The 56,795-nt window shown below is 71.9% G+C and carries 55 protein-coding genes (1 of these 55 running past the window's edge); 21 read left to right on the plus strand and 34 right to left on the minus strand.

Annotated features, from left to right (window positions below; all coding sequences use genetic code 11):
* Positions 1–189: hypothetical protein (locus tag ABZT47_RS37920; protein ID WP_354852999.1), on the plus strand; the 189-nt coding region annotated here is incomplete at its 5' end.
* A 266-nt stretch (positions 190–455) separates the two neighbouring features.
* Here the strand turns inward: ABZT47_RS37920 and ABZT47_RS37925 are convergent.
* The 3 genes from ABZT47_RS37925 to ABZT47_RS37935 all read right to left on the minus strand — a co-directional run bounded on the left by ABZT47_RS37925 (position 456) and on the right by ABZT47_RS37935 (position 3,578).
* Entirely contained in the window at positions 456–1,352 is an 897-nt protein-coding gene (locus ABZT47_RS37925) for an alpha/beta hydrolase (protein WP_354853001.1), read from the minus strand.
* Between the two features lie 151 nt (positions 1,353–1,503).
* Entirely contained in the window at positions 1,504–2,469 is a 966-nt protein-coding gene (locus tag ABZT47_RS37930) for a sigma-70 family RNA polymerase sigma factor (RefSeq protein ID WP_354853003.1), read from the minus strand.
* Positions 2,470–2,663: 194 nt separating this feature from the next.
* Positions 2,664–3,578, minus strand: coding sequence for an SDR family oxidoreductase (locus ABZT47_RS37935; RefSeq protein WP_354853005.1), 915 nt, complete (start codon positions 3,576–3,578; stop codon positions 2,664–2,666).
* Between the two features lie 265 nt (positions 3,579–3,843).
* Here ABZT47_RS37935 and ABZT47_RS37940 point away from each other — a divergent pair, with 265 nt between their 5' ends.
* Both ABZT47_RS37940 and ABZT47_RS37945 read left to right on the plus strand, forming a co-directional pair.
* Positions 3,844–4,266, plus strand: a complete 423-nt coding sequence (locus tag ABZT47_RS37940) for a hypothetical protein (protein WP_354853007.1) — start codon at positions 3,844–3,846, stop codon at positions 4,264–4,266.
* Positions 4,263–5,237, plus strand: coding sequence for an LLM class flavin-dependent oxidoreductase (locus tag ABZT47_RS37945; RefSeq protein ID WP_354853009.1), 975 nt, complete (start codon positions 4,263–4,265; stop codon positions 5,235–5,237). Before ABZT47_RS37940 ends, ABZT47_RS37945 begins: the two co-directional genes overlap by 4 nt.
* On the opposite strand, the gene ABZT47_RS37950 is transcribed toward ABZT47_RS37945, so the two are convergent.
* The 4 genes from ABZT47_RS37950 to ABZT47_RS37965 form a co-directional block, all read right to left on the minus strand.
* A complete protein-coding gene (locus tag ABZT47_RS37950; RefSeq protein ID WP_354853011.1) occupies positions 5,188–5,673 on the minus strand; it encodes a hypothetical protein in 486 nt (161 codons plus the stop codon). The genes ABZT47_RS37945 and ABZT47_RS37950 overlap by 50 nt on opposite strands.
* 108 nt (positions 5,674–5,781) lie before the next feature.
* A complete protein-coding gene (locus ABZT47_RS37955) occupies positions 5,782–7,032 on the minus strand; it encodes a hypothetical protein (RefSeq protein ID WP_354853013.1) in 1,251 nt (416 codons plus the stop codon).
* Between the two features lie 38 nt (positions 7,033–7,070).
* Positions 7,071–7,619, minus strand: coding sequence for an RNA polymerase sigma factor (locus tag ABZT47_RS37960; protein WP_354853015.1), 549 nt, complete (start codon positions 7,617–7,619; stop codon positions 7,071–7,073).
* Positions 7,620–7,697: 78 nt separating this feature from the next.
* Positions 7,698–8,183, minus strand: a complete 486-nt coding sequence (locus ABZT47_RS37965; protein ID WP_354853017.1) for a MarR family transcriptional regulator — start codon at positions 8,181–8,183, stop codon at positions 7,698–7,700.
* Between the two features lie 113 nt (positions 8,184–8,296).
* Here ABZT47_RS37965 and ABZT47_RS37970 point away from each other — a divergent pair, with 113 nt between their 5' ends.
* From ABZT47_RS37970 to ABZT47_RS37980, 3 genes are all read left to right on the plus strand, one after another.
* Entirely contained in the window at positions 8,297–10,396 is a 2,100-nt protein-coding gene (locus ABZT47_RS37970; RefSeq protein ID WP_354853019.1) for an MMPL family transporter, read from the plus strand.
* A gap of 596 nt (positions 10,397–10,992) precedes the next feature.
* Positions 10,993–11,700 (plus strand): GAF and ANTAR domain-containing protein, encoded by a 708-nt coding sequence (locus ABZT47_RS37975; RefSeq protein WP_354853020.1) that lies wholly within the window; start codon positions 10,993–10,995, stop codon positions 11,698–11,700.
* A 59-nt stretch (positions 11,701–11,759) separates the two neighbouring features.
* Positions 11,760–12,845 (plus strand): quinone-dependent dihydroorotate dehydrogenase, encoded by a 1,086-nt coding sequence (locus ABZT47_RS37980; RefSeq protein WP_354853021.1) that lies wholly within the window; start codon positions 11,760–11,762, stop codon positions 12,843–12,845.
* Between the two features lie 24 nt (positions 12,846–12,869).
* On the opposite strand, the gene ABZT47_RS37985 is transcribed toward ABZT47_RS37980, so the two are convergent.
* From ABZT47_RS37985 to ABZT47_RS38000, 4 genes are all read right to left on the minus strand, one after another.
* On the minus strand, positions 12,870–14,519 hold the full coding sequence (locus ABZT47_RS37985; RefSeq protein ID WP_354853023.1) for a beta-N-acetylhexosaminidase: 1,650 nt from the start codon (positions 14,517–14,519) through the stop codon (positions 12,870–12,872).
* A 74-nt stretch (positions 14,520–14,593) separates the two neighbouring features.
* Positions 14,594–15,466, minus strand: coding sequence for an N-acetylmuramoyl-L-alanine amidase (locus tag ABZT47_RS37990; RefSeq protein ID WP_354853025.1), 873 nt, complete (start codon positions 15,464–15,466; stop codon positions 14,594–14,596).
* 107 nt (positions 15,467–15,573) lie between these two features.
* Positions 15,574–15,822 carry a hypothetical protein gene (locus tag ABZT47_RS37995; protein WP_354853027.1) on the minus strand — a complete coding sequence of 83 codons (249 nt, stop codon included), beginning with the start codon at positions 15,820–15,822 and terminating at the stop codon, positions 15,574–15,576.
* A gap of 134 nt (positions 15,823–15,956) precedes the next feature.
* Positions 15,957–17,045 carry a LacI family DNA-binding transcriptional regulator gene (locus tag ABZT47_RS38000; RefSeq protein ID WP_354853028.1) on the minus strand — a complete coding sequence of 363 codons (1,089 nt, stop codon included), beginning with the start codon at positions 17,043–17,045 and terminating at the stop codon, positions 15,957–15,959.
* 235 nt (positions 17,046–17,280) lie between these two features.
* Between ABZT47_RS38000 and ABZT47_RS38005 the strand changes: the two genes are divergently transcribed.
* The gene (locus ABZT47_RS38005) at positions 17,281–17,907 is read left to right on the plus strand and encodes a TetR/AcrR family transcriptional regulator (protein ID WP_354853030.1); all 627 of its coding nucleotides are present in this window, start codon (positions 17,281–17,283) and stop codon (positions 17,905–17,907) included.
* 391 nt (positions 17,908–18,298) lie between these two features.
* Here the strand turns inward: ABZT47_RS38005 and bldC are convergent, their stop codons facing one another.
* Positions 18,299–18,502: a developmental transcriptional regulator BldC gene (gene bldC, locus ABZT47_RS38010; RefSeq protein WP_013133571.1), complete on the minus strand. Its 204-nt coding sequence runs from the start codon at positions 18,500–18,502 to the stop codon at positions 18,299–18,301.
* A gap of 320 nt (positions 18,503–18,822) precedes the next feature.
* Positions 18,823–19,701, minus strand: coding sequence for a hypothetical protein (locus ABZT47_RS38015; protein ID WP_354853035.1), 879 nt, complete (start codon positions 19,699–19,701; stop codon positions 18,823–18,825).
* 194 nt (positions 19,702–19,895) lie between these two features.
* Here ABZT47_RS38015 and ABZT47_RS38020 point away from each other — a divergent pair, with 194 nt between their 5' ends.
* Positions 19,896–21,002 (plus strand): Glu/Leu/Phe/Val dehydrogenase dimerization domain-containing protein, encoded by a 1,107-nt coding sequence (locus tag ABZT47_RS38020; RefSeq protein ID WP_354853037.1) that lies wholly within the window; start codon positions 19,896–19,898, stop codon positions 21,000–21,002.
* Positions 21,003–21,152: 150 nt separating this feature from the next.
* The gene (locus ABZT47_RS38025; protein WP_354853039.1) at positions 21,153–21,377 is read left to right on the plus strand and encodes a DUF3073 domain-containing protein; all 225 of its coding nucleotides are present in this window, start codon (positions 21,153–21,155) and stop codon (positions 21,375–21,377) included.
* Between the two features lie 234 nt (positions 21,378–21,611).
* Here the strand turns inward: ABZT47_RS38025 and purM are convergent, their stop codons facing one another.
* Together purM and purF are read right to left on the minus strand one after the other, a co-directional pair.
* Positions 21,612–22,640 (minus strand): phosphoribosylformylglycinamidine cyclo-ligase, encoded by a 1,029-nt coding sequence (gene purM / locus ABZT47_RS38030; RefSeq protein ID WP_354853041.1) that lies wholly within the window; start codon positions 22,638–22,640, stop codon positions 21,612–21,614.
* A gap of 88 nt (positions 22,641–22,728) precedes the next feature.
* On the minus strand, positions 22,729–24,165 hold the full coding sequence (gene purF / locus ABZT47_RS38035; protein ID WP_354853043.1) for an amidophosphoribosyltransferase: 1,437 nt from the start codon (positions 24,163–24,165) through the stop codon (positions 22,729–22,731).
* 199 nt (positions 24,166–24,364) lie between these two features.
* On the opposite strand from purF, the gene ABZT47_RS38040 reads away from it, so the two are divergent.
* Positions 24,365–24,940 (plus strand): DUF4190 domain-containing protein, encoded by a 576-nt coding sequence (locus tag ABZT47_RS38040; protein WP_354853045.1) that lies wholly within the window; start codon positions 24,365–24,367, stop codon positions 24,938–24,940.
* 60 nt (positions 24,941–25,000) lie between these two features.
* Here ABZT47_RS38040 and ABZT47_RS38045 read toward each other — a convergent pair whose 3' ends face one another.
* The 4 genes from ABZT47_RS38045 to ABZT47_RS38060 form a co-directional block, all read right to left on the minus strand.
* On the minus strand, positions 25,001–25,441 hold the full coding sequence (locus tag ABZT47_RS38045) for a sterol carrier family protein (protein WP_354853047.1): 441 nt from the start codon (positions 25,439–25,441) through the stop codon (positions 25,001–25,003).
* A gap of 88 nt (positions 25,442–25,529) precedes the next feature.
* Entirely contained in the window at positions 25,530–26,834 is a 1,305-nt protein-coding gene (locus tag ABZT47_RS38050) for an endo-1,4-beta-xylanase (protein ID WP_354853049.1), read from the minus strand.
* Between the two features lie 147 nt (positions 26,835–26,981).
* Positions 26,982–28,061, minus strand: coding sequence for a L,D-transpeptidase (locus ABZT47_RS38055; RefSeq protein ID WP_354853051.1), 1,080 nt, complete (start codon positions 28,059–28,061; stop codon positions 26,982–26,984).
* A gap of 218 nt (positions 28,062–28,279) precedes the next feature.
* Positions 28,280–29,737, minus strand: a complete 1,458-nt coding sequence (locus tag ABZT47_RS38060) for an MFS transporter (protein ID WP_354853053.1) — start codon at positions 29,735–29,737, stop codon at positions 28,280–28,282.
* Between the two features lie 77 nt (positions 29,738–29,814).
* Between ABZT47_RS38060 and ABZT47_RS38065 the strand changes: the two genes are divergently transcribed.
* On the plus strand, positions 29,815–30,480 hold the full coding sequence (locus ABZT47_RS38065; protein WP_354853055.1) for a TetR family transcriptional regulator: 666 nt from the start codon (positions 29,815–29,817) through the stop codon (positions 30,478–30,480).
* On the opposite strand, the gene ABZT47_RS38070 is transcribed toward ABZT47_RS38065, so the two are convergent.
* The 8 genes from ABZT47_RS38070 to purS all read right to left on the minus strand — a co-directional run bounded on the left by ABZT47_RS38070 (position 30,477) and on the right by purS (position 40,352).
* On the minus strand, positions 30,477–31,961 hold the full coding sequence (locus tag ABZT47_RS38070; protein ID WP_354853057.1) for an MFS transporter: 1,485 nt from the start codon (positions 31,959–31,961) through the stop codon (positions 30,477–30,479). The genes ABZT47_RS38065 and ABZT47_RS38070 overlap by 4 nt on opposite strands.
* A gap of 51 nt (positions 31,962–32,012) precedes the next feature.
* On the minus strand, positions 32,013–32,684 hold the full coding sequence (locus ABZT47_RS38075; RefSeq protein ID WP_354853059.1) for a Crp/Fnr family transcriptional regulator: 672 nt from the start codon (positions 32,682–32,684) through the stop codon (positions 32,013–32,015).
* Positions 32,685–32,806: 122 nt separating this feature from the next.
* Positions 32,807–35,596, minus strand: a complete 2,790-nt coding sequence (locus ABZT47_RS38080; protein WP_354853060.1) for an adenylate/guanylate cyclase domain-containing protein — start codon at positions 35,594–35,596, stop codon at positions 32,807–32,809.
* A gap of 255 nt (positions 35,597–35,851) precedes the next feature.
* The gene (gene purL, locus ABZT47_RS38085; protein ID WP_354853062.1) at positions 35,852–38,107 is read right to left on the minus strand and encodes a phosphoribosylformylglycinamidine synthase subunit PurL; all 2,256 of its coding nucleotides are present in this window, start codon (positions 38,105–38,107) and stop codon (positions 35,852–35,854) included.
* A 43-nt stretch (positions 38,108–38,150) separates the two neighbouring features.
* Positions 38,151–38,834: a phosphoribosylformylglycinamidine synthase subunit PurQ gene (gene purQ, locus ABZT47_RS38090; protein ID WP_354853064.1), complete on the minus strand. Its 684-nt coding sequence runs from the start codon at positions 38,832–38,834 to the stop codon at positions 38,151–38,153.
* Positions 38,835–38,989: 155 nt separating this feature from the next.
* Positions 38,990–39,334 (minus strand): hypothetical protein, encoded by a 345-nt coding sequence (locus tag ABZT47_RS38095; RefSeq protein ID WP_354853066.1) that lies wholly within the window; start codon positions 39,332–39,334, stop codon positions 38,990–38,992.
* A gap of 159 nt (positions 39,335–39,493) precedes the next feature.
* Entirely contained in the window at positions 39,494–39,934 is a 441-nt protein-coding gene (locus ABZT47_RS38100) for an ATP-binding protein (protein WP_354853068.1), read from the minus strand.
* A 169-nt stretch (positions 39,935–40,103) separates the two neighbouring features.
* On the minus strand, positions 40,104–40,352 hold the full coding sequence (purS, locus tag ABZT47_RS38105; protein WP_354853070.1) for a phosphoribosylformylglycinamidine synthase subunit PurS: 249 nt from the start codon (positions 40,350–40,352) through the stop codon (positions 40,104–40,106).
* 338 nt (positions 40,353–40,690) lie between these two features.
* On the opposite strand from purS, the gene pdhA reads away from it, so the two are divergent.
* From pdhA to ABZT47_RS38150, 9 genes are all read left to right on the plus strand, one after another.
* Positions 40,691–41,791, plus strand: coding sequence for a pyruvate dehydrogenase (acetyl-transferring) E1 component subunit alpha (gene pdhA / locus ABZT47_RS38110; RefSeq protein ID WP_354853072.1), 1,101 nt, complete (start codon positions 40,691–40,693; stop codon positions 41,789–41,791).
* Positions 41,788–42,762: an alpha-ketoacid dehydrogenase subunit beta gene (locus tag ABZT47_RS38115; protein WP_354853074.1), complete on the plus strand. Its 975-nt coding sequence runs from the start codon at positions 41,788–41,790 to the stop codon at positions 42,760–42,762. The genes pdhA and ABZT47_RS38115 overlap by 4 nt, the downstream gene beginning before the upstream one ends.
* Before the next feature lie 9 nt (positions 42,763–42,771).
* The gene (locus ABZT47_RS38120; protein ID WP_354853075.1) at positions 42,772–44,277 is read left to right on the plus strand and encodes a dihydrolipoamide acetyltransferase family protein; all 1,506 of its coding nucleotides are present in this window, start codon (positions 42,772–42,774) and stop codon (positions 44,275–44,277) included.
* Between the two features lie 257 nt (positions 44,278–44,534).
* Positions 44,535–44,672, plus strand: coding sequence for a putative ATP-grasp target RiPP (locus ABZT47_RS38125; RefSeq protein ID WP_354853077.1), 138 nt, complete (start codon positions 44,535–44,537; stop codon positions 44,670–44,672).
* Positions 44,673–44,839: 167 nt separating this feature from the next.
* A complete protein-coding gene (locus ABZT47_RS38130; RefSeq protein ID WP_354853079.1) occupies positions 44,840–45,817 on the plus strand; it encodes an MvdC/MvdD family ATP grasp protein in 978 nt (325 codons plus the stop codon).
* Positions 45,818–45,918: 101 nt separating this feature from the next.
* The gene (locus tag ABZT47_RS38135) at positions 45,919–46,902 is read left to right on the plus strand and encodes a TIGR04500 family putative peptide maturation system protein (protein WP_354853081.1); all 984 of its coding nucleotides are present in this window, start codon (positions 45,919–45,921) and stop codon (positions 46,900–46,902) included.
* Positions 46,887–47,414, plus strand: a complete 528-nt coding sequence (locus tag ABZT47_RS38140) for a hypothetical protein (RefSeq protein ID WP_354853082.1) — start codon at positions 46,887–46,889, stop codon at positions 47,412–47,414. The genes ABZT47_RS38135 and ABZT47_RS38140 overlap by 16 nt, the downstream gene beginning before the upstream one ends.
* A gap of 19 nt (positions 47,415–47,433) precedes the next feature.
* On the plus strand, positions 47,434–49,617 hold the full coding sequence (locus ABZT47_RS38145) for a peptidase domain-containing ABC transporter (protein ID WP_354853084.1): 2,184 nt from the start codon (positions 47,434–47,436) through the stop codon (positions 49,615–49,617).
* A gap of 48 nt (positions 49,618–49,665) precedes the next feature.
* Positions 49,666–49,959, plus strand: a complete 294-nt coding sequence (locus ABZT47_RS38150) for a Dabb family protein (RefSeq protein WP_354853086.1) — start codon at positions 49,666–49,668, stop codon at positions 49,957–49,959.
* Between the two features lie 34 nt (positions 49,960–49,993).
* On the opposite strand, the gene ABZT47_RS38155 is transcribed toward ABZT47_RS38150, so the two are convergent.
* From ABZT47_RS38155 to ABZT47_RS38180, 6 genes are all read right to left on the minus strand, one after another.
* The gene (locus tag ABZT47_RS38155) at positions 49,994–50,218 is read right to left on the minus strand and encodes a hypothetical protein (protein ID WP_354853088.1); all 225 of its coding nucleotides are present in this window, start codon (positions 50,216–50,218) and stop codon (positions 49,994–49,996) included.
* A gap of 175 nt (positions 50,219–50,393) precedes the next feature.
* The gene (locus ABZT47_RS38160; protein WP_354853090.1) at positions 50,394–52,217 is read right to left on the minus strand and encodes an acyl-CoA dehydrogenase; all 1,824 of its coding nucleotides are present in this window, start codon (positions 52,215–52,217) and stop codon (positions 50,394–50,396) included.
* A 66-nt stretch (positions 52,218–52,283) separates the two neighbouring features.
* Positions 52,284–53,711, minus strand: coding sequence for a hypothetical protein (locus ABZT47_RS38165; RefSeq protein ID WP_354853092.1), 1,428 nt, complete (start codon positions 53,709–53,711; stop codon positions 52,284–52,286).
* A 203-nt stretch (positions 53,712–53,914) separates the two neighbouring features.
* On the minus strand, positions 53,915–54,832 hold the full coding sequence (locus tag ABZT47_RS38170) for a hypothetical protein (RefSeq protein ID WP_354853094.1): 918 nt from the start codon (positions 54,830–54,832) through the stop codon (positions 53,915–53,917).
* Complete coding sequence (locus tag ABZT47_RS38175) at positions 54,829–55,383, minus strand: RNA polymerase sigma factor (protein ID WP_354853096.1); 555 nt, start codon at positions 55,381–55,383, stop codon at positions 54,829–54,831. Before ABZT47_RS38175 ends, ABZT47_RS38170 begins: the two co-directional genes overlap by 4 nt.
* Before the next feature lie 322 nt (positions 55,384–55,705).
* Positions 55,706–56,158 (minus strand): hypothetical protein, encoded by a 453-nt coding sequence (locus ABZT47_RS38180; protein ID WP_354853098.1) that lies wholly within the window; start codon positions 56,156–56,158, stop codon positions 55,706–55,708.
* Between the two features lie 114 nt (positions 56,159–56,272).
* On the opposite strand from ABZT47_RS38180, the gene ABZT47_RS38185 reads away from it, so the two are divergent.
* On the plus strand, positions 56,273–56,722 hold the full coding sequence (locus tag ABZT47_RS38185) for a GNAT family N-acetyltransferase (RefSeq protein WP_354853100.1): 450 nt from the start codon (positions 56,273–56,275) through the stop codon (positions 56,720–56,722).
* A gap of 23 nt (positions 56,723–56,745) precedes the next feature.
* Here ABZT47_RS38185 and ABZT47_RS38190 read toward each other — a convergent pair whose 3' ends face one another.
* A protein-coding gene (locus ABZT47_RS38190; RefSeq protein WP_354853102.1) for a molybdopterin oxidoreductase family protein crosses the window boundary here: on the minus strand, positions 56,746–56,795 show its end. Its footprint extends 1,966 nt past the window's final position; the window shows 50 of its 2,016 coding nt (coding positions 1,967–2,016); its start codon lies beyond the right edge, outside the window; the stop codon is at positions 56,746–56,748.

The raw sequence follows: 56,795 nt of genomic DNA on the forward strand, positions 1-56,795 counted from the left end.
TACTCCTACATCGACTTCCAGTGGCACGACGACAACGGCTGGCACTCGCGCATCTACCGCGGCAGCCGCTACGGCGCCTCCCACTTCACCGGCAAGTTCCGCAAGGGAAGCTTCGACGACTTCCGCATCCGCGTCGGCGAGGGCTACCGCGGCCACTACGACTGGGGCCAGTACCGCAACTTCTTCTAAGCCACTCTCTCCCGACCACCCACCGCGGCTCCTCCGAGACCGGCGGCCACCGTCCCGCGGCAGGCCAGAGCCGGTGAGCGCGGCCGGACACTCCGGATCGGGTGATCCCACCGTGGACCCCCGGCGCCCCACGCGCCGGGGGTCCACCCGCATGCCGGAGTGCCGCCGGCCTGGACGCCACGCCGCCGCCTGATGCGCGGCGTCGCACGACGGGCCGGTCGCGCGGGCGCCCGCCGCCTGGCGATCGGCCCGCCGCCGGTGGACGGTCAGCGTTCGGCCTGTGCCGATTCCCGGACGAAGCCGGCGACCGCGCGGGTGAACGCCTCGGGTTCTTCCAGGTGGCCCATATGGCCGCTGTCGGGCAGGACGGTGAGGCGCGAGCCGGGGATGCCGTCGTGCAGCAGCCTGGCCCAGCGGGTGCCGCAGATGAAGTCATGGGCTCCGGCGACGACCAGCGTGGGGATCGCGATCGAGCCGAGCGCGTCCCGCACGTCGAACGGCGCCGGCTCCTCCCCGCGCATCGGGTCGATCCACGCGCGCAGACCGTCCCGCATCGGCGCGAGCGCCTCCGCGTGGGCCCAGTAGTCGGCGAAGTAGAGCGGCAGGATCCGGCGGAGCGAGGTCGTGTAGTCCTCGTCGGTGGCGGCGGCCAGCGCCTCCTGGAAGGCGCCGGGAACGCCGGACGCCTCCGGCCGGCCAGGGTGGCGTTCGGGGAACCGGCCGACCTCCGCCATCGCGGCGCCCCAGAACTCCTCCCCGGTGACCGGCGAGGTGCCGAACAGGATCAGGCCGGCGACCCGGTCGGGGTGGTCCAGCGCGTACCGCTGCGCGACGAACCCACCGTGCGAGTGCCCGAGCACGAAGACCCGCGGCGCGCCGAGGTACTCGATCACCCCGTGCAGGAACCGCGCGTAGACCTCCAGCCGGTAGTCGCGCGGATCGGCGAGGCGGCCGGAGTCGCCGGTGCCGACCGGTTCGAGGTAGACCATGGTCAGATGCCGTTCCAGGGCCGGGACGCGCAGGTACTCCCAGGCGATGCCCGGCCCGCCCGAGTGCGCCACGCACACGGGCCCGGAGCCGGCGATGTGGAACACCTGCCGCACCCCGTCGATGACGATCTCATGCGTCCCCCGCGCGAGCGCGCCGGTGGCGGTGGAAACCATCCTTCTTCTCCCTACGATCATGGCCCGGCGGAACCGGGCGTCAGCGAGATCACGGACCCGGCCTCCCGGCCGGTCCGTGCCAACACCGACCGGATGCGCCGACCGGGGGAGAAGTTCGGTCTCCCGTCGTCTTTTTTCACAAAGGACGGGTTCAGGCGGCCGAAGGGCCGGAGCCAGGGGTGGGGCCGGCGGGGCGGGGGTGGAACAGGCGCAGGCGCTGGACCCGGCCGCCGCGCAGGACGTGCAGCCACACCACGCCGGGCGGGCAGTGGGCGGGGTCGTCCGGCGGGCTGATCAGGTCGGCCTCCCAGATCGTCAGGTCCCGGCCGGCCACCACGTTGGCGATGCGCTGGCGGACGCCGTGCGCGAGGTCGGTCTCCATGCCGCGCAGCGCGAACGCGCGATCGTCCCTCGCGCGTTCGCCGTTGGGGCCGATGAACTCGACGTCGGGCCGCCAGTGCTCCCTGATGACCCCGGCGAACCCGCCCCGCTGCGCCGCCGCCAGCATCTCCTCGGCCTCCCGCCGGCGCGCCCTGGTGAAGGCGGCGGAGTCGTCGTGCGCCAGGTCGGCCGTGCGCCGCAGCGCCTCGGTCAGTTTGGCCCTGGCCTGGCTGAGCCGGCTGCGGACGGTGCCGACGGGCACGCCGCACAGCGCGGCGATCTGCTCGTAGGACGACACGTCGCTGAAGTGGCGCAACAGTGCCACCAGGCGCACCGGTTCGGACAGCTCGTCCAGCGCGTGCCAGATCCAGTCGCGCAGCGCGCGGTCCTGCAGAAGATCCTCCGGCGTCGGCTCGGCCGACGGCAGGCCCAGGGTCTCCATGTCGTCCACCGGCACGGCGCGGGTCTCCCGCAGGCGCATGCGACAGCCGTTGCGGACGATCGCCCGCAGCCACGGGCCGACGGCCGCCGGGTCGCGCAACTCGCCGATGCGGCGCATCGCCACCAGCGTGGCGTCCTGGACGACGTCCTCGGCGTCCGGCCCGTAGCCGAGCACGCTCAGCGCGACCGCCTTCATGCCGGCCAGGTGCCGGGAGACCAGCAGGCCGAGCGCCGCCGCGTCCCCCGACCGCGCGGCGAGCACGAGTTCGACGTCTGACTCCGCCTCGGGCAGCACACCGCTCTCCTTTCCGTGGCCCTGGACGCCCCGCCCACCGGATGCGGCGCCCCGCCGGAAAGTTCGATGTCCGCCGGATTCTCCCGATCTCGACCGCGTCATCGAACCGGCGCGCGGTGTCCCCCGAGCCCACGCGGCGACCAGAAAGCCACCCTACCTGCGCAAAGCGCTAAGGGTCCGACGGCCGGGAGGGGTCAGCGGTAGCCGGTGGGGTCGGCTGCTCGGCCCTGGTCCTGGACCTCCACCAGATAGCGCCAGGCGTCGGGACGGCTGCCGTCCAGGTCGGTGAAGCCGTAGACCTGGGCCAGCCCGCCGCTGGACAGCGAGGCGCCGTTCCAGCGCGCGACGTCGGGGTCGGCGGCCAGCGCCACGACCGCCCGGCCGGTGTAGGCGGGCGTCTCGGAGATGGCGAAGTGCGGATCGACCGACAGCGCGTCACGCCAGTTCGCCTCGGCGACGCCGAAGTTGTCCAGCATGATCTCGGAACGCATCCACCCCGGGGTGAGCGCCACGGCGGTCGCGCCGTGGGGGGCCAGCTCTTTGGCCTGCGCGAACGCCATGCGGATCACCGAGGTCTTGGCGAGGTCGTAGAAGAAGGAGACGCGGTAGTTCTCGGCGTTGTACTCGGCGGTGCCGTCGGTGATCTCGACGACCAGGCCGCCGGGGTTCCTGATCATCAGGGGCAGGGCGTGGTGGCTGGTGACGATGTGGGTGTCGATCGCCAGCCGCAGGATGTGCAGGCCGGTGTCCAGCGAGTGCTCCCACAGCCTCTGATCCCAGCTGAACAGCTTCTCGCCGCCCCAGATGTTGTTGACCAGCACATCGAGCCGGCCCCGCTCGCGGTCGATGCGTTCGACCAGGGCCTTCACCTGGTCGGAATCCAGGTGGTCGACCTGCACCGGTATCGCCTCGCCGCCGGCGGCCGCGACCAGCTCGGCGGTCTCTTCGATGGTCTCGGACCGGTCGATCTCGGACCGCCGGCCGCGCGTGCTGCGGCCGGTCACGTACACCGTGGCCCCGGCGGCGCCGAGCTCGACCGCGATGGCCCGCCCCGCTCCGCGCGTCGCCCCCGCGACCAGGGCCACCTTCCCGCTCAAGCTCTCACTCATGCCCCCGATCGTGGCAGTCCCCACCGACATTTCCCGGCGGTCCCCCGGCGCGTCCCGGGCGGCGCCGCCGGCCGCCCGGTCATTCCCCGGACGGAATTGCCGGGCCCCGGCCCCCTCTCCGACGATTCCCGGGTACCGCGAACGCCCTGTGCCTCCCGGGTACCGCCGAACGGCCCGCGGGCTTCCCGGGTGCCGCACGGTCCCGCATCCGCGGACGGCGCCGGGGTTCCCGGGGGCCGTGAACAGCATTGGACAAGGAGCAGAAGTGATCGACATCGATGTGCGCGACCTGGCCGGACGATACGTCGCCATGTGGAACGAGCCGGACCCGGAGGCGCGCCGCAAGGCCGTGCGAGAGCTGTGGGCCGAAGGGGGCGCCCACATCCTCCAGCCGCCCCAGGAGATGCGGGAGGCCGCCGCCGGCCTGGGCTTCGCCTCCAGCGCCCTGGAGGCCCACGGGCACGACGCGATCGAATGGCGGGTGGCGCGGGCCTACGAGGAGTTCGTCGCGCCGGGGGAGTACACCTTCCGCGCGAGGGACGCGGCCGTCCGCCTGCGGGACGTCGTCACCTTCTCCTGGGAGATGGTGACGGTCGGCGGCGGCGAGGCGGTGGGCGGTGGCCTTGAGTTCCTCCGGCTCGACGAGGAGGGCCGCATCGCCGCCGACTACCAGTTCCCGGGCGCATGACCGGGCTCGCCGGCACGCGCCTCGGCGTGCTGCTGCCCACCAATGCGAGCCAGTGGGCCGACGCCCGGCGGCTGGTGGAGGTCGGCGTCCACGCCGAACGGCTCGGCTTCGACTCGGTGTGGGTCAACGACACCCTGCTCGGCGCGCGGATCGAGCCGCTGGCCATGCTGGCCGCCCTCGCCCCGGTGACGGAACGGGTGACGCTCGGCACGGCGGCGTTGCTGCCCGCCTTCCGCCGTCCGGTCACCGCCGCGCAGGAGCTGGCCTCGGTCGACCACCTGTCGGCCGGTCGGCTGGTCGTGGCCGTCGGCGCGGGCTTCCCCGGCCGCTCCGAGCCGGAGTACGCCGTGTCGGAGGTGCCCTGGCAACGCCGCTTCGCCCGCCTGGACGACACGGTGGCCCTCTGGCGGACCCTGTGGTCGGGTGGGCGGAGCTTCCACGGCCGGGTGCTGCGCCTCGCGGAGCTGCCGGAGTCCACGCCGCCGTACCGGCCGGATGGGCCGCCGATCTGGCTGGCCGGGGGGAGCCCGTCGGCGCTGGGGCGCACGGGAGGGCTCTACGACGGCTGGCTGCCCTACCCGCCCGAGGTCGGCGGCTACCGGACGGGCCTGGCGGCGGTCCGGCGGGCCGCCGAGGCGGCGGGCCGGGACCCCGGCGCCGTCACTCCGGCGCTGTTCGTCACCGTGCTGGTCACCGACGACCCCGAGCGGGGTGAGCGGGAGCTCTCCGCCTACTGCCAGGCGACCTACGGCCGGCCGTACGAGCTGGTGCGGACCATCCAGCTCATGGTCGCCGGGCCGGTCGAGCGGGTGGCCGCGACGCTGGCGCGTTACGCGGAGGCGGGGGCGCGGCACGTGGTGTGCCGCGTCGCCGCCTCCTCGGTGGACGAGCAGCTCCGCCAGATGGAGTTGCTCGCCGCGCTCACTTCGACAGGTACAGCGTCTTCCACGTCCCCGCGTACAGGCAGTTGAGCGAGGGCTTGGCGGCCTTGCGCTCCGAGCAGACCTTCAGCTCGACCTGGTAGACGTTCCGGTAGCGCAGGGAGAAGGGCTTGGGGGAGCCGTAGGAGCAGTCGCGGACGCTCTGCTCCTTGAAGGGCAGGTTCGTCCCGTCGCGGTAGGTGATGCGGAAGACCGCCCAGCCGCACGCCGCCTTGCGGGTGAGGTCGGTGACCTTGCCGGAGATCTTCACGGTCGCGGCGACCGGGAGGTCCGCGTGGTCCTCGCCCGTGGCGGTGAGGGAGCCGAGGGCCTTGGCCGCGTGCGAGGGAGCGTAGTAGGAGCCCCAGGTTCGGGTGTGGGCGGCGACCGCGTCCGACGAGCCGGCCTCGGCGTTCGCGGCGAGGGGAGCGAGCGCGACGAAAGCGGAGGCGATGGCCAGGCCGGTCAGGGTGCGGGTGATCCTCATCGGAGGCGGTCCTTTCTGTTCGTGATGACCGCAGTGTGCTCGGGGTCGCTTGCACCTCCCTTGATCCCGCGCTGCAATCGAATAGCACCCCTGGACGTGCCGGTGTTCTCAGCGGCGCGGACGCTCGCCGAGGCGGTCCACCCAGGCCATGTCCCCGTAGGCGACGCGCAGGAGCGGCGTGCCGCTCCCCTTCTCGGTGACCTCGTACTGCAGAACCTGCGACGTCGCGGCGTCGAGGACCAACCGGTAGCCGATCGCGTCCTCCTCGCCGTCGTCCCCCGGCCCGCTCACCGAAAGCGCGACACCGGCGCGCCCCAGGGCGTCGGTGACCTGGCCCTCGGACACCAAGCCGTGTTCTCCGGCGAGCACGCGGAACAGCGCCGACCGCGTCCCCGGGGTGATCGGCGCCGTCAGCAGGTCCAGGCCGGTCTGCCACAGGTACAAGGCGTAGGTGCTCTCCTCGGGCCGGTCGGCGGCGTTCCGCCGGTACAGCTCGCGCAGCCGGCCGGCCAGCTCGCCGGCGTCGGCCGGCAGCCGCGACACGTTGCGGATGGTCAGCTGCGGGTTGCCGATGGACAGCACCAGATCCAGGTCGTCGTCCTGGCTCCGCGGCCTGTCCTGCGTGAGCCTGGGCGATCCCATCCGCTTCCACTTCGCCTCGTCGGCCGGGGAGGCGAAGACGACCCTGTCCTGCCCGTCACGCATGGTGCGGTTGTGGTCGCCTTTCTCGCGGGCCCGCCAGGACTCCTGCGTCTCCTCGGTGAGGGCGGCGAACGGCACGGCCGACGACGACGCGGCGGTCTGCTTCAGTTCGGTGACCCTGCGCTCGAAGTCCTCGGTGTAGGCCTTCAGCCGTCCGGGGTCGCCGGCCAGTTCGCGCCGCTTGGCCTGCAGCTCGGCCGCCAGCGCCTTCATCGCGGTCTCGTACCGGCCGGGGATCTCCCGGACCTTCTGGGCGACGCGCTCGCGGGTGTACCAGTAGCGGCCCGACGCGGCCGGTGCGCGCTCCGCGGTCGCGGCGGCGGCCAGCAGGACCGAACGGGCGTCCAGGATGGGCGGGGCGGTGGCGCCGGCCGTCGCGGACGCGGACGGCGTGCCCGGACGGGCGGGCGGCGCGGCCAGGCCCGGGACGACGATCGCCGCGGCGGCGAGCCCGGCGGCGGTGGCGCCGGCGACCAGCAGGAGCGGGCGGCCGGGCGCCGGCACGCGGCGGAACGGCCGCCGGGCGGGCGGGGCGCCGGCCACGCGGGGGGCGGCGAGCGCGCGGGCCAGGTCGGCGGCGCGGCGGCGGTGGTAGGTCTCCTCGGTCAGCTCGTCGATCACGGAGGGCTTGAGCCGGGCGAACATCTGGTCGGTCACGTCGTGCTCCTTGTGCGGGCGTGCTGAGGGGTGCGGCATCAGGCCTCTTCCAGGAACCGGCCATGGGGGGCGCGCGGGTGCGGACGCGCGGGCGGCTCGGCGCGCAGTGCCTTGCGCAGGCGCTTGCGCGCGCGGTGGAGCCGGACGTTGTAGGTGCGGGTCGAGCAGCCCATGACGGCCGCGGCCTGGTCGGGCGGCAGCCCGTGCCAGGTGGCGAGCGCCAGCGCCTCCACGTCCTGCTCAGGCAGCGAGGCCAGCACGGCGAGCGCGGCCTCCCTGTCCACGACGTGCTCGGCGACGTCCCAGCTCTGGTGGTCCTGCGCGGTCGTGAGGGCCGCGACGCGCTCGACCAGCGCCCGGCGCCGGTGGCCGGAGTCGCGCTGCTTGGCCAGAAGGTTGCGTGCGACGCCGAGCAGCCAGGGCAGCGACGGCTCGGGCAGCTCGTCCAGCCGTCTCCAGGCGATCAGGAAGGTCTCGCTGGAGACGTCCTCAGCGACGGCGTGCTCGGCGCGCAGCAGGGCGTAGCCCAGGACGCTTCGGTAGTGCCGGTCGTAGAGGGCGGTGAATCGTTCTTCGGGATCGTCCACGACCAGTAGTCCCTCCAGACGGCCCCCGATTACCGTCTCCGCGCGAGAACCTGGGCGACGCGGCCGCGTGGAGGGACCTCAGTCGATGGCGGACGCGCCGCGGGCGGCGACGGAGGCCCGGATGCTGCAGGTGAGGAAGCGGTGGATCACCTGGCGCTCCGCGTCGCCGAACTCCTCCAGCGAGGCCGACAGGTGCCGGGCGAGCGGGGTGAAGAACTCCTTGGCCAGGGCGATGGCCTGGGCCTGCAGGGCCAGCTCGACCTTGCGGCGGTCGGTCTCGCTGCGTGTGCGCTGGACGTGGCCGGCCTGCTCCAGCCGGTTCAGCAGCGCGGTGGTCGCGGGGGCGCTGAGGTTGAGCGCGGCGCCGAGGGCGCCGGGGGTGAGGGGCCGTCCGTCGCGGGCCGCGTCCATGATGACCACGACGGCGTTCAGGTCGGTGCGGTGCAGGCCGTGGTCCACGGCGAACCGCTCGACGAACCGGTCCAGCTCCACGTTGAGCCGCCGCATCATGGTGATCAGCTCAAGAGGGCTCGCGGCGTCGCCGCCGGGCTGGTCTGCCCTCACGGTGGCCTCCTTGTCGTCGCGTGCGCGCGCGGTTGCCGGGGAGCTCCTCGCGACCTAATCTTTCCATCGTAGAAATATTCCACCACTTAAACGACTGCGATGGGACGACCGCGATGAGACGACCAGAGCATATGGGCTGGACGGCGCTGTGGGGTGCCCGTGGCAAGTGGGCGACGCTGGCGGTGGCCCTGCTGCTGTCGGGGCTGGCGCTCGCTTTCGGCGGCGCGGCCGAGGTCGACACCGACCCGGCCGCCGCCCTGCCCAAGGGAGCCGAGTCGGCGACCGTGGTCCGCCTGCGGCAGGAGCTGCCCAGCGGCCAGGTGCTGCCCGCCCTCGTCGTCTACAGCCGCGATGGCGCGCTGACCGGCCAGGACCGGGCCGCCGTCGGCTCCGACGCCCGCGAGCTGGCGGCGTTGGCCGTCGGCGGGCGGACGCCGCCGCCCGTCTACTCCGGCAAGGGAGACGTCGCTCTGCTCACCGTGCCGCTGGCCGGGGACCTGTCGAACGCCCGGCTGGCCGAGGTGGTCGGCAAGATCCGGGCCGTGGGCCGGGACGGGCTGCCCGCGGGGGCGCGCGTCGAGGTGACCGGAGGGGCGGGCTTCCAGGTCGACCTGGCCGCGGTCTTCCAGGGCGCCGACATCACCCTGCTCGCCGTCACGGCGGCGGTGGTCGCGCTGCTGCTCCTGCTGACCTACCGCAGCCCCTGGCTGTGGCTGGTGCCGCTGAGCGTGATCGGCGTGGCCGACCAGGTCGCGGCCAAGGTCGTCGCCGTCCTGACCCGCACCACCGGGCTGACCGTGGACGACTCCACCCTCGGCATCACCTCGGTGCTGGTGTTCGGCGCGGGCACCAACTACGCCCTGCTGCTCATCGCCCGCTACCGCGAGCAGCTCCGCCTGCACGGTGACCGGCACGCGGCCATGACCGGCGCCGTCCGCTCGGCCGCCCCCGCCATCCTGGCCAGCTCCGCCACCGTGACCCTCGCCCTCGGCACGCTCGCCTTCGCGCTCTCGCCGTTCAACAGGGGCATCGGCGCGGCCGGGGCGATCGGCATCGTCACCGCCGTGGCCTACGCCCTGCTGGTGCTGCCCGCCGCCATGGTGTGCTTCGGCCGCGGGCTGTTCTGGCCGTTCGCGCCGAAGGCCGGGCAGGACGACCCGGCGCGCACCGGGCCGTGGGCGCGCGTCGGCGGCGCGGTCGCCCGGCGCCCGGCCCTGATGGCCGCCGTCAGCCTGGGCCTGCTCGCCGTGCTCGCGGCCGGGACGTTCGGCGTGCGCAGCGGCCTGGCGCAGACCGAGCGCTTCCGCGACCGGGTGGAGGCCATCGCCGGCCAAGAGACCCTGACCCGTGCCTTCCCCGCGGGCAGCGCGCAGCCCGTGGTGATCATCTCCCGGACGGCCGCCGCCGAGCAGGTGCGGGCCGCGGCCGCCGGCATCTCGGGGAGCCCCCGCGTCACGATCGTGGAGAGAACGCCTCAGTACACGCGGGCTGAGGCGGTGCTCGCCGCCGAGCCGGGCACCGAGCGGAGCTTCGCGGCGATCAGGGCCATGCGCGCGGCCGTCCACGCCGTGCCCGGAGCACAGGCGGTGGTCGGCGGCCCCGAGGCCTCCGACCTCGACGACCGCGACGCCGCCGCCCGTGACCAGAGGCTGGTCATACCGCTGGTGCTGGCCGTGGTGCTGCTGGTGCTGCTGGCCCTGCTGCGGTCGGTGGTGGCGGCGGTGACCCTGGTGCTGACGGTCGTCGCCAGCTTCGCCGCGGCCTTCGGGGCGGGATGGTTCGCCTTCACCCACTTCTTCGGCTTCCCCGCGCTCGACCTCAGCGTGCCGCTGCTGAGCTTCCTGTTCCTCGTGGCGCTCGGCGTCGACTACAACATCTTCCTGACCACGCGGGCCAGGGAGGAGACGCCGGAGCTCGGCACCAGGGGCGGCATCGTCGCGGCGCTCGCGGTCACCGGCGGCGTGATCACCAGCGCCGGGATCCTGCTCGCCTCGGTGTTCGCCGTGCTGGGGGTGCTCCCGTTGATCACCCTCACCCAGATCGGGGTCATCGTCGGCTTCGGCGTCCTGCTGGACACGCTGCTGGTGCGCAGCGTGCTCGTCCCGGCCCTGGTGACCCTGCTGGGCGAGCGGTTCTGGTGGCCCGGCACGCCGGGGCGGACGGCGCCCGAGGCCGGTCGCGAGGGCCACGTCCACGAGGCGTCCGTCCGGTAACGGTCCAACAGCCGCCCCCCGGCGAGATCCGCGGCCCCTGACGGTTCGTGGGCCGGTCGGCGGGCCGGCCGCCCCAAGACAGGGCACCACCTCCTCCGCGACGCGGACGAGGTGGTGCCCTGTCTTGCGTAGGCTGAACAGGAGCCCCGCGTCGCGGTGCGCGGGCGGCGCGAGCCGCACGAGCCGCGGCGGACGCAATCGGCCACGATGATTCTTTCCACCAGGTGTGCGAACCACTTGGCTCTAGTCATCGTGCCGCACTACGCTTTGCCGCAGATCATTCCGCCCTGTGTCCGCGGAGCTTCCTCATATGGAGGTGGCACCGCCATTGGCACCGGCGTTGACCATGTCAAGCGCGCTGAGGCTCCGCATGCCGTCGGGCGCGCTCGTCGATCATTCCCGTCCGTCAGACGGTGTGTTCGGCGTACCTGATTCCCGCTCCGGACCGCCACGCCGTCCGGGTATTTCGGGTTGTCGCTCTTCGGCGTCCGCGAAAGCTGGACTGTTGTGCCCGATTTCGGGCAGAAGCAATGCGAAAACGCATGCCTCTCCATGACCGCGCCGGCGCAGGGGCGAAGGTAACAAGAGGATGGGAAATGACACGTATAGATCCGGAGGCTCTGGTCGCCAGCCTCAGAGGGGTGCAGAAGGCCTCGGAGGCGACCGGGGTCGTGCACCACTTGGAACGCATCGTGCGCGTGGTGGACCGGCTGTTCGGCTACGCCGGAGCGGGTCTGATGTTCGCCGACGAGGGCAAGGCGCTGCGTTACCTGGTGACCACGGACGAGGCCGGCAAAAGCCTGGAGCATGCGCAGGCCGCCGTGGGCCACGGGCCGTGCGTGTCGGCGTTCTTCACCAACGCCGCGGTGACCACCTACGACGTCCAGAAGGACGAGCGATGGCCCGACCTCGCCGAGTTGTTGCATCCCAGCGTGCGCGCGGTCGCGGGCGTGCCCGTGCGGCTCGGGGACGGCCCGGTGGGCACGCTCAACGTGTACCAGGCCGAACCGCATGACTGGGAGGAGTCCGACACCCAGGCGTTGCTCGCCTACGCCCACGTCATAGAGGAGGTGCTGGCCGCCGCGGTCAAGGCCGAGGAGAAGAGCGCGCTGGCCGATCAGCTGCAATACGCGCTGGACTACCGCATCGTCATCGAACGGGCGATCGGCTACCTCATGGGCAAGCACGACCTGACGGCGGCCCAGGCGTTCACCGGCCTGCGCAAGCGCGCCCGCGACAGCCGCCGCCGCGTCGCCGACCTGGCCGCCGAGATCCTGGGCGAGCAGACGCCTCCGGGAGGCTGAGCGTCCGGCCGGCCCCGGCCGGACGCCGGCCGGGCCGAACCCGGATACCCTGGGCGGTGATGTATCGACTGCTCTTCGCGCTGGTGCTCCGCAGGCTCGACGCCGAGAAGGCGCACCACCTGACCATCCGCGCGCTCCGGGTCCTCTCGCTCGCCCCCGTCGTGAAGCGCCGGCTCCACCGAAGGCTGGCGCCGCGCGACAAGGCGCTGCGCGTCCAGGCGTTCGGCGTGCACTTCCCCAGCCCCTTCGGGCTCGCGGCCGGGTTCGACAAGGACGCCGCGTGCGTCGAGGGGCTGGCCGCCTTCGGCTTCGGCCACGTCGAGGTCGGCACGATCACCGCCCACGCACAGCCGGGCAACCCGCGCCCGCGGCTGTTCCGGCTGGTCGCAGACCGGGCCGTCGTCAACCGCATGGGGTTCAACAACCGGGGCGCCGAGCACGCCGCGCGCCGGCTGGGCCGCCCGCGGAGCCTGCCGGTCGTGGTGGGGGTGAACATCGGCAAGACCAAGGTCATCCCCCCGGAGCTCGCCGTGCGCGACTACGTCGCGAGCGCCCGCAGGCTCGCCCCGCTCGCCGACTACCTGGTGGTGAACGTCAGCTCGCCCAACACCCCCGGCCTTCGCGACCTGCAGGCCGTCGAGGTGCTGCGCCCGCTGCTGACGCAGGTGCGGCGGGCCGCGGGGCGCACGCCGCTCCTGGTCAAGATCGCCCCCGACCTGGCCGACGACGACATCGACGCCGTCGCCGACCTCGCCGTCGAGCTGGGGCTCGCGGGCATCATCGCCACCAACACCACCATCGGCCGCGAAGGGCTGTCCGACGCCGAGGCGGCCGGCGCGGCGCAGGCGGGCGGCCTGTCCGGGCGTCCGCTCAAGGCGCGCTCGCTGGAGGTGCTGCGCAGGCTGTACGCCCGCGTCGGCGACCGGCTGGCGCTGGTGTCGGTGGGCGGCGTGGAGAGCGTCGACGACGTGTGGGAGCGGCTGCTGGCCGGCGCCACCCTCGTCCAGGGCTACACCGCGATGATCTACGAGGGGCCGTTGTGGGCCTGGCGGATCAACCGGGGGCTCGCCCGCCGGATGCGCCGCCACGGCTACTCCGCCGTCGGTGAGCTGGTCGGCCGCGTCGGCCGCGAGCGGGCCGCCTGACGCCCTGCCGGTGAGGGGCGGCGGTCAGCCCAGGCTGGGACGGGTGGAGTCGGCCTCGTGGGTCATCTCCTCGAGGCGCCGCATGACCTCCGCCACCGGCACCGCCCCGGGACGGTGCCGCCGGTCGCCCGTGCCGCCGCGCTGCCACGGCCTCGGACCCTCCACGGGCCGGTACTCCACGCCGTAGGCGTCCAGCCGGGAAAGGTGCGCGGGCAGCGCCGCCGCGAAGCCGGCGGCCTGGCCCGACCAGGTGATCTGGGCCAGCGCGCAGCCGCGCGGCCAGGCCCGGTAGTCCAGCGTGCGGCCGTCGGGGATGCGCTCGGTCCACAGCTGGAACTGCGCGCCCAGCACCCGGCCGGCCTCCTGCGGCGTCCACGACGGCGGCACCGGCTCGAACGCCGCGACGTCGGCCACGGTGACCGTGTCGCCGATGGCCACGGGCTCCTCCGGCGAGGCCGCCTCGGCGTAGTCGAAGTACAGCGGGAACACCGGGGTCGCCACGATGTCGTGACCGGCCGCCGCGGCGCGCCGCCCGACGCCCATGCCGCGCCAGGGCATGACGATCGTGTCCGCCCGCAGTTCGCCGCTGACGAACGCCTCGTCCCACACCACCGCGCGGCAGCCGAGCCCGGCCAGCACGTCGGCCAGCTCGCGCAGGAAACGGGCGTGCAGCTCGGCGGGGGTGTCCAGCCCCAGGGACTCGCGGTACGCCGTGATCTCGGCGGAGGACGCCCAGTCGTCCAGAACGCACTCGTCGCCGCCGATGTGGAAGTACGGCACCTCGCCGAGGGCCTGGACGATCTCGGCGAAGACCGCCGCCAGGAAGTCCACGGTGCCGGGCAGCGGCGAAAGGATCGCCGGGGAGATGCCCCAGCGGTCGAGCACCTCGTGGGAGGCGGCGGGGTCGGCGCCGAGGTGCGGGTAGGCCGCGAGGATGGCCGAGGCGTGGCCGGGCACGTCGATCTCGGGGACGACGGTGACGCCCCTGGCCCGCGCGTAGGCGCCGATCTCGGCCAGGTCGGCCAGGGTGTGGTACCCGCCGTGCGGGGTGCCGTCGAACCGCTGCTCGCCGTGGAAGTGCGCCGTGGTCGTGCGCGCGCGGTGCGAGCCGATCTCGTGCAGCAGCGGGTAGGCCCGGCTCTCGACGCGCCAGCCCTGGTCGTCCGCCAGGTGCAGGTGCAGGCGGTTCAGTTTGTGGACGGCCAGCAGGTCGATCATGCGGAGCACTTCGCGCTTGGGCAGGAAGTGCCGGGACACGTCCAGATGCGCGCCCCGCCAGGAGAACCGCGGCGCGTCCTCGATGTGCACGCAGGGCGCCGTCCAGGCCGTGCCCGGCACGGCCGCCGACCGGAACGCCGCCGCGGGGAGCAGTTGGCGCAGCGTCTGCCCGGCGTACAGCGCGCCCGCGGCGTCCCCGGCGACGATGCGCACGGCCTCAGGCGTCACTGTGACGGCGTACGCCTCGGCGGCGAGGTGTTCGTCCCGCTCTACGGTGATAGCGGCCCCAGGCGCCGTCTCAGCGCCTCCGGCCGCCCCGGCGAGGTCGAGCACGGCCAGCGCACGCCGTACGGCGCCGGTCAGCTCCGCCGGGCCTGACACCAGGCCGCCGGGCGTGAACGCGAACGAGCCGGGAGCGGGGCGCACCAGACGAGGGCCAGGAATCAGATCGACCACTCTCAGATCATGCCATTCCGCTCATGATCGGGCCGAAGTGGGCGGGCGCCGCTCGCCGCGGCGCCGGAAGTACCTCAGCCGAGGTAGCGCTCGAGGCCGTCGACCAGGGAGGCGGCGACGCGCTGGCGGAAGCGCGGGTCCCTGAACTTGGCGGCGTCACTCGCGTTGCGCATGTTGCCCGTCTCGATGAAGACCTTCGGCACGGTGGACAGGTTGAGCCCGCCGAGGTCACTGCGGAAGTCGAGCGCGCTCTTGCCGATGTAGGTGGAGTACGGCATGCCGGTGCCCTCGTGGTAGGCCGCCCGGAGCGCGAGGCCGAGCTTCCTGGACCGGGCCACGACCGGGTCGACCGGCCCGTTGATCTTCTTCGGCATGATGACGTGGAAGCCGTGGCCGGACGCGGGCGCGCCGTCGGCGTGCACCGAGATGGCGGCGTTCGCGTGGGCCTTGTTGCCGATGGCCGCGCGCTGGGTGATGCACGGCCCGACGCCGGAGTTGCCGTCGCGGGTCAGCCGGACGGTGGCGCCCTTGGCCTTCAGCAGCTTGACCATGCGACTCGCGACGTCCCAGGTGAAGGCGGCCTCGGAGTAGCCGTCGTTGGTGGCGGTGCCCGTGGTGTCGCAGGGCTTCCACTGGGTGAGGACGTTGACCTTCTTGTTGATGACCTCGGGGTGGCGGTAGTTGCCGCCGTTGTGCCCGGGGTCGATGACGATGACCTTGCCCGCGAGGGGACGGGCGGGCGTCACGGTGTCGGTCGCGGCCCGCGCCGAGGACGCGCCCGGCTCGGCCGACACGCTCTTCAACCGCGCGGTCGCGGGCGCTCCGGAGCTCTGCGCGCCGGAGCTTCGCGCGTCGGCCCCGGTGGCCGCGGCGCCGGTGGCGCCGCACGCCGTGACGCCCAGCCCGCACAGGGCCAGGAGCGATATGGCCATTGCTCGACCGGTCACGTTGATCCCCTTCGCCGACGACCGTCCGCCTCCAACTTACGCGCAACGCCGCGATGGACCGGCCGGTATGCGGCAACCGGCGCGATCGCCCGGGGATCGCCGGAGGATCACCAGGCGGGCTCGCCCAGATTCTGCCTTTGCAGCAGCGCGGCCAGCTCTCTCGCGTCCTCGGCGTCCAGGCCGAGGACGACGCGCGGCCGGCCCCACGGATGGTCGATGGAATGGGCGACGTAGCTGGCGACCGACTCGGTGGCGCCCTCCTGGTCCTTGCCGCGGGCGGCCCGCCAGTGGGCCCACGCACGTTCGAGTTCGGCCGCCGCCCGCTGGGCGCAGGAGACCAGTTCAGGATCACGCATGTCTACCCCCGCTCGGACGCCGGCCGCCCGCTGCCCCCGTGACAGCCGCGGGCCGATGGACCGGTCCGGCGCGCCGGGGCCGGCGCCATGCTACGAGTCAACACGGGGACGGTGCCGATCCCTCGGATGTTGACCTAGCCTTGGGGATCACTTGGAGCCGGGCCGGTGCTGTGCCGCACCACCAGGCGCGGCGTCACCTGGCGCAGCCGCGCGGTCTTGCCCGGGTCGGTGATGCGGTCGCTCAGCAGAGCGGCGGCCGACCTGCCCATCGCCCGTCTCGGCTGGTCGAGCGAGGTGAGCGAGATGTGGTGCACCGCGGCCAGGTGGGTGTTGTCGTACCCGACCACCGACAGGTCCTCCGGGACGCGCAGGCCGAGCTCGCTCGCCGCGACCAGCACCCCGAGGGCGACGATGTCGTTGGCCGCGAAGATCGCCGTGGGCCGGGGGGTACGTTCCAGAAGAGCGCGAGCCGCGCGACGGCCGCCCTCCTCGGTGAAGTCGCCGTGCTCGACCATGATGTGCGGCGCGAGCCCGTGCCTGCGCATCGCGACCAGGTAGCCCTCGCAGCGGAAGCGGGCCGAGGAGGAAGGGGTGCCCTCGATGTGCGCGATGCGCCGGTGGCCCAGCTCGACCAGGTGGTCGACGGCGAGCCGCGCGCCGAGCTGGTCGTCGTCCACGACGATGTCCACGCCGTCGAGGTCCACGTCGCGCTCGCCGACGACGACCGTCGGGGTGTAGGCGGCGGCCTCGGCCAGCGTCTCGCTGGACGGCGCGACGCCGAGCAGCACCAGGCCGTCCACCCGCAGCTCGAGGAACGCCTCGACGGCCTCCTCCTCGAAGGCCGGGTCCCAGCGGCCGCTGCCGATCAGCAGCCGGAGCCCGTCGCCGTGCAGGCTCTCCTGCAACCCGTCGAGGAACTCCGCGTAGAACGGGTTGTGCAGATCGGCGACGAGCGCGCCGACCAGGTGGGTGCGTCCTTCGACGAGGCTGCGCGCGACCGCGTTGGGCCGGTAGCCGAGCTCCCGCGCCGCCTGCAGCACCGCCTCGCGCCGGTGCTCGCTGACATGAGGCGAGCCCCGCAGCACCAGGGAGACCAGCGACTTCGAGACGCCCGCGCGTTCTGCAACGTTCCGGATCGTCGGCCGGGGACGGGGCCCTTGGGCGTCGCCCAGCCCTCCTTCGGCCGCGCCGAGATCGGGACGGTACCGATCGGTCGCCTGCATGGACGGTCCTGACATGGTTCTCCCCACGCTGAGTGGATGTGCACCTGTCAGACCAAACGATCGAGTCGCGTTGAGGGTACGGGTGTGTTGCGCGGCTCGGCAGATGGTCATTTGGGCCGCGTTATCCGGCACCGCCTTCGATAGTGTGCGCATTGTGGGTGCGACATCAAGGGCCCCAGGTGAGCGAGACAGCGCCGATCCTGGTGACGGACGCCCGGTCCGGCGACGACTGAGCGTGGACCGTCGCCGCGAGGAGCTCATGGCCGCCGCGCTGGAGCTGTTCAGCAAGCGCGATGCCGAAGATGTCTCGATCGACGACGTGGCCAGCGCCGCCGGAGCCTCCCGGGCGCTGGTCTACCACTACTTCGGGGGCAAGCAGGAGCTGTACGTCGCCGCGTTGCGCAGTGCGGCGCTGGAGCTGGAGGAACGGCTGCGGCCCGTGCACGGCGGCACCGCCTTCGAGGAGCTGGCCGCGGGGCTCACCCGCTACTTCGACTTCGTGGAGGACCACGCGGCCGGGTTCGCGGCGTTGCTGCGCGGCGGGCCGGCCAACCGGGCGGGCGAGGTGGGCGAGATCGTCGAGGGGGTCCGCCAGCGCCTGTTCAAGATGATCACCAACCAGTTACGGGTGAGCGAGCCGAGCCCGGCGTTGCGCGCGACGCTGCGGGCGTGGATCGCCTCGGTCGAGACGGCGGGGCTCGACTGGCTGGAGAACCGCGACATCGAGCGGCCCGAGCTGGAGCGCCTGCTCGTCGAGCAGATGGTGGCGCTGCTGGAGGTCGCCGCCCGTCACGACGGCCGGACCGGCGTGTCGCTCGCGGACTTCCCGGGTGAGGACGGGGGCCGGGAGGCGGAAGAGTAGAGGAATGGGCCGGTGGTTCGCCGGCGAGCCCGGCGTCCGCGGAGGCACGGGCAGGAAGCCCTGTCGGCATTGTCCGGGCGCGGGGTGCGGGGCCGTTCGAGGGCGGAGCGCGTGCGGGGAACGGTGATAGGGCTTCCGTGCGGTGGAGGCCCTAAATCCGTTTCCCACCGGGACGCACCCGCATGACCGGGTGAGGTGGCGCCGGGCGGGCGGCGCCGCTCACACCGGATCCATGGCCGCGATCGTGGTCGCCCGGACGCGCAGTCGGGGGCATCTCCTCCCCCGGTGGCCCGGGCCGCCTGACGCGATCATGGGTTCTGTGGACGCGCTCACTCACATGTATGACGCGAGCGCGCCGGTTCTCCCCCCTAGGACCTTGGCGGCTTCCGCCTCACTCCGACCGCTGCTGCGGGATGCCCGCGAGCAGCGCACGGACCTCGGTCTCCCGGTAGCGCCGGTGACCGCCAAGGGTGCGGATGGACGTCAACTTGCCCGCCTTCGCCCACCGAGTAACGGTCTTGGGGTCGACGCGGAACATGGTGGCGACCTCCGCCGGGGTGAGCAGTGGCTCGGCCTCGGGTGTACGAGCTGACATTTGTGCGGCCTCTCCTCCGTGGACCGGCGACAGCGATCCTGCGACTTGTGTTGGCGCTTGTCACGGATGTCCCTCAATGATCCATTAGTACGGATTTTTCTGGACCATATGTGGTATCACCCGATGTGACCATACAGCCACGTAGAGCGATTGGCGAGCCCTGTAAGCACAACGCCTTGTCCACGGGTTGATGTCACGCTCGGTGATTCTAGCGACACGTTTCGTGGTATCGCAGTGAAAACGGCAAACTACTCAGTTCGCAGAAGCGAGCTGGTGACTCCCGTTACCTACTTTTGCAGGTCACGTGCATGATTTGCGGTTCAGTTCGCCGATTCGAGGGCTTGTATTGACTTCCAGCGCACGATCACGCGCTGATACATGGCGAAGGCCAGTTCTTCTTGACCCGTGTCCAGTCCGGTGAGTGCGGCCGCCAGCTCGGCGGCGGACTGGTCGGACTGCAACGTGGCGTCGTCCATGAGGTGCACCAGGCCGCCGTAGTCGAGCTCCACCAGCGAGTGCGGATGGAACTCCTCCAGCCAGCGCCCGACCTCCTCCACCTCGGTGAGCGTGCTCACCTCGCCCACGTGCCGCCGGATGACCACCAGCGCCCGCGCGACCCTGCGCCGGGCCTGGGCCATGGAGGTGACGTAGAGCAGGTTGCGCGCCGGGGCGGTCGTGGTCGGCGCCGCCGGCTCGGTGGCCGGCTCCTCCTGGCGGCCGAGGACGAGCCAGCGCTCGGCCGAGTCGAACGGCACGAACCACGGGGCGGGGATGTGCCAGGTGCTGGTGCGGATGTGCGTCCTCAGCGAGGAGGAACCGCCCTGCTGCTTGTAGCGGTCGAAGTCGTCGGCCGTCTGCTCGGCGATGGCGCGGGGGACGAAGCGGTCGGCCAGCTTGACCGGGGTGGCGCCGCGGAAGCGGGCGAAGGCCAGCCAGGAGCGCAGCCTGCTCTGCCACGGGCAGACGTACAGCGTCTCCTCGATGCGGCGCAGGTAGGCGTTCAGGCTCTCGCCGCCGGGCGCCGGCAGCGCCGAGACGCCCAGCAGCCGCCGGACGGCCTCCGCGTGCTCGGCCTCAAGGGCGAACGCGCGGCGCGGCCGGTCCTTGGAGTCGGCGTAGGCCGCCCAGAAGGCGCGCTCGCGTTCGGTGAACGCGGACAACGGCTCGTAGACGCGGAGATAGGCGGCGTAGGGCAGCACATCTCGAATGGTGCCACGTAGCGGCGAGCGGACGCGAGTGAGAACCCCGCCGCGGCGGGAGTGGCGTGCGCTCCGCGGCTCTGACGTGTCGCGATGTGGACGATCATGGTGAGCCTCGAGGCGGGCTGGATAGGGTGGTTTCCTCAGATCCGCCGCGATGAGGCGGCGGACGGAAATGACCGGGAGTCACCAAAGTGACCGACGTCTTCGGGCTGTCCCACAAGGACCCGAGCCCAGCCAGCGGACAGGCGCCGCGACACGAGCAGGTCGTCTTCTGCTCCGACGACCGCAGCGGCCTGCACGCCATCATCGCCATCTACAGCACCGCGCTGGGCCCCGGGCTCGGGGGCACGCGGTTCTACCCGTACGAGAGCGAGCAGGCGGCCCTCGCCGACGTGCTCAACCTCTCGCGGGCGATGGCGTACAAGAACGCCCTGGCGGGGCTCGACCTCGGCGGGGCCAAGGCCGTGATCATCGGCGATCCGGCCAGGGACAAGAGCGAGCAGTTGCTGCGGGCCTACGGGCGCTTCATCCAGTCGCTCGGCGGGCGCTACTACACCGCCTGCGACGTGGGCACCTACAGCGAGGACATGGACATCGTCGCCAGGGAGTCCGGCTTCGTCACCGGGCGCACCGTCGCCCACGGCGGCGCGGGCGACTCCTCGATCCTGACGGCGTACGGCGTCTTCCAGGGCATGCGCGCCGCCGCCCAGTACGTCTACGGAGCCTCCACCCTGCGCGGCAGGCGCGTGGGCGTCGAGGGGGTCGGCAAGGTCGGCCACCGGCTGGTGGAGCACCTGCTGGAGGACGGCGCCGAGGTCGTGGTCTGCGACGTCAGCGAGCACGCCGTCGAGCGGGTCCTCGCCCGTCACCCCCAGGTCGAGGTGGTGGCCGACGCCGCCGCGATGAGGCTCGCCGACATCGACGTGTACTCCCCGTGCGCGCTCGGCGCGGCCCTGGACGACGACACCGTCGCCGGGCTGCGCGCCAAGATCGTGTGCGGCGGGGCCAACAACCAGCTCGCGCATCCCGGCGTGGAGAAGCAGCTCGCGGAGCGGGGAGTCCTTTACGCTCCGGACTACGTCGTGAACTCCGGCGGCGTGATCCAGGTGGCCGACGAGATCGAGGGGTTCAACATGGACCGCGCCCGGGTAAAGGCGACGCAGATCTTCGATACGACGTTGAAGATCTTTTCGATCGCTGAGGAGGAAGGGGTACCTCCGGCGGCCGCGGCCGATAGGCTGGCCGAGCGCAGAATGTCGGAAGTCGGTCGGCTTAGGGGTATTTGGCTGGGCCGCTGACCGCGGACGCCCATACGGCGTACCGAGCAGCGCGCAAAACAGGTACGGTTGTAGTCGAACGAGAGCTGGGGCCGGAAGTCAGGCGGCGTCAGCGCGTGGAGCGTTAGCGACGAGGGGTCGGGCACGACCCCGCATGAGGGGGTCGAGCCGATGGGGCGCGGCCGAGCCAAGGCCAAGCAGGTGAAGGTTGCACGCCAGCTCAAGTACAACAGCGGCGGCACCGATCTTGACCGTCTTCGCGAGGAGCTCGGAGTCAATCACGACTCCAACCGACACGATGATGACGTCGTCGATGATGAGCTGGCCGATCGGTACGCCGATTACGCCGGTGACGTCGACGACGATGACGAGGACGACAGGTCCCGTCGCCGTTAGGCGATTTTCGGGTTGACGCCGGCAGGGCACCCGGCGAGCAGTGGCTCGCCGAGTGCCTCATTCGCGCACCGAAATGAGCTCCTTGCCGCCGCAAGCGGCAAGGAGCTCTTCGTCGTGTTCGAGCCTTTCGCCGCCACGTGACGTCAGAACCATGATCGCCTTGGTGACCTCGCGTCACGCGATGCCGCCCGGCGGCCGCCGGCGGTGGCCCGGCGGCCGCGGAGTCCCGGCGTCTCAGGCGGTGAAGCGGGCCGAGCCGGTGCCCTGGACGATCTCGCCGAGCACCCAGGCGTCCTGGCCGGCGTCGCGCAGGGTGGTCAGCGCGAGGTCGGCCGCGTCGGCGGGCACGATCGCGCACATGCCGACGCCTAGGTTGAAGGTGCGGTCCATCTCCTCGCGGGGCACCCCGCCGTACCCGGCGATCACCTCGAAGATCGGCTGTGGCGTCCACGACGAGCGGTCGAGCACGGCGTCGACCCCGGCGGGCAGCGAGCGGGCCAGGTTCGCCGCCAGCCCGCCCCCGGTGATGTGGGCGAAGGCGTGGACCTCCACGGCCCGGGTGAGCGCGAGGCAGTTCAGCGAGTAGATGCGGGTGGGTTCCAGCAGCTCCTCGCCCAGCGTGCGGCCGAGCTCCGGCGGCGAGGAGGCGAGATCCAGGCCGGACGTGCGCAGGACGTGCCGCACCAACGAGTAGCCGTTGGAGTGGACGCCCGAGGAGGCCAGGCCCAGCACCACGTCGCCGGCCCGCACGCGGTCGGGGCCGAGGAGCCGGTCGGCGTCCACGACGCCGGTGCCCGCCCCGGCCAGGTCGTACTCGTCCGGGCCCATCGCGCCGGGGTGCTCGGCGGTCTCGCCGCCCACCAGCGCGCACCCCGCCAGCCGGCAGCCCTCGGCCACCCCGCCGACGATGTCGGCGATGCGCTCGGGGACCACCTTGCCGCAGGCGATGTAGTCGGTCATGAACAGCGGCTCGGCGCCGCAGACCACCAGGTCGTCCACGACCATGCCGACCAGGTCGACGCCGATCGTGTCGTGCTTGCCGAGCGCCTGGGCGATCATCACCTTGGTGCCCACGCCGTCGGTCGAGGTCGCCAGCAGCGGACGCTTGAACCGCAGCAGCGCCGAGACGTCGAACAGCCCGGCGAAGCCGCTGGCGTCGTCCACGACCTCCGGCCGTCGCGACCGGGCGACCCGGGACTTCATCAGCTCGACGGCGCGGTCGCCCGCCTCGATGTCGACGCCCGCCGCGGCGTAGCTGGTCACCGGACCTCCTCACCGGTCGGCAGGACCGGGGACACGCGGAACACTGGGAGCACAGGGGGCGCTTCGGGCATGGTGGCGCGTCGCGCGCTCACGCCTTGGCCTCGAGAACGAACTTGCCGACGTTGTCGCGGTCGATCGGGATCGGATAGTTGCCGTCGAAGCACGCCCGGCACAGCCGCTCGGTCGGCAGCGTCGTGGCCTCGGTGAGGCCCTCCAGGGAGATGTACCCCAGCGAGTCGGCGCCCAGGGACGCGCGGATCTCCTCCACGGACTTGGACCCGGCGATCAGCTCGGCCTTGGTGGCGAAGTCGATGCCGTAGAAGCACGGCCAGGACACCGGCGGCGAGGAGATGCGCACGTGGACCTCGGTGGCGCCCGCCTCGCGCAGCATCTTGACGATCGCCCGCTGGGTGTTGCCGCGCACGATCGAGTCGTCCACGACCACCAGGCGCTTGCCGGCGATGACCTCGCGCAGCGGGTTCAGCTTGAGCCGGATGCCGAGCTGGCGGATGGTCTGCGACGGCTGGATGAAGGTGCGGCCGACGTAGGAGTTCTTGACCAGGCCCTGGCCGTAGGGGATGCCGCTCTCTTCGGCGTACCCGATGGCGGCCGGGGTGCCCGACTCGGGGGTCGGGATGACCAGGTCGGCCTCGACCGGGTGCTCCCTGGCGAGCCGGCGGCCCACCTCGACCCGGGTGGCCTGCACGCCGCGCCCGGCGATGGTCGTGTCGGGACGGGCCAGGTAGACGTACTCGAACAGGCAGCCCTTGGGCTCGGCCAGCGCGAACCGGCGCGAGCGCACGCCCTGCTCGTCGATGGTGAGCAGCTCGCCCGGCTCGATCTCGCGGACCAGGCTCGCGCCCACGATGTCGAGCGCGGCGGTCTCGGAGGCCACCACCCAGCCGCGTTCGAGGCGGCCGAGCACCATCGGGCGGATCCCCTGCGGGTCGCGGGCGGCGTACAGGGTCTTCTCGTCCATGAAGACCAGGGAGTAGGCGCCCTTGACCTGCGGGAGCAGCTCGGCCGCGGCGTCCTCGATGGACTTGGAGCGGTCGTGCGCGAGCAGCGTGGTCAGCACCTCGGTGTCGGTGGTGGCCCTGATCGCCCCGGTCGGCAGCCGCAGGGCCAGATCGGGAGTGTTGATCAGGTTGCCGTTGTGGGCGAGCGCGAGACCGCCGCCTTCGGTGGAGCTGAGCGTCGGCTGGGCGTTCTCCCACACGCTGGAACCGGTCGTGGAGTAGCGGCAGTGTCCGATCGCCAGGTGTCCGCGCAGGGTGCCGAGGACCGACTCGTCGAAGACCTGGGCCACCAGGCCCATGTCCTTGTAGACGAGGATCCTGCTGCCCTCGCTCACCGCGATGCCCGCGGACTCCTGCCCGCGGTGCTGCAACGCGTACAAGCCGTAGTAGGTGAGTTTGGAGACGTCCTCCCCGGGAGCCCATACGCCGAAGACACCACAGGCGTCTTGCGGCGCGCGGTCACGGGGGTCAAGGTCATGGCCGAGCCGGCCGTCGCCTTTTAGCACGTGCTTCAGTCTAAGTTGGCCCTGTCCGCTGCCGGTAATCCGGGTCCGGGCAAGGCGCGGCGTCCGTGCGGAATGGGGCCTTCGCGTGGTGCTTTGGGGAAAGATCTCCGGCATTTTGCCGTGTCGGCCGGACCGGGCGCACCGCGCCGGGGGAGAGTGGGGGCACCCGGCATGCCCATACAGGTCGAAAGAGCGCACTGTGACGACACCTGGCGACCCGAACACCTCCCAGCCCTGGGGCGAATCTCGGGGCGGCACGCCGCCCGGAGGCGCACAGCCTCCGTACGGCGGTGAGCACGGCGGGGCGTACCCGGGTGGACCGCCCACCGGCGGTCAGCCGCCGTACGGCGGTCAGCCTCCGTACGGCGGACCGCCTCCGGGGACGCCGCCCGGAGGGACGCCGCCGTACGGGACGCCGCCCTACCAGGGTCCCTACGGAGAGCGCCCGCCCGGAGGCGGCGGGCTCGGCACGGCGGCGCTCGTGCTCGGCATCATCAGCCTGTTCCTGCTGCTCATCTGCGGTCTGGGTGTGCTGACGGCGATCGCCGGCCTGATCGTCGGGATCGTCGCGGTGGCGAAGAACAGCAACCGGGGCCGCGCGATCGCCGGGATCGTCCTGAGCGCGCTCACGATCGTGCTGGCGATCATCGGCTTTCTGTGGTTCCTCGGCAACTTCAGCGAGTGCTTCAACCTGCCGACGCAGACGGAGGTGCAGCAGTGCGTGGAGCGCAAGCTGGGCGTGAACGTGGAACCCGTCCGAGTGATCCCCCGGTGACCCGTTGAGCCCTGGTGACCCGCGTGAGCCCTGGGGGCCTCGGCGGGAGCCCCGCGGGGCTCAGGGCAGGGGCAGGTGCTCTGACAGGTCGGCCCGGGCGCCGCTGGCGCTGATCCTGCCCGCGTCCATGGCCTCGTGCCAGGCGACGCGGCCGGTGGCCAGTTCGAGCCAGGTGAGCGGGTCGGTCTCGACGACGTTGGGCGGGGTGCCGCGGGTGTGCCGGGGGCCCGCCACGCACTGCACCGCCGCGTACGGCGGCACGCGCACCTCGACCGTCCGGCCCGGGGCCCGCTCGGCCAGGCGCTCCAGCAGGTGCCGGACGGCCAGGCGCGCGACGTCGCGCTCGGGCCGCAGGCCCTGGTCGTAGACCCGCAGCACCACCTGCACGGCGGCGTCGGGCGCGCCCTGCGCCGGCCCGTCGTAGGGATGCTCCCCGAGCTCGGCGAGCTGCGCGTCGAGCGCGGCCCGCACCTTCTCCACGTCTACCTTGCGAGCGGCCACGCCTTCCATCATGGCGGCTCCGGGCGCCGGATCGTCCCGCACAGGCGGCCTGCCCGTGCGGGACGGGCGTGCGTCCTCAAGGCGGCCGTCACAGGGCGACGGCGGCCGCCGCCTCGCCGGGCGCGTCAAGGCGGAAGGCCGCCGTCCGGCCGGCCGCGGTCACCTCGTACTCGCCGAGGAAGCCGTTGAACCGCACCCGGCCCTGGTCGTCGGTGGCCATCGTGGTGGGCGGGAGCCACCACTCGCCCTTGACCAGCGAGTGCAGCGCGTCGTAGGAGGGCTTGCGGGTGCCGTCGAGCCGGACGAAGCCACCCGGCGCGCCCAGCCAGCCGCCGTCCGACATGCCCCAGTACGTCATCGCCTCGACCGACGGGTGGGACAGGAGGGTCTTGTAGTGGCGCACGATCTCGTCGGCCTGGCGGGCCTCGCCCTCGGGCGTGGAGGGCCACTCGGGGATCTGGTAGTCGTTCAGGTCCTCGATGTCGGCGGGCATGATGTGGCCCGACACCAGCGTCGTCTCGGTGAAGTGGATCGGCAGGCCGTAGCGGGCGAAGCGGTCGATGGTGGCGAGGGTCCTCTCCTCGCCCCAGTAGCCCTGGTGCATGTGGCTCTGCAGGCCCAGCGCGTCGATCTTGATGCCGGCCTCCAGCACGCCCTCGATCAGGCACTCGTAGGCGGCGGACATGTCGAAGTCGTTGAGCAGCAGCGTGGCGTTCGGGTTGGCCTCGCGCGCCGCGTCGAAGACCATGCGCACCATGGGGATGCGGCCGATATCGCGGCAGACGCGGGTGATGCCGTTGTCGTACTTGTCGAAGATCGGCATGATGACGACCTCGTTGATGACGTCCCACATGTCGACCAGGCCGGCGAACCCGCCCACCTCCCGCCGGATGCGCGCCGCCTGTTCGCGGGCGATCTCGGCGTTCGGCAGGTCCATCAGCCAGTCGGCCGTCACGGTGTGCCAGGCCAGTGGGTGGCCCTTGACCGGGACGCCGCGGTCGGCGAACCACCGCGCCGTCTTGCGCAGCCGCTCGGTGTCGGGACGGCCCCGGACGGTCTCGAAGCGCCCCCAGTAGAACGGGAGCGTGGCGAAGTTGAACACGTCGAACCACAGCTCGGCCAGGTGCTCGGCCTGGGCGGCGGAGGCCTCGCCCAGCGACCCGGTGACGCCGCCGGGGCCGGCCTGCTCCTCGGCGGACAGCTCGCCGTTGGCGAGCGGGATGAAGTCGAACCCGATGCATCCGAACAGGAACTTGTGGCCGCGCTGCGCCACGACCACCTCCTGGCCGGCCAGCGGGGACCCGTCCACGGTGACCGTGAGGGTGGCGTCGGCGGTGCGGTGCTCGGTGATCGAGGGGTCGGCGGGGTGGGCCGGTCCGGCGTGCGAGGGCATGGGGACGTCCTCCAGGGGGTCGGGAGGGATGGTGGCCGGGCGGGGCGGCAGGGTCCCGCGGCCGTCGCCGCGGGCGCGGTCCCGGCCCGCCCGGGTCCCACTCTAGAAGCACCTCGTCGGCGGCCGCCGCCGCCATGGTCACCCGGATCAGCTCATCTCGTCCTGCGGGGCCGAGGGGGTGGGGGTGGGGGTGGGCACGCCGTTCGGCAGGGCGCTGCCCTTCTTCCACTGGGTCCAGGTGAGCTGCCAGTAGCTCCAGCCGTTGCGCCAGTCGAGCTTGCGCTTGGTGCCGGTGACGGTGACGACGTCGCCGCGCTGGGCGATGCCGTAGAACCACCTGGCGCCCGCGGGGGTGGCCCGCACGCAGCCGTGGCTCTGGTTGGACCTGCCGAGGAACTGGTAGTCGCCCGCGCTCTGGTGGACGTACTCGCCGCTGCTGGAGATGCGCACCGCCCAGGGGATCTCCAGCTTGTAGTACAGCGGGTCCTTGGGGTCGGTGACGCCCATCCAGGCGGACGTCATCGTCTCCACGGGCTTCTTTCCCATGGTCAGGTGGACGCCGCTGGTGGTGAGGTAGACGTCCACGCCGTTCCTGACCAGCCCGCCGCGCCCGGCGCTGATCGGGATGGTCTTGACCGTTTTGCCGTCGCGGCGCACCTTCATCACGTGCTTCTTGGTGTCGACCACCGAGACGTTGGCGGTGCCGATGGCGAAGCGGCGGCTGACGTCCTTGACGGCCTGGTTTCCGGCGATCTGCGAGAGGCGGGCGCTGAAGAGCACCTTCTGGTGCGGCTTCCAGTACGTCCGGGTGCGGTACACCACCTGGCGGTCGGAGACCCAGCGCCAGGCGCCCTCGACGGGCTTCTCGGCCTGGACCTGCAGCACCGTCTCGACGGCCGCCTTGTTCTTCACGTTCCTGTCGAAGGTCACGATGATCGGGGAGCCGACGCCGATCTTCTCGGTCTTCTCGCCCATCGGGGTGATGTCGGTGATGCGCAGGGGCTGCGCCTGCAACCGCCGCAGGGAAGCGCCGGCGGCCCTGGCCTGGCCTGCGCCGCCCGTCGCGGCGGGGGACGGGTCGTCCGTCGCCCGGGGATGGACGCTGGTCTCGGTCGTGCCCCTGCCCGGCGCGGGTTGTGCGGTGCGCACGTCCGCCGAGCAGGCCGCCGCGGTGACCAGGGCGGCGATGGCCAGCAACGCGGGGGCCGTCCGCTTCAGGGGGTTCACTCTCTACTCCTCATATACGCGCTTCGCTCCGGATGTCATCCATTGCGTCTCTTATGTGAGACACCCGGAAAGCGCGTTATGTGCGCCAACGACCAATCACGATCACGTAACGATGGGTGGCGTCGGCGTTTGGCCGCCGGTTCCGGCGCCCCGTCCGGCCGCGCGAAACGCCGGGCGGAGCAGGCCGGATCGTCCTCGCGACCGGGGCGCCCGGACCGTCAGGCCACCGGCTCGGGGACGGGCTCGGGGGCCGGCCCGGCGGGCTCGCGGGCGGCGCCGGCGGAGGCCGGAACGGCGTCCGCCCGCCGCGTGCGCAGCGACACCAGGCTGACCGGCACCCCGACCGCCACGATCGCCGCCGCGACGATGAGCGAGAGCCGGTACCCGTCCAGGAACGCCGTCAGCGGCGCGGCGCCGGCGGCGGCGCTCGCGCTGGCCCGCGCGCTCAGGACCGCCCCGAGCACCGTGACCCCGAGCAGGCCGAACACCTCGCGGGAGACGTTCAGCACGCCGGAGGCCAGGCCGGCGCGCTCGGCGGGCAGCGCGCCGAGGATGGCGCTGGTGAGCGGGACGAGCATCCCCGCCCCGAGCCCGTACAGCATCAGCCAGGGGAACAGGCTCATGTAGGTCCCGTGCCGGCCGATGGTCGACATCGCGGCGATCGCCACGGCCATCGCGCCGAGCCCGGCGGCGACGGTGACGGCCGTCCCGAGGCGCGCGGCGATGCGCGGGGCGACGGTGGCGAGGGCCGCCATGAGCAGGGCCATGGGGACGAAGGCCGCCCCCGCCTCAGTGGGGGAGAAGCCCAGGACGTTCTGCAGCCACAGTGCGGTGAAGAAGTAGATGCCGAAGACGCCGAACGCCCACAGGCCCATGGCCAGCGTGCCGCCGCTGAAGACCCGGTCGCGGAACAGCGACAGGTCCATCATGGGCTCGCGCGAGCGGGACTCCAGCAGCACGAACGTCGCGGCGGCCACCGCGGCGAGCGCGAAGGCGCCCAGGATGGGGGCGGAGGTCCATCCCTCGCCGTCCCCCTCGATCAGCGCGTAGGTCAGCGCGAACAGCGCGGCCGACGACGTCGCGAGGCCCGGCAGGTCCAGCCGGCGCCGCGCCGGCGTGCCGGCCCGGCCGATGGACCAGGCCGCGAGGGCCATGGTGATGACCCCGATGGGCACGTTGATCAGGAAGATCCAGCCCCAGTGCCAGTTCTCGCTGACGAACCCGCCGGTCACCGGGCCGAGCGCGAGGGCCAGGCCGCCGATCGCGCTCCACACGCCCACCGCGATCCCGCGTTCGCGGGCGTCGGGGAAGGTGAGCGAGAGCAGCGCCAGCGCCGACGGGGCCAGCAGCGCCGCTCCGACGCCCTGGGCGGCCCTGCTCAGGATGAGCGCGGTCCCGTCCCCGGACAGGCCGGCCGCCGCCGAGGCCAGCGTGAACAGCGCCACACCGGCGAGGAACACCCGCCGCCGGCCGAAGACGTCCGCGAGCCGGCCCCCGGCCATGAGCAGCCCGGCGAAGACCAGGATGTATCCGCTGACGATCCACTCCAGCCCGGAGATGGTCAGCCCCAGCTCCCTCTGGATGGTGGGGAGCGCCACGTTCACCACGTTGTTGTCCAAATAAGTCATGAAGGTGGCCAGCGAGACCGCCACCAGCGCCCACCAACGACGTTGCACAGCTTCTCCTCTACGACGTACTTGTACGGCGTACATGTACGTCGTACAGCAGACCTTGTACGTCGTATAGTTGTCAAGTGGCCCAGGAGAAACTGACCCGCGAGACGGTCGTCGAGCAGGCATTGGCGCTCGCCGACCAGGAGGGCGTGGACGCGGTGACGATCCGCCGGCTCGCGAGCCTGCTGGCGGTCACCCCGATGGCCCTCTACTGGCACTTCAAGAACAAGGAAGAGCTGATGGCGGCGCTCGCCGAGCACGTCCTGTCCGGTGTGACCGCCGACGTCTCCCCCGGCGACCCGTGGCAGAGACGCCTGCGCGTGATCGTCGAGGCCGTCGTGCGGGCGATGCGCGACAACCCGTGCGTGCCCGACCTGCTCGGCGCGGTGAAGGACAAGCACGAGCTCGAGAGCTTCAACCGCGCGACCGAGGCGACGCTGGACGTGCTCGCGGAGGCGGGGTTCACCTCGCGCGAGGCGTTCGCCGTCTCCTCCTACCTGCTCAACGGCGTGACGGCCCTGGTGAAGGGGTGCCCGCTGTGGACCGGGGAGCCCAGAGAGGCCGAGGAGCGCCGGCTGCGCCGGCTCAAGCTGGAGTCGATGCCCGGCGACCGCTACCCGCGCATGATCCAGTACGGCGGCACGCTGAGCGAGCCGCCGGACATCGACGGCTACTACGGCTTCGGCGTCGACCTGCTCCTGCGCGGCGTCGAGGCCATGGCCGCGCGGCGCCCCGGCGCGGCCTAGGGCAGTGCCGGGCGCCGGGGGCGGGCGCAGGCGGCGGTGACGACGCCGGCGAGCGCGACGCACGCGAGCACCAGGTAGGTCCGCTGGAAGCCGGACATCAGCTGCGCCACCGCCACCGGGGACAGGCGCGAGAGGGTGCCGGCGTAGACCAGGCCGCGCAGCTCGGGCGACAGCGCGCTGCTCAGCACGGTCAGCGTCGTCGCCACGCTGAGCACGATGCCGACGTTCATGATCATCAAGCGGAAGCCGTTCACCACGCCGAGGCTCCCCGGCGGCAGGGCCCTCATGACCTGGGTCGTGTTGCCGGTGAGGAAGGTCCCGTTGCCGCCCCCGGCGAGGAACAGGCCGATGGCGATGATCCAGTACGGGCTCGCGCCGCCGGTCGAGAGCATCAGGCACACCAGCCCGGCGAAGTTGAGCACGCAGCCGCCGACCGACAGCAGGTAGGGCGAGATCCGGCGGCCGAGGGCGCCCGCGATGGGCGAGGCGACCGCCATGCCGACCGGCACGGGCAGCACCGCGAGCGCCGCGGTGAAGGCGTCAAGGCCGCGGGCGGCCTGGAAGTACAGCGCGACCAGCAGCACCAGGGCCGAGCGCGACAGGGCGGTGCAGAAGGAGGCCAGGTTGGCGAAGGTCAGCATGCGCTCGCCGAACAGCCGCAGGTCCAGCACCGGGTGCGACGCGCGCCGCTCGACCAGGACCAGCAGCGGCGCCAGGACCAGGAAGACCAGCCCGCCGACCAGCACGACGGGGCTGGACAGTCCGCGCGACCCGGCCTCCGACAGGGCGATCAGGGCGGCCGACAGGGCCGCGAAGACGATGAGGTTGCCGGCCGCGTCCACCGGCGTGCGGGCGCCGGTGGGCACCCTGCGCAGCGTCGCCCACCCCCAGACCAGCGCGATCACCCCGGGCGGGACGTTCGCCCAGAAGACCCACTGCCAGCCGGCGGTGTCGGCGATCAGCCCGCCCAGGGTGGGCCCGGCGAGTTGGGCGACCGACAGGGTCCCGATGTAGACGCCCATGCCCTGGCTGAGCCGGTCGGGCGGGAAGGCGTCGGTGATGATCACCGTGCCGTTGGCGAGGATCATCGCCGCGCCGAGCGCCTGGAGCCCCCGCATGGCGATCAGGAAGCCGACGTTCGGCGACAGCCCGGCCAGCAACGAGCACAGGGTGAACAGCGCGAACCCGACCAGGTAGACCTCGCGCCGCCCGAGCAGGTCGGCCACCCGGCCGAAGAAGACCAGCGTGGCGGTGCTGACCAGCAGGTACGACAGCAGGATCCAGGAGGAGGCGAACGCCCCGGCCTCGAAGTGCCGCACCACCGCGGGCAGGGCCACGTTCAGGGTGCTGGCGTTGACGCCGATGAGGGCCAGCCCGAGGCTGGTCACCGAGCAGACCCGCCACGCGTAACGGAGCCTGCGCGCGTACTCAGGGGTGCCGGGAAGCAGGTCCGCGGTCCGATCAAGCGGGTGGGCGACCATGCCCCCCAGTCTGACGTACGCCGTACGTCCGGATTAACCCATTAATCCCCCTCAACGGGCGCGTTTGCGGAGGCCTTCGAGGTCGTAGATGACCACGCGGCGCCGGCCCGTCTCGATCAGGCCGCGGTCGCGCAGCGAGCGCAGCGCCTTGCTGACCGCCTCGCGGGAGGCGCCGGTCCAGCCGGCCAGCTCGTCCTGCGACAGCGGCAGGGCGACCCGCACGCCGCCGTTATCGGGCTCGCCGAACCGCTCGGCCAGCTCCACGAGCCGGGTGGCCACCCGGCCGGTGGTGTCGAACGCGCCGTACTCGACCCGCTTGCGGTCGGAGTCGCGCAGCCGGCCCACGACCATCTGCAGCAGCAGCACCGCCACCCGGCCGTGGTCGTTCAGGAAGCCGGAGAAGTCGCGGACGACGACGCCTTCGACGGGCTCCAGCGCGGTCACCGTGCCCGAGCGCGGCTCACCGCTGATGACCGACATGTCTCCCAGCAGCGCTCCAGGGCCGCGGATGGCCAGCACGACCTCGGTGCCCCCCGCGGTGTAGGAGGACACCTTGACCCGTCCGGAGGTCAGCACGAGCGCCCAGTCGGAGGTGTCACCCTCGCTCATGACGGTCGTGCCGCGGTCCCACCGCCTCTTGCGGCCGGCGGCGCACAGGTCGTCGGCCTCCTCCTTGGTGAGCAGGGACAGGAACTCTCCAGGCTCGGTCGGCGTGGACGTCATCGTTCCTCCAGGGTGAGGGGCAACGCTCGAATCATGCCGCGCCCCTCCGGTGCGGTCACGGTCGTTTTCCCGGTGCGGGGCCCGCGGTTCGCGTACTTCTACCGTCTCGCGGCACACGGTGGTCAGTCGAGCGAGGACAGGACGAACGCCTCGACGCTCTGCTCCTTGCCCTTGAGGCTCAGCTCGCCCAACGACCGTACCTCGGCGCCCGCGCCGATCTGCTCACGGGTCGTGGCCCCGATGACCACCGTCCCCGGCTCGGCCATCCCCTCCAGTCGCGCCGCCACGTTCACCGCGTCTCCCATCGCGTTGAACCCGCGCAACTCGGGGCTGCCGATGTTGCCCACCAGCGCCAGGCCGGTGTTGATGCCGATGCGGAACCGCGGATAGCCGGGGTTGCCCGCGGCGATCTCCTCGGCGGCGGCCTGCATCTCAAGAGCCGCGCGGGCGGCGTGCGCGGCGTGGTCGGCCTGCGCCGCCGGGGCGTTGAACAGCGCGAGCAGCGCGTCGCCCACGAACTGCACGATGGTTCCGCCGTGCCGCAGGACGCAGGGCACCGCGGCGGCGTGGTAGCGGTTCAGCATCTCCACGATCTCGCCGGGCGCCACCCGCTCGGAGAAGGAGGTGAAGCCCTTCAGGTCGGCGAACAGCGCGGTCAGCTCCACCAGCGAGCCGCCGAGCGCCGCCTGGTCGGGGTCGGCGAGCAGGGACGCCGCCACGTCCGGCGACATGTACTGCCGGAACAGCGTCTCCAGTTCGCGGTACAGGCGGGCGTTCTCCAGCGCGATCGAGAGCTGACTGGCCAGGGTGGCGGCGAGCGCCTCGTCCTGGCGCGTGGTCCCCACGGGGACCTCCAGCGCGCCGGCCACCACGCCCTTGACGGTGAGCGGGTGGATGACCCGGCCGTCGCCGCTGATCGTCTCGGTGGCCTTGAACTCGTCCACGCCGTACGCGCGCTCGCCCAGCGTGATCGCGCCGTGCGACACCAGGCCGATGCGCACGTCCCCGTAGGCCTGGCGGACGCGGCCCAGCGCCTCGGCGAGCAAGGTGTCCTCGCCCAGGCCGACGCGCGCCTGCCGTCCCACGTCGACCAGTGCGCCGAGGCGCAGCGACAGTTCGCGCTCGGCCGCGAGCGCCTGTCCGGCGCGGTCGAGCACGGCCGCCTGGCCCTCGTTCAGCCGGAACTTGCCCGCCAGGCGCAGCGCGACGGGCGTCCGGGACGCCGTGCCGCTTTCGCCCATGCGCCGCAGGTGGCCGACGAGCTCCTCCAGCGCCTGGTCGTACTGCCCCTGGATGCGGCGGATCGTCGCCGCGAGCGTCACCGAGTCGAACAGGCCCTGGCTGGAGCCCTCGCGGCGGAACTGGATGTAGGAGCTGTAGGCGACGAACGCGAAGGCGCCCACCAGCAGCAGGTGCCACTCCCACCACGACAGCAGCCAGTTGGGCCGGAAGAACCCGGCGACCATCGCCTCGCTGAGCAGCGCGTACGCGGTCATCAGGCTCACGAGCATCGCCGAGGGCCTGCGGCGGTGGATGCGGAACATCTGCACCGCCGACAGGGCGAACAGCCCGGCGCCGATCCAGGAGAACGCGCCGATGGTGGCCCCGCCGGGCGGCGGCGGCGCGCTGAGCGGGGTCAGGCCCTCGATGAGCGAGGCCGCGCCCCACACCACCAGGACCACCACCAGGGCGGCCCGCAGCAGGTCGCCGCTCCTCAGCACGGCGGCGGCGGCGCGTTCGCCGAGCGGCAGGGAGGAGGCGAACGCCAGCACCGACGCCACCATCAGCCCGACCGGCTGCCCGATGTCGAAGCCGTAGCTGCCGGTCTCCAAGATGATCCGCGGCGTCGACAGACCGTGGAGCAGGAAGAAGCCGGCGCTGCTCAGGAAGACCAGCGACACCAGCAGCAGCCGGGCGTCCTTGTGCCGGGTGGCGGCCTGGCTGATCATCGCGCCGAGCACGACGTTGACGCCGGCCACCAGCACGATCAGCCAGAAGTGGCTCGGCGGATGCTCCCAGCGCGCGTTGAGCCGGGCGGGGAAGGCGAGCAGCAGCCACAGGCCGAGCAGCGGCACGGCCAGGTGCATGGCCCACACGATGCCGCGCACCGGGTGCGTGGCGGGCGGCAGATAGGGCGAGAACGCGAGCCCGTCCTCCCCGCCGGCGGCCTCGCTCCCGGCGATGGCCGTGCGGTCCTCCGCACCGGCAGGCCCGTCGTCCGCGCGGGCGCCCGCGTTTTCTGCAGCGGCCCCCGGGACGTCCCCCCAGGCGCCTTCGGCCCCCGCATCAGCGGTCCAGGCCTTCATGCCGGCGGTCCCGCTCTCCGGGACGGCGGTCCCGCTCTCTGGGACGGAGATCGCGCTCTCCGCGCCGGGGGTCGCGCTTTCCGTGACAGGGGCGCTTTCCGGGACGGGGGCGCTTTCCGGGACGGGGGCGCTTTCCGGGACAGAGGCGCTTTCCGGGACGGGGGCCGCGTCCTTCTCGGCGGTGCTCGTGCCGGAGGCGCCGGCGGGCGTCCGGGACGGCCGGCTCACCGTGGAGGTGCGAGGCATCGGGGTCTTCGCCGGGACGACCCTCTTGAACTGCACCGTCTTCGCCGCGTCACCCGTGCCCGGGTCGTCCGGGCCCGTCCCGGCCGCCGGAGCCGCAGCGCCGCCGGTATCGCCGGCGCCCTCGCCGGAGGACTTCCCCGCGGTCTTTCCCGCGGCGAGCCGCCCGTCGGGCCGCACCTCCGCCTGCCCGTCGGCCTGCCCGTCGGCCTGTATCTCGGCCTGCCCTTCCGGCCGCCCCTCCGCGTGCCCTTCGGCCTGCTCCGAGGCCGCACCCCCGGTCGGCGTCACGTCGTGGCGGGGCACGGTGTCCGCCTCCGCCTCGGAGTCGGTGGTCGCGCGTGTGTGATCATTCGACGGCACGGTTGCCTCCGCATCAGCCAGTCGAGTCCCCCCGAACGTGCCGATTATCCCGTCAGTCCACGTTGTGGGCGAACGAAGGGTTCAGCCGGAGGTATATCGAGACGGAACTGAGCTGCGGCTTTGGGGGGTATGACCGAAACTTCGGTTACTTTGGCGATGCCTGGTGCCATTAGTCCCGTTAATGGGTGACCGGTTCAGCTCACCAAGGCGGTGGATCTTCTGTGGGGGATCCACCGCCTTGCCGTGACCGGCTCGTCAGGAGGAGAACACGGCCGGGAGCGTCGCCTCGTGGACCGCGCGCAGCTCCTCCACCGGGATCGACAGGACGCCCTCGACGGTGAGCGCCGAGCCGCCGGTCGTGCCCAGGCAGTACGCGGGCACCTCGCGCCGGGCGCACAGGCCGGCGAGCTCGTCGTAGGACTCGGGCCGCACCGCGAGCAGAACCCGTGCCGTGGACTCGCTGAACAGATCGGTGAAGGCGTCGCCGCCGGGGAGCTGCACGGCGGCTCCCACACCGCGGGCCATGCACGCCTCGGCCAGCGCGATGGCCAGGCCGCCGTCCGACACGTCGTGCGAGCCGTCGACCAGCCCGCGTCCCGCGGCCTCGACCAGGACGCCGGCCAGGGCGCGCTCGGCCTCCAGGTGGACCGCCGGGGGCAGCCCGCCCAGGTGACCGTGCGCGACGTGCGCCCACTCGGAGCCGCCGAACTCGTCCCGGGTGTCGCCGAGCAGCACGATCTTCAGGTCGGGGGCGGTGAACCCGTGACGGACGCGGGCGCGGACGTCGTCCAGCACGCCGAGCACCCCCACGACCGGGGTCGGGTGGATCGGCGTGGAACCGGTCTGGTTGTAGAACGAGACGTTGCCGCCGGTCACCGGCACACCCAGGGTCTTGCAGGCGTCGGCGAGGCCGCGCACGGCCTCGGCGAACTGCCACATCACCTCGGGGTCCTCCGGCGAGCCGAAGTTCAGGCAGTTGGTGACCGCGAGCGGGCGCGCCCCGGTGACCGCCACGTTGCGGTACGCCTCGGCCAGCGCGAGCTGGGCGCCTGCGTAGGGGTCGAGCTTGGCGTAGCGGCCGTTGCCGTCGGTGGCCAGGGCGATGCCGCGGTCGGTCTCCTCGGCGCCGGGCATGACCTCGCCGATGCGCAGCACGCCCGCGTCGGCCGGCATGGCCAGCACGGTGTTGCCCCGCACGTAGCGGTCGTACTGGGAGGTCACCCACTCTTTGGAGGCGAGGTTGGAGGAGCCGAGCAGCGTCAGCAGGGTCGCCCGCAGGTCGCCGGGACGCTCCAGCCGCGCCGGGTCGTCGGCGTTGAGCGCCGCCTGGCCCGCCGGCTCGTGGAACGGGCGCTCGTACACCGGGCCGTCGTCGGCGGCGGTGCCCGGCGGGATGTCGACGATGACCTCGTCCTTCCAGGTCATCACCAGCCTGCCGGTGTCGGTCACCTCGCCGATCACCGTGGCGGGGACGTCCCACCTGGCGCAGATCGCCATGAACGCGTCGATGTCCTCGGGGGTCACCACGGCCATCATGCGCTCTTGCGACTCGCTCATCAGGATCTCCTCGGGGAGGAGCGAGGGGTCGCGCAGCGGCACCAGGCCGAGGTCCACCGACATGCCGCCGGTGCCCTTGGCGGCCAGCTCGGTCGTGGCGCAGGACACCCCGGCGGCGCCGAGGTCCTGGATGCCGACGACGACGTCGGCCTCGAACAGCTCCAGGCAGCACTCGATGAGGAGCTTCTCCATGAACGGGTCGCCGACCTGGACGGCGGGCCGCTTGGCGTGCGACTCGTCCTCGAAGGTGGCCGAGGCGAGCACCGACGCGCCGCCGATGCCGTCGGGGCCGGTGCGCGCGCCGAACAGCACGACCTGGTTGCCCGGCCCGGGCGCCGTGGCCAGCTTGATCTGGTCCTTGCGCAGCAGGCCGACGCACAGGGCGTTGACCAGCGGGTTGCCGATGTAGCACGGGTCGAAGGCCAGCTCGCCGCCGATGTTGGGCAGGCCGAGGCAGTTGCCGTAGGAGCCGACGCCCTCGACGACGCCCGGCAGCACGCGCCGGGTGTCGGGGGCGTCCAGGGCGCCGAAGCGCAGGGCGTCCATGACCGCGACCGGCCGCGCGCCCATCGACATGATGTCGCGGACGATGCCGCCGACGCCGGTGGCCGCGCCCTGGTGCGGCTCGACGTACGACGGGTGGTTGTGCGACTCGATCTTGAAGGTGGCCGCCCAGCCGTCGCCGATGTCCACCACGCCGGCGTTCTCGCCCATGCCGACCAGCAGCGCGTCGGACTCCGGGGCCTTGGTGCCGAATTGGCGCAGGTGCACCTTGGAGGACTTGTAGGAGCAGTGCTCGCTCCACATGACCGAGTAGATGGCCAGCTCGGAGGAGGTCGGCCGGCGTCCGAGGATGGCGCGCACGCGCTCGTACTCCTCGGCCTTCATGCCGAGCTCGGCGTAGGGCTGCGGCTCGTCGGGGGTCTCGTTGGCCCGCTTGACAGAGTCGATCATGTGTTCTCCTCGCGCGTCACCCGCGCACGCCGTGGTCGTCGCCTCACAGGTTCACGAACTTCTTCAGGATCGAGGTGAAGAAGCCGCGTCCGTCGACGCTGGGAGCGCCGGTCAAGTCCTCGACGGCGTGCTCCGGGTGGGGCATGAGGCCGACGATGTTGCCCGCCTCGTTGCTGATGCCGGCGATGTCGTTCATCGAGCCGTTGGGGTTGCCGCCGAGATAGCGGAACACGACCTGGCCGCCGGCCTCCAGGGCGCCGATCGTCGCGGAGTCGGCGACGTAGCGGCCCTCGCCGTGTTTGACCGGCAGCAGGATCTCCTGACCGGAGGCGTAGTCGCCGGTCCAGGCCGTGGCGGCGTTCTCCACGCGGACGCGCTGGTCGCGGCAGATGTAGTGCAGGCCCTCGTTGCGGGTGAGCGCGCCGGGCAGCAGGTGCGCCTCGCACAGGATCTGGAAGCCGTTGCAGGTGCCGAGGACCGGCAGCCCCGCCCGCGCCGCGGGGATCAGCTCCTCCATCAGCGGCGCGAAGCGGGAGATGGCCCCGCAGCGCAGGTAGTCACCGTAGGAGAACCCGCCGGGCAGGAAGACGGCGTCCACGCCCTTGAGGTCCCGGTCGGCGTGCCACAGCGGCACCGCCTCCCCGCCCGCGTGCCTGACGGCGCGCGCAGCGTCCTGGTCGTCCAGAGTTCCGGGAAAAGTGACCACGCCCACACGGGCAGCACCCATGGTCTCGTACCCCTCCACATGAGAGCGCCGCGCCGGCGTCTCACTCAGCGACGGCGGCCTGCGGCGGTACACCACAGGCTACCTGCTGCCCCTGAGCGACCGACGCAGGGCACCATCAGGTCGTCCGCGAGGCCGGGCGGAGCGCCGGCCCGCCATCAGTGATGGGCTGCGATCGGCTCCGACGGGCCGTTGAGCGCCCATCCTCGCTCGGCGTGACGCATCGCGGTGAGAAGGTCCTGAGCGGTGCGGGCCTCCACCACCAGTGGCTCCGGGGTCGGGTACAGCGCCAGCGCGTAGAACCGGCGGCTCCACGGCCCGTACATGACCGTCCAGAACCGCTCCATGCGGTTCAACAGGACGGCGGCGGCACGGTCGGCCAGGTCGGGATCACCATGATCGGCGCGCTCGATCTCGACGTACGGCCGCCCGAGGGCGTGCCGGCCGGTTCGCCCGCCGCGGCCGCGCCCGAACAGGCGCCGCAGACCTCTACGCTTCACCACAGACCAGGACCTTCTTCTTGATCAGACGATCGCCGTTCACGCGTGTCTGCTCAAGGTAATCACATGGTGACTTTCCGCCATGCCGGTTTCTCCGCATGATTCACCGCCGGCGCTCGATGCCGCCGGTGAAGCCGAGGCCAACAGGAGGAACGAAGGAGGTCAGACGGAGGCGAGGGCCCGGTCGTGGGTGGCCAGCCACTCCTCGTCCCAGTCGAGTTCCTTGCGGAGGAAGACGGTGGTGCCGTTGCCGGGGGTGATGTCGAAGGTGATCTCGTCGACGACCGACTGCATGATCAGGATGCCGCGCCCGTGCTCGGCGTCTCCGGCCGGATACTGCCGGGGGATGGCCCCGAGTCCGAGCCCGTTGTCGGCGACGCGTAGCTCGCAGCGGCCGTGGCCGATGGCGGCCGTCACCGCGTAGCGCTTGGAGGGCCCGCCGTGCCGTACGGCGTTGGCGCAGGCCTCGGAGGTCGCGAGCAGCACGTCCGACACGCAGTCTTCGGTGACGCCGATGCAGCGAAGGGTGTCACCCAGTACTCGCCGGACCATCGGGATGCCCATGGCGTCCCTCGGCAAGGCCAACGAGAACTCAATATCCACCAGACTCCTCCACGGCGCCGAAAGTCACGTTGGGGAGGTTCCCCGGAGAATCAGGGCTAACCGCAGAATCACGCTGTTGTTATTTAGTGTTGGTCAGACGCTTGCTTTCTGATCTGACCAAATTTCCGTTTCGCGTGCTTTGCGGCCCCTTGGCGCGGCGGAGAGGCTGCTATTCGGCCTCGACCCGCACAGAGTAGTCCTCGATGACGGTGTTCGCGAGGAGGGTTTCGGCCATCTTGCGGACCTCGGCCAGCGCCGCCTCGTCCGCCGGGCCGTCGATCTCGACCTCGAACCTCTTGCCCTGCCGCACTTCGCTGACCCCGGAGAAGCCGAGCCGCGGGAGCGCCCGGGCGATCGCCTGCCCCTGCGGATCGAGGATCTCCGGCTTGAGCATGACGTCGACGATGACGCGTGCCACGTGTCCCTCCAGTTCGTGCCGCCGGCCCCCTGGTCGGGTCCGGCCTGGTCCGGCGCACCAGCCTAACGGTGGCGGCCCCCTCTCACAGCCCCCGCCCCGGCGGCGCGCCAAGGGTACCCCTCCCTGCACACTGGGGTCCGCACGAGTGTGCGCCAGGGTTCACCGGGAACGGGAGAAGTGTGGAAGACGGGTGGCTGGTCTTGCGCAAGGGCCTGTGGTGTCTGCCACCATGTCCCCAAACGCGGACGTACCGCCACCAGTAGGTATGGACGCGTGTCAACTGGCCGAACGGCGGTGGTGATCCCATCAGCACGGCCCTGAACGCACAGGAGCGGCACGTGACATTCGACGCCTCTGGTGGTGCTGACGCACCCCCTGAGCTCGTCCAGCTTCTCACCCCGGAAGGTGAGCGGGTCGAGCATCCTCTCTATGACATCGACCTGACGCCCGAGGAGGTGCGCGGCCTCTACCGCGACCTGGTGCTGGTGCGACGCGTCGACATGGAGGCCGTCGCCCTCCAGCGGCAGGGCGAGCTCGGCATCTGGGCCTCACTGCTCGGCCAGGAAGCCGCCCAGATCGGGTCCGGGCGCGCGCTGACCGACACCGACATGGCCTTCCCGACCTACCGTGAGCACGGCGTGGCCTGGTGCCGCGGGGTCGACCCGGTGAACCTGCTCGGGCTCTTCCGCGGCGTCAACCACGGAGGCTGGGACCCCGCCGAGCACAACTTCCACCTCTACACGATCGTCATCGGCAGCCAGACGCTCCACGCCGTCGGCTACGCGATGGGCGTCCAGCGCGACGGCGCCGACGCCGCCACGATCGTCTACTTCGGCGACGGCGCGACCTCGCAGGGCGACGTCAACGAGTCGTTCATCTGGGCGTCGGTGTTCAACGCCCCCGTCGTCTTCTTCTGCCAGAACAACCAGTGGGCCATCTCCGAGCCGCTGGAGAAGCAGTCGCGCATCCCCCTGTACCGCCGCGCCAGCGGGTTCGGCTTCCCCGGCGTCCGGGTGGACGGCAACGACGTCTTCGCCTGCCTGGCCGTCACCCGGCAGGCCCTGAAGAACGCCCGCGAGGGCCAGGGCCCGATGCTGATCGAGGCGTTCACCTACCGCATGGGCGCCCACACCACCTCCGACGACCCGACGCGCTACCGCGTGGCGGGGGAGCTGGAGGCGTGGAAGCTGAAGGACCCGATCGAGCGCGTCAAGGCGTACCTGTTCAAGAACCAGCTCGCCGACCAGGACTTCTTCGACTCCATCGACGCCGAGGCCGCCGACCTCGGCCGGGACGTGCGCAAGCGCTGCCTGGAGATGCCCGACCCGCACCCGCTGGAGATCTTCGAGCACGTGTACAGAGAGCCGCACGCACTGCTGGCCGAGGAGCGCGAGCAGTACGCCGCGTACCTGGCGAGCTTCGAGGGAGGCGAGCGATGACCACGCTGACGCTCGCCAAGGCGATCAACGAGGGCCTGCGCACCGCCATGGAGGACGACCCCAAGGTCCTCATCATGGGCGAGGACGTCGGCAAGCTCGGCGGGGTCTTCCGGGTCACCGACGGCCTGCAGAAGGACTTCGGCGAGAGCCGGGTCATCGACACCCCGCTCGCCGAGTCCGGCATCATCGGCACCGCCATCGGCCTCGCGCTGCGCGGCTACCGTCCGGTGTGCGAGATCCAGTTCGACGGGTTCGTGTTCCCGGCCGCCGACCAGATCATCACCCAGCTGGCCAAGATGCCGCTGCGCTCGCTCGGCAAGATCAAGCTGCCGGTCGTCGTGCGCATCCCCTGCGGCGGCGGCATCGGCGCCGTGGAGCACCACAGCGAGTCGCCCGAGGCGTACTTCACGCACACTGGTGGCCTGCGCGTGGTGGCGTGCTCCAACCCCGTGGACGGCTACCACATGATCCAGCAGGCCATCCGGTGCGACGACCCGGTCATCTTCTTCGAGCCCAAGCGCCGCTACTGGGACAAGGCCGAGGTCGACCGGGGCGCCGACCCCATGCCCTTCGACCGCGCCCAGATCGTGCGCCCGGGCACCGACGTGACCGTGCTGGCCTACGGCCCGATGCTCAAGACCTGCCTGGAGGCCGCCGCGGCCGTCGAGGAGGAGGGCCGCTCGCTGGAGGTCATAGACCTGCGCTCGCTCAATCCCCTGGACACCGGCATGATCTTCGATTCGGTGCGGCGCACCGGCCGGTGCGTGGTCGCCCACGAGGCGCCCATCTTCTCCGGCCTCGGCGCCGAGCTGGCCGCGCGGGTGACCGAGGCGTGCTTCTACAACCTGGAGGCGCCCGTGCTGCGTGTCGGCGGCTTCTCCACGCCCTACCCGCCTTCCCGGCTCGAGGACGACTACCTGCCCGACCTGGACCGGGTGCTGGACGCCGTCGACCGTACCTTCGCCTTCTAGGAGGGGCCTGTGCTTCGCGAGTTCAAGCTCCCCGACGTCGGTGAAGGGCTGACCGAGGCCGAGATCGTCAAGTGGCACGTCGCCGCCGGCGACAAGGTCGAGATCAACCAGACGATCGTGGAGATCGAGACGGCCAAGGCCGTCGTCGAGCTGCCCTGTCCGTTCGAGGGCGTGGTCAGCGCGCTCATGGCCGCCGAGGGCGAGACCGTCGACGTCGGCGTCCCGATCATCGCCGTGGACGACGGCGAGGGCGGCCCCGCGCCGGCGGGCGGCGCCTCCACCGGCGCCGCGGCGGTCGCGGGCGCCGGCACGCCGCAGGCCCCGGCCGGAGGCGGCCCGGTGCCGCGTGCGGCCGCGCTCGCCGACGACATGGTCCCCTCGCCGCCCGCCGGCGGGACCGAGGGCACGCCGGCGCGGACGCCGGTGCTCGTCGGGTACGGCGTCAAGCCCGGCGCCACGACCCGCCGTCCCCGCAAGTCCCCGGCCCACCCGTCCCCCGCCACGGGCGCGGCGGCCCCGCCCGTCCAGCCCCCCGCTCCCGCCCAGGCCGCCGCGCCGGCCCGTCCGGCCCCGCAGGCGCGGGCGGTCACGCCGGTGCAGGTCACGCCGGTCACGCCGGAACCGGGCGCGGTCGCGGTGCTGGCCAAGCCCCCCGTGCGCAAGCTGGCCCGGGACCTCGGCGTGGACCTCGCCGCCCTCACCGGCACCGGTCCGAACGGGTCGATCACCCGTGACGACGTGCACGCCGCCGCCGAGGGCGCCACCGCCGCCGCCGTCCCCGCCGTCGCGCCCTCCGCGCGCGCCGTCCTGCCCGAGGGTGAACGGGAGGAGCGCATCCTGGTCAAGGGTGTGCGCAAGGCCACGGCCGCCGCCATGGTGGCCTCGGCCTTCACCGCTCCGCACGTCACCGAGTGGCTGCAGGTGGACGTGACCGCCACCATGGACGCCGTCAAGCGGCTGCGCGCGATGCCGGACTTCGCCGAGGTCAAGGTCTCGCCGCTGCTGCTGGTCGCCAAGGCGCTGCTCACGGCCGTCCGCCGGTATCCGATGGTCAACTCCTCCTGGACGGGGGACGAGATCGTGGTGAAGCGCTACGTGAACCTCGGCATCGCCGCGGCCACGCAGCGCGGGCTCATCGTGCCGAACGTCAAGGAGGCGCAGGCGCTGTCGCTGCCCGAGCTGGCCGGGGCGCTGGGCGAGCTGACCGACAAGGCCAGGGCGGGGCGGTGCACCCCGGCCGACCTGTCCGGCGGCACCATCACGATCACCAACGTCGGCGTGTTCGGCGTGGACGCCGGCACCCCCATCCTCAACCCCGGGGAGGCGGCCATCCTGGCCGTCGGCCAGATCCGCGACCTGCCCTGGGTGGTGGACGGCCAGATCGTCCCCCGCAAGGTCACCACGCTGGCGCTGTCGTTCGACCACCGCCTCGTGGACGGCGAACTCGGCTCCTACGTCCTGCGCGACGTCGGCGCGATGCTCCACGACCCCCTCCACATGCTCGCCTGGAGCTGACCAGGAAAGCGGCGAAGGAACGGGCCGGAGAGGGATGTCCCTCTCCGGCCCTTTTTCTACCCTTTTGGGGGTCGGCGTGCCCGAATTGTGCGGTGTTTGGTAATCGGGAAGCGGCCTGAAGAACGGTGCAAGTCGCGGGTCGATTATGCAAGTCGGTTGCAAGGTGGGCTGCTAGCTTCGTCATCGCATGTACGACAAATCCCCCGATTTACCAGGGGATGTGGCTTCGCCGCCGCGTGCGGTGGAAGGGAACACGAATGTCGAAGATCAGCTTGGAGGACCTCGCCTTCGAGGGCCCGGAGCTTTCCGACGCCGAGCTCGGCGAGGTGGCCGGTGGCCTCATGACCGTCAGCTGGTACATCAAGGGCAAGCCCGCCGAGTGGGTGAACAAGTGATCAAAGGCCGGTCCCACCGGTCCTGACGATAACGGTGGTGGGCGCGACGCGCTCCGCCCACCACCGGCGCCGCAGCGTTCACGGTCGGCCGCCCTCCCGGTGGCCGGCCTGTCGTCTTTCCAACGCCACACCCACGATTTCCGCGCCACACCCACGACGGGGCTGCCGTGATCCTCATACTCAGCGACCTGCGCGACGACACCGTCGAATTGGTGCTCCCCAAGCTCAAGCGCCTCGGGGTTCCGGTCACCTGGTGGGACAGTGGCGACTACCCCGCCAGGAGCCGCATCACCCTCGCCCTCGGTGCGGATGGCGGGCGCCGGCTCATCCTGCACACCGCGACAGAGACGCTCGATCTGTCCACGGTGACGGCGGTGTGGCGCCGGCGTCCCACCGGCCCCATGGCCGCCGCGCACGTGTTGGAGCCGACCCATCGCACGCATGTCGACTGGCAGGCGCAGTTCCTGCTGGACGGCGTCTGGGACCTCATCCCGGCCCGGTGGCTGCCGTCGCGGCGCGAGCCCGAGCGCCGGGCGCACAACAAGATCATCAATCTGGCGCGGGCGGCGAGCCTGGGCTTCGCGGTGCCGGAGACGGTGTTCACCAACGATCCGGCCGAGCTGGTGCCGGCGTACGAGCGCGCCGGAGGCCGGCTGGTCGCCAAGCAGATCAATTCCGATTCCTTCACCGTGGACGGCGCCGACCACCGGACGTACACGACCGTGCTCACCCGGCGGCACCTCACCTCGCGTCACCTGCTCCAGCACGAGCCGGTGATCCTGCAGCCGTATGTGCCGAAGGCCGTGGAACTGCGGGTGATCGTCGTCGGGGACCGGGTGTTCGCCGCCGAGATCGACGCGCAGGCGTCCCGCACGGCGCGGGAGGACTGGCGTCACTACGATGACGACCGGGTCCGCTACGCCGCGCACGGACTGCCCGAGGACGTGCGGCGGCGCTGCGCCGAACTGGTCGCGTCCTTCGAGCTCACCTATGGGGCGATCGACCTCATCCTCACGCCGCGGGGTGAGTACGTCTTCCTGGAGATCAACCCGAACGGGGCCTGGGCATTCGTCGAGATGCGCACCGGGCTGCCCATCAGTGACGCCATCGCCGAATGGCTGGCCCGAGGAGCGCACGATGAGTGAATCCCCGGCCCCAGGAACCCGCGGTTCAGGGGCACCCGAGCTCTTCCTGGTCGCGGCACCGCGTGACCCCTGGCCGCAGGGCCCGTCACCGAGGTCGAACGATGTCCGGTGACTTCGGCGCCACGCTGGCATCGGGCGTGGCACTGCTTCGACGCCTGCCGCGCAGGCGCGACCAGGTGGAGTGGGCGCGCAAGGAGGCGGCCGAGTGGGGGGCCGAGCACCCCGCCGTCGCCGCCCAACTGGTCGTCGACGAGCGGCCGGGCACGCCCGTGGTCGACTACGACCTGCTCCTCACCCATCCGGACGGCGGCACGGTGGCGCTCACCGCGCCGGCCGACGAGGGTGTGCCGTGGCTGATCGAGCACTCGACCCACTGGGCGGCCGGCCAGCTCGTCAGCGTGGACGAGATCCACCTGTCGGTGGCTCAGGCGCTCACCATGCTGCGTTCGCTCTCCAATCGGGACACGACGCCGCACGACGAGATCGTCGACCAGTGCCTGATCCTCAACGAGGTCCTGTCCGAGGACGAGCCGCTCACCACCGAGGACCTCCAGGCCGCGGCGGACGAGTTCCGCAGGGGACGGGGACTGTACGACCGCGCGGCGACCCTCGCCTGGATGGAGCGCGTGGGCATGTCCCCCACGCGGTTCGAGGAGTACATCGGCGGCGTCGCCCGCCGGCGCAGGTTCCGGCGGCGCAAGGAGACCGAGCTCGCCTGCGGGTATCTCGCCGCGCACCGCTCCCGGTTCGAGCGGGTACGGGCGGTCTGGTGGGCCGGTTCGGAGCGCCGGACCGCCGCCACCCCGGCGGAACTGCTGGCCGTGCCGTCCGAGGTGACCGGTGAGATCCAGGTGACCATGGGTGAGCGGTGGGCCGGTGACCTGCCCGAGCCGCTCCGCGACGCCGCGCCCGGCGCCGTCGTGGGCCCCGTCGAGCGGGAGGGCCGGTTCTTCACCGGCGCCGTACTGGATCGCCGTCCGGCCGAGGACGACGCCGAGACGCTGGCCGCCGCCGGGCGCGCCGCGTTCGCGGACTGGCTCACCGAACGGCGAAGCCGCGCGTCGGTCGAATGGCATTGGTCGTGAACCGCCCGATCTACCGCGAGGAGGCGCTGCGCCGCTACCGCGTGCGGGAGCGGCAGGGTGACCGGCCACTCGTCGTGCACAAGATGTGGTTCGCCGCGCTGTGGGCGCTGGTCGCCGTACTGGGCGCCGCCGCGGCGACCCTGACCCTGATCCAGGTGCCGCACCTGGTGACCGTCCCGGCGACGGTCACCGGATATCGGACCGGGAGCGTGGACGTCATCGCCCACGTCCCCTGGGACCGGCCGGCGCCCCGCACCGGCGCGCAGGCGACCTTACGGCTGGTGGGCCCGGCCCGGCCGCTCGTGTGTCAGGTCGGCCGCCCCGGTGCCTCCCTGGCCGGTGACGGGCGGCTCAAGGCGGCCCCGGGTACGGTCGAACCGGCCAGGCTCGCCGTGCTGTCCTGCCGGGTCACCGGAGTCGAGCCCCGCGAGCTGCTGCGCCGCTCCGGCGAGGCCGTGGTCCCCAGCGGAACCGTCGCGGCCGGAACCCAGCTGTTCGGCGACGGCTCGTGAGGCGAGGGAGCGGCGGCTCGTGAGACGACGCGTGCCGGTCGTCCTGCAGAACTCGGCCACCGAATGCGGGGCCGCGACCCTGGCCATGATCCTGTCCTACCACGGGCACCGGATCTCCCTCCACGAGCTGACCGACCGGCTCCAGGTCGGCAGGGACGGGCTGACCGGGCTCGCCATCGTGACCGGAGCCCGCGACTCCGGGCTGAACGCCAAGGCGTTCTCCCTGGAACCTGCCGATCTCGCCCATATCCCCATGCCGGCCGTCGTCCACTGGGAGTTCAACCACTTCGTGGTGGTGGAACGCTGGACGCCCGAGCGGGTGGACCTCGTCGACCCTGCCTTCGGGCGGCGCAGGCTGCCTGCCGGGGAGTTCAACGAGGGATTCACCGGCGTGGTGCTGGCGTTCGAGCCGGGCCCCGCGTTCCGGCGGGGAAGCTCCAGCGCGGCGAGCACCTGGCGGCGCCGGTTCCTGCGAACACTCCTGCTGCGCCGGCGGGGCCTGCTGGCCCAGGTGCTGCTCGCCTCCGTCGTCCTGCAACTGCTCGGGCTGGCGCTCCCGGTGTTCTCCCAGGTGCTGGTCGACCAGGTGCTGCCGATGGGCGCCGAGACCCTGCTCACCGTGATCGGCGGCGGGTTGCTGCTGGCCACGCTGACGCAGTTCGTGGTGGGGGCGCTGCGGGCGGTCCTGCTGGTGTCGGTGCGGGCGAGCGCCGACGCCGAGCTGACCAGGGGCGTGATCTCCCACCTGATCGCGCTGCCGTTCCGCTATTTCGCGGTACGCGGCACCGGAGACCTGGTGACCCGGGCGGGCAGCGTCGCCGTGCTGCGGGACATGCTCACCGGGCAGATCCTTTCGGCCCTGCTCGACGGGCCGCTCGCCATCGGATACCTCGTCCTGATCTTCGTAAGGGACCCGTTGTTCGGCGCGTGCCTGCTCGGCATCGCCCTAGTGCAGACCGGTCTGCTGCTCGCGACCACCCGCCGGGTCAACCACCTGGCGCAGCAGGAGCTGACGGCGTTCTCCGCGACGCAGAGCAACCTGATCCAGGCGATCAACGGCATCGAGACGCTGAAGGCGTCCGGGGCGGAGCGGCACGCGGTCGAACAGTGGTCCAGGAACTTCACCATTCAACTCAACGCCGATGTGCGCGGCGGTATCACCCAGGGCCTGCTGGAAGCGGCGCTCGGCGCCATCAGGGTGCTCGCCCCGCTCGGCCTGCTGTGGATCGGGGCGTGGCGGGTGCTGGACGGGCAGTTCACCCTCGGGACGCTGCTCGCGCTCAACGCGATCGCCGTCGCCGCGCTCACCCCGCTGTCGTCGCTGATGTCCAGCCTGCAGAGCCTTCAGCAGGCGGGCGCGCACTTCGACCGGCTCTCCGACATCCTCGCCTCCGAGCCCGAGCCGTCCGAGGGCATCGAGGTGCTGCGCCTGCGCGGAGCGGTCGAGCTGCGCGAGGTCGGGTTCCGGTACGACCCGAGGGCGCCCTGGACCCTACGCGACATCTCGGTGCGGATCGCGCCGGGACAGAAGGTCGCGCTCGTCGGTGCGTCCGGGTCCGGGAAGAGCACGCTGGCCCGGCTGCTGCTGGCCCTGCACAGCCCGACCACCGGCGAGATCCGCTTCGACGGGGTGCCGGTGGGCGAACTGAACCTGCGCACGCTGCGGCGGCAGTTCGGCGTGGTCACCCAGGACCCGTCGCTGTTCACCGGCACGATCAGGGAGAACATCGCCCTGAACGATCCGGACGCGTCCTTCGCCCGGGTCGTCGAGGCGGCGCGCCTGGCGCGGCTGGACGAGGAGGTCCGCGCGATGCCCATGGGGTACGAGACCATGCTGACCGAGGGCGCCGGTCTGTCCGGCGGTCAGCGGCAACGCCTGGCGCTCGCCCGCGCCCTGCTGTCCCGACCGAAGATCCTGCTGCTGGACGAGGCCACCAGCAATCTCGACAGCGAGAGCGAGGCGGCGATCGAGAGCCACCTCGCCCGGCTCACACAGACCAGGATCGTCATCGCGCACCGGCTCAGCACGATCAGGGACGCCGACCTCATCCTCGTCGTGGACGGCGGCCGCATCGTCGAACGCGGCACCCACCGCGAGCTGATGTCCCTCGGTGGCCGGTACGCCGCCCTGGTGGCCGCCCAGACCGGTGACCCGGCCCCGGCGGCCGGGAACGGGATGTCGCCGGGGGCATTGGTCCAGTGACCGCGGCGAGGTCCTACGCTTGCCGCTCAGGAGACAGAAGGAGAGATCATGTTCCGGCACGTCGTGATGTTCACCTGGGTCGCGGGCACCACCGAGGAGCAGAAGGCCGAGGTGGAGACCGGGCTGAGGAAGCTGCCCGGCGCGATCCCCGAGATCCGCCGCTACGAGATCGGCCAGGATGCGGGCATGAACCCGGGCAACTACGAGTTCGCCGTCGTCGCCGACTTCGACTCCGAGGAGGACTACCTGGTGTACCGCGACCACCCGGTGCACCGGGCGTTCATCGCCGACGTGATCAGGCCCATCCTCGCCGGCCGGGCCGCGGTGCAGTACACCATCTGACGACGGCCCGGCGCCCGGCGGGCAGGTCAGAGGGTCAGACGGTGGGCGGGTGGTTCTCGCGATGCGGGAGCTCGGTCTCGACGACCGTGCCCCGGCGGGAGATGAGGAAGAAGCTGAGCAGCAGCCCCACAGCGCCGACGATCATGAAGATCACGCCGATGACGTCGATGTGGACGGAACTGCCCAGCACGTCGGGCTCGATCGCGAACTTCAGAATCGCCCCGATGGTCAGAAAGAAGATACTGACCCCGATGCCCATCCAGACCTCCGGGACTCGTGTTCGGTAAAGAACGCTAAGCGGCAGGGTAATACCCAGCCGCGCGCGGTAACACTACCGATCTCAGCACCCTTCCGGCACGGAAGCCTCGCGCCCGCCGGGCGATCGCCGCCCCGCGGGCGCGGGCATGCCGTCGGCGCGGTGCCGATTCCCTGGGTCAGAAGGCCTCTTCCGGCAGCTCCATCAGGCTCTGGTCGGTCGCGGCGAGCGTGCGGCGCTCGGCGGCCAGGCGCGGGAGGACGGTCTGGGCGAAGAAGGACGCGGCGGCCACCTTGCCGGTGTAGAAGGCCTTGTCGTGGTCCGCGGAGTCGAGGGCCTTGAGCGCCACCTCGGCCTGCCGGAGCAGCAGCCAGCCGATCACCAGGTCGCCGAGGCCCAGCAGGAACCGGGTGGTGTTGAGGCCGACCTTGTAGACCTCCGCCGGGTTCTCCAGCGAGCCGATCGCCCATCCGGCCATGGTGTCGGCCATCGCCCTGACCTCGCCGGCCGCCTCGTCGAGCAGCTTGCGCTCCTGCTTGAGCCTGCCGTTGCCGGCCTCGGAGGCGGCGAAGCCGGTGATCTCGGCCAGCAGCGAGCCGAGCGCGGCGCCCTGGTTGCGCAGGACCTTGCGGAAGAACAGGTCCTGGCCCTGGATGGCCGTGGTGCCCTCGTACAGCGAGTCGATCTTGGCGTCCCTGATGTACTGCTCGATCGGGTAGTCCTGCAGGTACCCCGAGCCGCCGAGGGTCTGCAGCGAGCGGGCCAGCATCTCGTAGGAGCGCTCGGAGCCGACGCCCTTGACCAGGGGGAGCAGCAGGTCGTTCATCGCCTCGGCGTCGGCGTTCCTGGCGCCCTCGAACTCGGCGATCTGGACGGCGTCCTGGAAGGTCGCGGTGTAGAGCACCAGCGCGCGCAGGCCCTCGGCGTAGGACTTCTGCAGCATGAGCTCGCGGCGGACGTCCGGGTGGTGGGTGATGGTGACCCGCGGGGCGGTCTTGTCGGTCATCTTGGTCATGTCGGCGCCCTGCACCCGCTGCTTGGCGTACTCCAGCGCGTTCAGGTAACCGGTGGACAGGGTGGCGATGGCCTTGGTGCCGACCATCATGCGCGCGTGCTCGATGATCATGAACATCTGGCGGATGCCCTCGTGCACGTCGCCGATCAGCGTGCCGACGGCGGGGTGCTTCTCGCCGAAGGTCAGCTCGCAGGTCGTCGAGGCCTTCAGGCCCATCTTGTGCTCGACGTTGGTGACGTACACGCCGTTGCGCTCGCCGAGCTCGCCGGTCTCCACGTCCACGTGGAACTTGGGCACCAGGAACATGGACAGGCCCTTGGTGCCGGGACCGGCGCCCTCGGGGCGGGCGAGCACCAGGTGGAAGATGTTGTCGGCCATGTCGTGCTCGGCGCTGGTGATGAAGCGCTTGACGCCCTCGATGTGCCAGGTGCCGTCGGGCTGCCGGAGGGCCCTGGTGCGGCCCGCGCCGACGTCGGAACCGGCGTCCGGCTCGGTCAGCACCATCGTGGCGCCCCACTGCCGCTCGATGGCCAGCATGGCGAACCTCTTCTGCTCCTCGGTGCCGATGGTGTGCAGCACGTGGGCGAAGGCCGGTCCGCTGGAGTACATCCAGATGGCGGGGTTGGAGCCGAGGATCATGTCGGCCACCGCCCAGCTCACGCTGCGCGGCAGGCCGGGCCCGCCGAGCGCCTCCGGCAGGTCCAGGTTGGTCCACCCGGCGTCCCGGAAGGTCTCGAAGGACTTCCTGAAGCGCGGAGGCATCGTCACCGTGCCGGTCGCGGGGTCGAAGACCGGCGGCGTCCGGTCGCCCTCCTCGAAGGAGTCGGCGAGCACGCCGGTGGCCAGGCGCCGGACCTCTTCGATCACGCTGCGCACGGTGTCCTCGTCCACCTCGGCGAAGCGCCCGGTGCCGAGGATCTCGCGACGGCCGAGCACCTCGAACAGGTTGAACTCAAGGTCACGGACGTTGCTCTTGTAATGACCCATGGCTGCGCGTCCCCTCGTCCAGGCATGCGGGCGGTGTGCTACTGGTGAGTAACCTTACCGCATATGCTACCCGCGAGTAACCCCTAGAAAACCGGACGAACGTGACGGCCACCTGCGGCTACACCTGCTACCCAGGTCGGCCACGCCGAGAGCGGCCGCCAGGCAGGCGACCGGGATCACCGGCAGCACGTAGCGGTGGTCGAAGTCCAGCACCGCCACCGGCCCGGCCAGCAGGAACACCGCGGTGGCCCACGGGAGCGCAGCCCGTCGCCGCCCGACGGCCGCGCCCAGACCGCCCGCCAGCAGGAGCAGCGCGATCACCGGCCCGCGCGTGTACGCCGGGTACTGGTAGGCGATCAGGAAGCCCGCCCAGGGCTCGGCCGAGCGCAGCCCGCGGATGGCCGGGTCGTACTCCTGGCGCACCTTGGCCACCAGCGGGTACGCGGGCAGCGACCACTCGCCCCGCGCGAAACCGAAGGCCGGGGTGACCCGCTCCGGGTGCCGCACCGGGGTCCAGGCGAAGGCGAGCGCGGTGTCGCGGGCCACGTCGGCGAGGTAGTCCAGCGGCTGCGCCATGATGGCGCGCAGGGCGAACGATCGGGCGAGGTCGTTGTTGCCGTCCCGCCCGCCGGGCAGCCGGTTCAGCGAGGCGGCGGGGTCCCACACGTACTCCGAGGCCGCGTCCTGGTGGGCGCCGTTGGGGCACAGCCCGCGCTCGGCCGCCGGCGGCCTGATCACCGCGCAGTCCGCGAAGGTCATGGTCCGTGCCCACAGCACCACCCCCTCCCCGCCGGTCAGGGTGAACCTCCCGTTGACGTGCGCGTTCCAGCCCGCGTACGCGACCAGCGGCAGCGCTCCCGCCAGCATCCCGGCCACCAGGCCGCGCGCCCCCACCCGCCGCACGGCCGACCAGATCAGGACGAGCGCGAGCAGGGGTAACGCGATCGTCCGCGTCAGCGTGGCCAGGGCGAGCAGCGTCCCCGCGGCGGCGCAGGCGCGCGCCGTCGGCCTCGGCGACCATGTGAGGACCGTCAGCGCGGCGACGATCAGCAGGATGAACATCGTGTCCGACAGCACGCCGTGCTCCAGGCGCAGGAACGAGGCGTCGAAGAGCCCCGGCAGGGCCGCCAGGGACGCGCCCCAGGCAGGCAGCCCCCGCCGGCGCAGCACCGCGTAGATCATCACCCCGATGCCGAGCCCCATCGCGTGCTGCACGCCGACCACCATCGTCACGCTGTGGAACGGCCGCAGCAGCCACAACAGCAGCGGATACCCGCTCGGGTGGAACCCCAGCGACGGCCGCGGATGCGACGCCACATCCAGATAACTGAACGAGTCGTACCAATAGAGCTGCCCCGGCCGATACCCCAGCATCGTGACCAGTCGCACGGCCGTCGCGAGGCAGAGGACCACGGTGAAGAGCCGATGCCCGAGCATCGCTCGCTTCACCCGGCCGGCCCGGGCTGTGGACGGGTGGAGGGTTTCGGTGAGCATGGCGGCTCCGGAGTTCTCGGAAGATGGCTTTGCGTCATGAACCGTGCGCGTGCGGTGACAGGCGATGGGCGCGTGAAACCGCTGCCGCACAGGGGTGAAGTGAGCGAGGTGCGGGGCGGCCCGGACGTGCTGTCACCGCCTGACGCGCACGCTCACGCCGAGCCCCGTCGACATCGGCGTCCGGAGCTCGGCGACGTGCGGACCTACCGGCGGCAGGCTTCCTTGACGTTCATGGGCCTGGGATGGGGAGCGGGGTCGGCAAGGATCAGAGCGTGCCCCTCGGCGCTCATCACGCCGTCGTGGACGTACCACGAGTCGGGCACGAAGGACCGCGGGCCGTGATACGTGGTGACGTCGACCTTGTCGACGCCGTGCTCCTTCAGCAGTCGCAGCACCTGCGGGACTCTGTCGTTGATGAAGTCGACGCAGTGAAGCGGCTGGCCACGTGACACGAGCGACGGCGGTGCCTGGTAGAGCTCCCCGGGCCGGGCCCTGCGGCCGAGCAAGATGGTTCCCGGCCCCTTGTACCCGACCCGGATCTTCACGCCGATCGTGCATTCGGACCGACGGTCGCAGGAAGTGTCGTCACCCAGCGCGAATATGTCGTCGCTCTCTTCGATGACGTGCGTGCCCTGGTCCTTTGGCGCATTGTCGTCCGTGGCGGTGACGAAGAGCAGACTGCCGGCCCGCACATCGTCGGTCGCTATCAACTTGATGGTGACCTTCAGGCCGCGAGACGCGAGTTCGTGCTGGTAGCGCTTCGGGTCGGCGTACAGGTCCTTGACGGTGACGACGTAGAAGTCTCCCGTCTGCCTGATGTCGAGTGTGGCCGAAGCCGGTCGCGCGCCGATGCCGAGCGTGTCCGGCACGATCCAGCTCAGCATGACGGCCAGAACCGCCAGGGGTAGGGCCAGGGACCAGCGTGATCGCGGCCTGGGCCCCCGTGCGCCGTGCCGGCGCCACCAGAGCCGTACCGCCCTGTCCCGAATGCGCCGTGGTGTCTCCGCACCGTCCGCTGTCGCGGTCCTGATCTCCTCGAGCAGCTCACGGGCGCCGGGGGTCACGCCAGGCCCCGGATCGGGAGCGATGGACGCGAGCAGGCGGTCGAGGTCCGCGTTCATGATTGTCCTTTCAGGAGCGCGACCGCGCGGGGGCCGTAGGCGACCAGGTCCAGGTCGGCGGCGTCCAACTCGCGTGCGAGCCGTTTGCGGGCGCGGTGCAGGCGCAGACGGACGGCGCCCCGCGAACAGCCGAGCACCGTCGCGATCTGCGCGGTGTCCAGGCCCTCCCAGCTCACCAGCGACAACAGCTCACGGTCGTCCGGGCTGAGCCGCCGGAACGCCTCGCGGATCGCCCGGGAGTCCTGGTGAGGCCGCTGTCCCTGGTCCCAGGTGGCCAGTTCCTCGCGCAGGCGGGCGGCGAGGGCGCCGCGCCGGGCCTGACCCCGGCGCTGGTTGGCCAGGACGAGCCGGGCCACGCCGTACAGCCACAGCCGCGCCTGCTCCCCCTCGGGGATGTCGCGTACGCGTCGCCAGGCGGTGGTGAAGGTCTCCGAGAGGGCGTCGGCGGCGTCGTCGGCGCACTCGGTGCGCCGGCGGACGTACCCGAGCAGATCCGCGTAGTGCGCCATGTAGATCTCCTCGAAGCGCTGCCTTGGGTCCGGTGGTCCCACGCCGCCGTCCTTCCGATGGGGGACTGCTCCTCTCGGCCTGGCCAGAGGAGCCACTCGTCACCACACATGTCCGGCTACGGGCAGACGTTTCACCCCAATGCGGTGAGAGAGGAGCACCGCCAGGACGACGGCTCCTGCTGGTCGCCTTGCCGGACCCGGAGGGCGACGAGTAGTTCCGCGTCCGCCGCGACAACGCCGAACGGGCCGCCACTGGGTGACGGCCCGTGATGCTGTGGCGGGCCTTCGCGGCCCGGAACCTTCCCAGGACGCGCAGCGCGGCCCTGGGAAGGGGGAGAGGGGCGCCCTGGGTAGGGCGGAGGGGTCAGCGGGCCGACTGGGCCCGTCCCTTGAGCGACAGGGTGCCGATCGCCGCGATCAGGTAGACCAGCGCGCCGCCCCACGCCGCGTCCCAGGCGGCGCCGAACACGCCCGCGTGGTCGAAGACGAGCTGCACCGGGTACATCAGCACGGCCGCCGCGATGCCGGGGTAGAGCGCGAACCGCCACGGGTGCGCCAGTGACCACAGCCGGGCCTGGCGCGTCACGCGGTCGCCCACGTTCGGCTTACTCACCGCGCCGATGGCCGCCACGACGCTGAACAGGCTGACGCCCAGGCACAGGGCCCAGGTCAGATCGGCGGGACCTGGGAAGATGACCCCCATGAGATAGCTGATCGCCGCGCCCGCACCACCGGTGATCGCCGCGGCCTTCCACGGCGCGCCCCGCAGGGCCGCGCCGGCGAGCGACATCTCGTCGCGTCGAGTCAGTTCGTTCATGTCTCACAGATTGCCCGGTGTGACGGCCTAGGCACATCGGGGAGCAACCCTGATCCGCCCCTGACCCCGTGGCCGGACGGAGGACGCCCCGCGTGGGCTCGGTACCCTGTGCGAATGTCTGTGACCTTTCGTGCCGCACGCCAGGAAGATGTCCCGTCGATCGTGGCCATGCTCGCGGACGACCCGATCGCGGCGGCGCGGGAGGGCGATCCGTCCGACCAGGTCTACCTGGACGCCTTCGCGGCCATCGACGCCGATCCGCGGCAGGAGCTGATCGTCGCCGAGTCCGGCGGCCAGGTCGCCGGCACGATGCAGATCACCTACATCCCGGGGCTGTCCCGTAGGGGCGGGGAGCGGGCCCTGATCGAGGCCGTCAGGGTGGGCGCCGCCATGCGGGGCCAGGGGCTCGGCGGCACGATGATCCGGTGGGCGGTCGACCGGGCCCGCGCCCGCGGCTGCCGGATGGTCCAGCTCACCAGCGACAAGGCCCGCGCCGACGCCCACCGCTTCTACACCTCTCTCGGCTTCGTCGACTCCCACGTGGGCTTCAAGCTCGCCCTCTGACACGCGGGGCCGCCACCAGGGCCTCAGGGGAGCGGCGCGATCTCCACGAGGTTGTCGTGGTAGACGGCGCCCC

The organism is Sphaerisporangium sp. NPDC005289 (genome assembly GCF_040607455.1).
Classification (GTDB): domain Bacteria; phylum Actinomycetota; class Actinomycetes; order Streptosporangiales; family Streptosporangiaceae; genus Sphaerisporangium; species Sphaerisporangium rhizosphaerae.

Excerpts from the sequence above, each read along its gene's own strand:
- ABZT47_RS38075 (WP_354853059.1), bottom strand. The coding sequence starts at position 32,684 with ATGACGTCCACGCCGACCGAGCCTGGAGAGTTCCTGTCCCTGCTCACC.
- ABZT47_RS38135 (WP_354853081.1), top strand. The coding sequence starts at position 45,919 with ATGTCCGGTGACTTCGGCGCCACGCTGGCATCGGGCGTGGCACTGCTT.
- bldC (WP_013133571.1), bottom strand. The coding sequence starts at position 18,502 with ATGTCAGCTCGTACACCCGAGGCCGAGCCACTGCTCACCCCGGCGGAG.
- ABZT47_RS38025 (WP_354853039.1), top strand. The coding sequence starts at position 21,153 with ATGGGGCGCGGCCGAGCCAAGGCCAAGCAGGTGAAGGTTGCACGCCAG.
- ABZT47_RS37980 (WP_354853021.1), top strand. The coding sequence starts at position 11,760 with ATGTATCGACTGCTCTTCGCGCTGGTGCTCCGCAGGCTCGACGCCGAG.
- ABZT47_RS37935 (WP_354853005.1), bottom strand. The coding sequence starts at position 3,578 with ATGAGTGAGAGCTTGAGCGGGAAGGTGGCCCTGGTCGCGGGGGCGACG.
- ABZT47_RS37975 (WP_354853020.1), top strand. The coding sequence starts at position 10,993 with ATGACACGTATAGATCCGGAGGCTCTGGTCGCCAGCCTCAGAGGGGTG.
- ABZT47_RS38180 (WP_354853098.1), bottom strand. The coding sequence starts at position 56,158 with ATGAACGAACTGACTCGACGCGACGAGATGTCGCTCGCCGGCGCGGCC.
- ABZT47_RS37970 (WP_354853019.1), top strand. The coding sequence starts at position 8,297 with ATGAGACGACCAGAGCATATGGGCTGGACGGCGCTGTGGGGTGCCCGT.
- ABZT47_RS38125 (WP_354853077.1), top strand. The coding sequence starts at position 44,535 with ATGTCGAAGATCAGCTTGGAGGACCTCGCCTTCGAGGGCCCGGAGCTT.
- ABZT47_RS38150 (WP_354853086.1), top strand. The coding sequence starts at position 49,666 with ATGTTCCGGCACGTCGTGATGTTCACCTGGGTCGCGGGCACCACCGAG.
- ABZT47_RS38050 (WP_354853049.1), bottom strand. The coding sequence starts at position 26,834 with ATGCCCTCGCACGCCGGACCGGCCCACCCCGCCGACCCCTCGATCACC.
- ABZT47_RS38185 (WP_354853100.1), top strand. The coding sequence starts at position 56,273 with ATGTCTGTGACCTTTCGTGCCGCACGCCAGGAAGATGTCCCGTCGATC.
- ABZT47_RS38140 (WP_354853082.1), top strand. The coding sequence starts at position 46,887 with ATGGCATTGGTCGTGAACCGCCCGATCTACCGCGAGGAGGCGCTGCGC.
- ABZT47_RS38070 (WP_354853057.1), bottom strand. The coding sequence starts at position 31,961 with ATGGTCGCCCACCCGCTTGATCGGACCGCGGACCTGCTTCCCGGCACC.
- ABZT47_RS37995 (WP_354853027.1), bottom strand. The coding sequence starts at position 15,822 with ATGCGTGATCCTGAACTGGTCTCCTGCGCCCAGCGGGCGGCGGCCGAA.
- ABZT47_RS38155 (WP_354853088.1), bottom strand. The coding sequence starts at position 50,218 with ATGGGCATCGGGGTCAGTATCTTCTTTCTGACCATCGGGGCGATTCTG.
- purQ (WP_354853064.1), bottom strand. The coding sequence starts at position 38,834 with ATGGGTGCTGCCCGTGTGGGCGTGGTCACTTTTCCCGGAACTCTGGAC.
- purL (WP_354853062.1), bottom strand. The coding sequence starts at position 38,107 with ATGATCGACTCTGTCAAGCGGGCCAACGAGACCCCCGACGAGCCGCAG.
- ABZT47_RS37950 (WP_354853011.1), bottom strand. The coding sequence starts at position 5,673 with ATGAGGATCACCCGCACCCTGACCGGCCTGGCCATCGCCTCCGCTTTC.
- ABZT47_RS38160 (WP_354853090.1), bottom strand. The coding sequence starts at position 52,217 with ATGGGTCATTACAAGAGCAACGTCCGTGACCTTGAGTTCAACCTGTTC.
- ABZT47_RS38165 (WP_354853092.1), bottom strand. The coding sequence starts at position 53,711 with ATGCTCACCGAAACCCTCCACCCGTCCACAGCCCGGGCCGGCCGGGTG.
- ABZT47_RS37925 (WP_354853001.1), bottom strand. The coding sequence starts at position 1,352 with ATGGTTTCCACCGCCACCGGCGCGCTCGCGCGGGGGACGCATGAGATC.
- ABZT47_RS38000 (WP_354853028.1), bottom strand. The coding sequence starts at position 17,045 with ATGCAGGCGACCGATCGGTACCGTCCCGATCTCGGCGCGGCCGAAGGA.
- ABZT47_RS37945 (WP_354853009.1), top strand. The coding sequence starts at position 4,263 with ATGACCGGGCTCGCCGGCACGCGCCTCGGCGTGCTGCTGCCCACCAAT.
- ABZT47_RS38170 (WP_354853094.1), bottom strand. The coding sequence starts at position 54,832 with ATGAACGCGGACCTCGACCGCCTGCTCGCGTCCATCGCTCCCGATCCG.
- ABZT47_RS38115 (WP_354853074.1), top strand. The coding sequence starts at position 41,788 with ATGACCACGCTGACGCTCGCCAAGGCGATCAACGAGGGCCTGCGCACC.